Origin of the sequence: Nocardia bovistercoris (assembly GCF_015674855.1) — a bacterium.
In the GTDB taxonomy this organism is placed as follows: Bacteria; Actinomycetota; Actinomycetes; order Mycobacteriales; family Mycobacteriaceae; genus Nocardia; species Nocardia bovistercoris.
Window position 1 is genome coordinate 57,672 of sequence record NZ_JADMLG010000020.1, and the last position, 57,671, is coordinate 115,342.

Consider the following 57,671-nt stretch of genomic DNA (forward strand, 5'->3'; position numbering starts at 1 on the left):
GTGCGCCAGCGCGACGGCGGCGTGAAAGCGCTGGTCAACCTCTGCCGCCATCGCGGCGCCCTGGTGGAGAAGCAGGAGAAGGGCCGCTGCCGACTGTTCTCCTGCCCGTATCACCGGTGGTCCTACGACACCGACGGCAGCCTGCGCACCATCACCAGGGACAACACCTTCGGTCCGGCCGAGCGCGAGAATCTGGGGCTGATCGAACTGCCGACCGAGGAACGCCACGGCTTCGTCTGGGTGGTCGACGACGCCGACGCCACCATCGACGTCGCGGCGTGGCTCGGCCCCGAGATGGACGCCATCCTCGAATCCTACGAGTTGGCGGCGAAGATCTGCGTCCAGGCCGAAGGCTTCGACGAGCCGGTCAACTGGAAGATCATGCAGGACGCCTTCCTCGACGGCTACCACATCCAATACGCGCACCCCAACACCGCCGCCAAACACATCCACACCAATGTCATGGCCTTCGACGACTTCGGACGTCACTGCCGGTTCATCGCCCCCCGCAAATCCATCGACCGCTGGATCGAAGAAGACCCGGGCGACCGCAGCCTCGCCTGCGACGTCACCGAAACCCACTTCCTGCTGCCCAACAGCACCTTGCTGCGCCAGCCCGACCACTTCCAGCTGCTCACCTTCCGCCCGCACCCCACCGATCCGCAGCGGTGCCGCATGGAGATGCGACTGATCGTTCCACCGGTCGAACAGACCGACATGACCGAAGAGCGATGGACCCGACTGTGGGACAAGAACTGGCAGATCCTGCTGGACGTCCTGCACGCGGAGGACTTCCCGCTGCTGCGCGACTCGCAGCGCGCGATGACCAGCGCCAGCGCGGGCCGCATGGTGCTCGGCCGCAACGAAATGGCCAACCAGGTGTTCCGGCGTGAAACCCGGAAACTGTTGGCCCCGCACTGACCGACGTGCGGGGCACATCGCCCCGACACGGGAAGGATCACTTTGAAGACAGACCTTTTCGACGGCGACCACCTGCTCTTCGCCGAAACCGTCCGCGGGTTCGTCGAACGCCATGTCGTGCCGAAGATGGAGAAATGGGACTCCGAGCGTCTCATCGATCGCGACACCTGGCTCGCCGCGGGCGAACAGGGACTGCTCGGCCTCTCGGTTCCCGAGGAGTACGGCGGCCCCGGCGAGACCGACTATCGCTTCCGGGTGATCGTCCAGTCCGAGATCGCCCGCGTCGGCGCCGCCGCGCTCCAGTCGGGATTCTCGACCAATGACGACATCGTGCTGAACTACTTGCTGCGCCACGCGAACTCCGAGCAGCGTGCGCGCTGGCTGCCGGGCTTCGTCACCGGCGCGACCATCGGCGCGATCGCGATGACCGAGCCCGCGGCGGGCAGCGACCTGCGGGCCATCCGGACCACAGCCGTCGCCGACGGCGACACCTGGGTGCTCAACGGATCCAAGACCTTCATCACCAGTGGCATCCTTGCCGATCTCGTCATCGTGTTCGCGATCACCGATCGCGCGGCGGGCTCCCGCGGCTTCAGTCTGTTCGTCGTCGAGGACGGGACACCCGGATTCAGCCGGGGACGCAAACTCGACAAAGTCGGCCTGCACGCCCAGGACACCGCCGAGTTGTTCTTCGACAATGTCCGGATTCCCGGCGCGAACCTGCTCGGCGAACTCGGCCAGGGCTTCGCCTACCTGATGCGGAGCCTGCCGCTCGAGCGACTCGGCATCGGGATCGCCGCGCAGATGTCCGCCGAAGCCGTACTCGCCTGGACCCTCGACTACGTGCGCGAGCGGCAGGCCTTCGGCAAGTCCATCGGCGAATTCCAAGGGCTCGGATTCACCCTCGCGGAATTGCAGACCGCGGTCGAGGTCTCGCGCGCCTATATGGACCGGTGCGTTCGCGAATACAACGCGGGCGAGCTCACCGCCGTCGATGCCGCGAAAGCGAAACTGTGGGCAACCGAGTTGCAGGGCAAGGTGATCGACGCGGGCGTCCAGATGCACGGCGGGTACGGCTACATGATGGAGTACCCCGTCGCGAAAGCCTACGTGGACGCGCGGATCCAGCGGATATACGGCGGCACCAACGAGATCATGAAGCAGATCATCCATCGAGACCTGCTCGGTCGATGAGCCTCGCCCGTCGGCGGCGCGTCTCGGGTATCCCGATCACCACGGCAGATCCGGACTCGTCGTCGAACCGGCTGGCACCTGCCGACCGCGCGGCCGAACGGCCGGACGATCGAGCGACATCCTCGGCGCTCCAGGTGATCGGGAAGCTCCCATCGCGACATCGGGCGCCACGTCGGCGGTATCCCGCGTCACACATACCACTCTATACATAAGACAACTTTTGTCAAACGTCTAGCGATATTTGTAATACAGCTCCGGGCCTGCGTTGGCTGCGACCGTGTCATGAGCCACCAGCACCCGTCACCGCCCCTGCCAGCGCGGAGCCCGTTTCTCGGCGAACGCGCGCGCACCTTCCCGCGCGTCCTGTGATGCCAGCACCTTCGCGACCGCTTGTTCCTGCGCGGCGAACCCCTCGGCGTCGACCCAACGCGCCGCACCGGCGACGATCTGTTTGGTGGCCTCGACCGCCAGCGGCGCGTTGCACGCGATCCGCATCGCGAGTTCCCTGGCGTCCGCCACAGCGGCGCCCGGTTCGGACAAGACATTCACCAGCCCGTACCGATGTCCGTCCACGGCGGAGAGCGGCTCACCGGTCAGTGCGATCTGCATCGCCAACTGGTAGGGCAGCGTTTTCGGAAGCCGCAACAGACCGCCCGCCGCCGCGACGAGCCCGCGTTTGACCTCCGGAATCCCGAATCGCGCGGTGCGCGATGCCACGATCAGATCGGCGCTGAGGGCGAGTTCGAAACCACCCGCGAGCGCCCAACCTTCGACCGCGGCGATCAGGGGTTTGGTCGGCGGCCGTTCGACGAGGCCACCGAAACCACGGCCACGGACGAGCGGGGCCTCGCCGCGCAGGAACGCCTCGAGATCCATACCGGAGCAGAACGTGCCCCCGGCGCCGGTGAGGATGCCGACCACGAGATCGGAACGGCCCTCGAACTCGTCCACGGCGGCGGCGATTCCCCGCGCTGTCACGCGGTCTATGGCGTTGCGCACCTCGGGGCGGTTGATCGTGATCACCGCGATCCCGTCGCCGAATTCCGTCAGAACTGTGTCGGTCATACTTCCTCCTCGGAACGCGGTACGCGTGCGAAATGCGCCGCAGGTGGCTGACGCCGGACTATGCGAACATCGACCGGATACCGGCCGTCAACTCAGCATATATCTACAGTCATTAGATTAAACACCAGAGCGGGCGCCGCGGGCCGCCCCGGCGCGCGAACAGCGGATCACCTACGGCCAGAGCCGCGAACACGGCAACGGTGGCATATCGGGATGGACGTCACGGTCGATGCAGATCTCCGAATCCGCGCGCAGGCTCATGCTGCGCGCGAAACCCTCCGCCGCCGATCGGTGACACTGGAAATCGAGCAGCAAGCCGGTGGACTTGAACAGAACCCGCACATGGCATCGTCGCGAGTCCAGCACGTAGCGACCGAGCGCGACGAGAAGTTCCAGCGCGGCGGCGCGCTGGACGCACGCAGCGCCTTTCCAATGGGCGTGCCGCTGCATGATGCGATGCGCCGATTGCGCGGTCAACGACGTCGGCCGCTCGGAACACGCTGCTGCGTTCACGTGAATCGCCTCCATGGCGTGCTTCCCCGTCGATACGTGACAACGACGGATTCGGGCAACTCCGCTGGACCGAACCAGCATAGTGACATCATACAGATCACGTCATATGTTCCACAGAGCTTGGCTGACAAATTACGATTGACGTCATCCGTATCGTAAAGTAGTTTCTCATGTGAGGCACAGCACATTCGCTGCGCGGGCGCGTCGGAGCCGCGCCTCGGCCCGTGGCACGCCATCGGCCGCCGCCTCGCCTTCCACTCGGCGATCGCTCGGTCGGACCGGTCGTGCCGATCCATACAGCCCAATCCCCCACAGCGGAGGAACAATTCATGAAGCTCGAAGGCAAAGTCGCCGTCATCACCGGAGCCGGATCCGGCTTCGGCCGTCAGTGTTCCCAACTCTTCGCATCCGAGGGCGCCAAGATCGCGGTCGTCGACATCGATCCCGATCGCGCGGCTCAAACGGTGAAGCTGGTCGAGGAACAAGGCGGAACCGCTATCGCGCTGACCGCCGATGTCGCCGTCGAAAGCCAGGTCCAGACCGCCGTCGCCGCGACACTCGAGGAATTCGGCAAGCTCGACATCATGTTCGCCAACGCGGGGATCGTCTCCCGCGGCGGTGTCCCCTCCGTCGCGGGCGGCGAGCAGGTCGACTTCCAGGACCTCACCGACGCCGACTGGCAGCATGTGCTCGGCGTCAACCTCAGCGGCGTGTTCTATTCCGCCAAGGCCGCAGTGCCCGCGCTGCGCGCCAACGGCGGCGGCACGATCCTCGCGACCTCGTCCGCCGCGTCGTTCGTCGCCTACCACAACATCGCGCTGTACTCCGCCACCAAGGCGGGGGTCAACGGGCTCGTGCGCGGCCTCAGCCTCGACCTCGGCAAGTACGGCATCCGGGTCAACGCGATCGCCCCGACCCACGGCATGTCCCCCAACTTCCTGATGCCTGCGGGTTCACCGGTGGTCGGCCAGTCCTACGAGCAGGTCGCGGGCCCGTGGGACGCCTCGGTGTCCCCGATTCCGCTCAAGCTCGAACGGCCCCCGTCGCTGGTCGACAACGCCAAAGTCGCGCTGTTCCTCGCATCCGACGATTCCGCCTATATCTCGGGACTGGTCCTGCCCTCCACCGACGGCGGCACGCTGTCCCGCGTCGGCATGTGGTTCGCCGAGGACAAAGGCTCGCCCGGGGATCTCTGACATGGCCGACGCCCCTGCTCGTCTCGTCGTCGACCGCGACGCGTGTGCCGGTCACGGAATGTGTTATGGGATCGCCCCGTCGCTCGTCGAACCCGACGAGCAGGGTGACCCGGTCGTGCTCGTCGACCCGATTTCCCCGGCACAGTCGGCAGACGCCGAAACCGCGGTCTCCGTCTGCCCCGAGCGCGCACTGTCGCTCGTATCCGCCTCACCACCTTTCGACCCCGAGGGATCATCGCGATGACCACTGCCGCCGAAGTTCCGCCCGATCTCGTCGTCGACTTCGATGTCTACGACAGCTCGATGGCGTTCCCGATCGACAATGTCCAGCAGCACGTAGCCGAACTCGCCGCCAAAGGCCCGGTGGTCTACTCCACCGCATACGGCGGCCATTGGATCGTGACCGGATACCAGGAAGTCCACGAGGTCCTGCGCGACCACGAGACCTTCTCCAGCTATCCGAACAACCTGGTCACCACCACAGCGGGTTTCGGAAAATTCATTCCGATCGAACTCGACCCCCCGGAACACACCGGTTACCGGCTCGCACTGCAACCGCTGTTCAACCCGACCCGTATGAAGGCGCTCGAGACCGATATCCGAAAGGTCGTCACCGAACTCATCGACGGATTCTCGGGAAAGGGCGAGGCGGAGTTCATCGCCGAATTCGCGCACGAACTTCCCACCCGTGTATTCCTGGCCCTGATGGACTGGCCGATCGAGGACGCGCCGCTGTTCACCGACGCGACCGATATCGTGCTCACCGGTATTCCCGGAGCCAGTGCGGAGGAATCCGACCGGGCCCGTGGCGAGGCCGCGTTCCAGATGCTCGGCTACTTCCAGAAGATGATCAACGAGCGTCGGCAGAACCCCGGCACCGACATCACCTCGCAGCTCATCCACGCCGAGTACCAACTCGACGGCGGAGCGCGCCAATTGACCGACGAAGAGCTCAACCGGATGTTCTTCCTGTTGCTCATCGCGGGTCTGCACACGGTGCAGGGCTCACTGGCATGGAGTGTCGTCCATCTGGCGAACAACCCCGATCGGCGCCAGGAGATCATCGACGACGACAGCGTGATCCCCACCGCCGTCGAGGAGATCCTGCGCATCGAGGCCGCCGTCGTGCCCGGCCGAAGGGCAACGCGGGCAACGGAACTCGGTGGCGTGCGGATCGCGGAGGGCGATCAGCTGATCCTCATGCTGTGTTCGGCCAACCGTGACTCCGCGGAATTCGAGAACCCGAGCGAACTCGATCTCTACCGGATGCCGAACCGCCACCTCTCCTTCGGCGCGGGCGCACACCGCTGCATCGGGTCACACCTCGCGCGCATCGAACTCAAAATCGCGCTCGAGGAACTGCACCGACGCATACCGGACTACAGCTTGGTCGAATCCGACCCGCCGGTCATGCATTTCAGTCAGGTTCGAGGCTGCACCCGACTGCCGATCACGTTCACTCCGCAACACTGACCGAGCACGGCTGTACGGAGGCGCGACGAGGCATCGTCGCGCCTCCTCGACGAGATGCGCCCGACCCCAGGTCGGCCGCGCACCGAGGTGACAATGATCACCGCGCCCCGGCGCACTCGCATCGTCGGGGTACCTGCGAAATCGCCACGACCACAGGTATCGGCACCGCGACACGCGCCCGCGCGTCCATTCCGGCCTCGCGCTACAACAACCCGGCGCTGCGTCGGACACACAACGTCCGACATATGACAGGTATCGTCAGTTCTACGCCCGTTGGGCAAATCAATACCGCGGAGGACAGGACGAATGGCTCGACGTAACAGCAACGTGCTCAGTCAGGACGTCGAGGTGGCACGCGGGCAAATACTGGAGGCAGCGCAATCGACCTTCCTCCATTTCGGTGTCGCGAAGACGACGATGGACGATATCGCGAAAGCCGCCGGAGTATCGCGGCCGACGATCTACCGATACTTCCGCGACCGGGACACCCTCATCGCCGAGCTGATCCGACTACGCGCACGCAAGCTCTTCGTCCGCGGCCGAAAATATGTGCTCGACCGCGAACACTTCCGCGATCAACTCATCGACGGGCTCATCTACCTCGTCGATCACGGCCGGAAGGACCCGCTCATCCGTCTGATCGTGAGCCCGGAGCACATGGACCTCGCGGCCGCGGTCATCGGCACCTCGAAACTGGCCAGCGATCTGACCCTCGAGATGTGGGGACCGATACTCGACAAGGCGCGCGAACGTGGTGAAATGCGCTCCGATATCGACAATCGAAAAGCTTGTGAATGGCTCGGACTCGTGCAACTCATTCTCGTCGGTCGTTTCGACTACGACGATCCCGCCGATCCGGCGCACCGCCGGATGCTACAGACCTTCCTGCTACCGTCGTTCGTACACGGATAATCTAAATCCTGTAGATAAGATAGGCAATAGCGTTCGGGAAGGCCGTGCGGTGCGGCAGCGAACACCGCACGGCGCGGACTACGATCGAATACCGCACCGCGCCAGGTAAGCCGACCGAGCGCGCGACCACCGAGCGAAAGCGTGCCATGCCTCGTCCTTCGAAGCCTTTGATCAGCCGCGCCGCCACCGTGGCGGCGTCCATCGAGATCATCGACTCCGAAGGACTCGATGCCTTCAGCATGCCGAGGCTCGCCAAACACCTGGGCGTACAAGCACCTTCCCTCTACCACCATTTCGCCGACAAATCCGAGATACTCGCCGCGGTGGCGCGCTCCATCGCGGGCGCCGGTCCGATGCCGCGCAGGCGCCCGGGCCCCGACTGGCCCGAATTCTTCGTCACCTTGGGACTGAACCTGCGCAAGTCGATTCTGCGCCACCGCAACGCCGCACCGATTCTCATCCAATATCTGCCCCGTGACCTGCTGATCGGCACCTACGAGGAGACAGCGCAGTTCCTGCGGGCGTCCGGGGTGCCCTTACACCTGCATGTGCGGATCCTCGACGGTATGGAGCGGATCACGATCGGCGCCGCACTCACTGAGGCCATGCGCCCGACCGGCACCCGTGCGATCTTCCCCAACATCGATCGCGAAATGCAGCCGACGCTCGCCGAAGCGATCGATGCGAACGAACTGACCTCGAAACAACTATTCGAGGAAATGATCCGCTGTTTCCTCTATGGCGTGATGCGCGAGGCACGCGAAACAGCTTCTGTCGAAACGAGCGAAGTCAGCGCCTGACCGAACCCGCCATCGGAGGCAGCGAGGCGATGTCCCCCGGAGACGGGGAGAATTCCCGGGAACATCGCCGAACGCTCGACGCGACGACTACCGGACCGGTGCGGGCATGTGAACGGTCTTGACCTCGAAGAACTCCGCGAGACCCTCCGCGCCGCCCTCGCGGCCGAGCCCGGACTGCTTGTATCCACCGAACGGCAGCGTGAAGTCGATGACCGATCCGTTGACGCTGATGGTTCCGGTCCGGATGCGCTGGGCGAGCGCGTAACCGCGGTCCAGATCCTCGGTATACACCGCACCGGACAGGCCGTAGACGGAATCGTTCGCGATCGCGACGGCATCGTCTTCGTCCTCGTAGGTGATGACCGAGACGACCGGCCCGAAGACCTCCTCCTGTGCGACCCGCATGTCGTTGCGCACACCGTCGATCAAGGTCGGCGCGACGAAATAACCGTGGTCGAGCCCGTCCGGGCGACCGCCTCCGACCACGACGGTCGCGCCTTCCGCCTCGGCCGCGGCGATGTAGCCGAGCACGCGATCGAGATGGCGCTGCCCGGCGAGCGGGCCGAGGAAGTTCGTCGGTTCCCACGGATTCCCGATCGGCAGCGCCGAGTACGCCGCCGCCAGCGCCGCGACCACCTCGTCGTGGCGAGCACGCGAGACGAGAACGCGGGTCAAGGCGATACACGCCTGCCCCGACTGCAGACAACCGCCCATCGGCAGTGACTGCATGACATGCCCGAGGTCGGCGTCGTCGAGGATGATGGCGGCGGATTTGCCGCCCAGCTCCAGGGAGACTCGCGCGATCCGGTCGGCGGCCAAGGCGGCGATCCGACGTCCCGCCGATGTGGAGCCGGTGAAGGTGACGTGGTCGACATCCGGATCGGTCACCAGCGTCTCCGACACCTCGCGATCGGCGATCAGCACACTGACCACCCCTTCGGGGATGCGGCCCTCGGCCACGAGTTCGGCGATGACGTCGGCGAACACCGCGGGCGACAGCGGCGCGTCCGGGGCGCCTTTCAGCACCACCGAGCAGCCCGCCGCCAGCGCCGGAGCCACCTTGAAGGAGATGGTTCCGATCGGACCGTTCCACGGAATGATCGCGGCGACAACGCCATTGGGCTCTCGGAGAATCCGGGATACTCCGCCGTCGGCCCTCGGGCGGTCCTCGCGGACCTCGAACTCGCGGGCCTGCGCGGCGACCGCGCGGAACAAGCCGGCCGTCATCTGTTGGGTCGGGCCGCTGACCGCCACCGGAATGCCGACCTCGAGCACGCCGATCGCGGTCAGTTCCGCGACGCGCAGCTCGAGCCGGTCGGCGATCTCATCGAGCACATCGGCTCGCTCGGCCATCGTCTTGGCCGCCCACACGCCCGCGTCGAAGGACGCGCGGGCGGCCGCGACCGCCTTCGCCACGTCTTCGGCCGTGGCCGCGCGCACTCGCGCCGCTCGCTGTTCGGTCCACGGGTCGATGACATCGATCCAGTCCTCGCCGCTCGAATCGGCCCAACGGCCACCGATGAAGACCTGCTCGCGGTCGGCGACCAGTGATGTGGCGGACGTGATGTCGGTGGTGCTCATGTATTGATCCTTCTCAGCGGTTGTCGCGGCAGGCATCGGCGGTCGTGGTGATGCCGGTGACGTGGTGTGCCTCGCCGGAGGCGAGGAAGGCGCGGCGGTCGGTGACCTCGACTGCCGCGCGGGAGTCCGAGGGGCACGGCGTTCGGGTAGGCGCGGTCGGGGTTCGCGGCGACGAAGCGCCGCGTGCGGCGTGTCACTCACCGTTCGAGTAGTGACCTACATCTCACATCAAAATACAAACATCGTCAGATGTCAATTGTTTCGCTGTAATTGTCATCGGCCGACACCGGTCGCGTCGACAACGGTTCCGGTGCGAACTTCCGCGACCACCGCGAGCTGCGTCGATGCGTCGCTCGGCGGCGGTTGCAGCACGCCCGCGCGCACCAATTCATCGATCTCCTCGGCTCCCATGCCGAGCAGTTCGCCGCAGATCGACCGTGTCTGCTCGCCCGCGACCGGCGCTGGCCGCACCGGCGGGTCGGCGATCTCGGTGAACGCCGCGGCGCGCGCGACGCCGGGCAGCCCGGCGAGCAGCAGCGGGTGCTCGATCGTCGTGAACGAGATCCGCTCGCTCAACTGTGGGTCGTCGAGCAGTTGCGGCAACCGCGCCATCGCGCCCGCTGGCACGCCCGCCTCTTGCAGACTCGCCGCGGCGACGCCGGGCTCGCGCTCACGCAGCCAAGCGGCGAGCACGGACTCGATCTCGCCTCGATCGGCGACACGGCCTGCCGCCGTGGCGAATCGCGCGTCGGCCGCCAGGTCGGGACGGTCCAACGCCTCGCACAGCGCGAACCACTCGCGATCCTCGCGAACCGTGACCACACACCACTCGTCCTCGCCGCGACACGCGTACACCCCGCTCGGCGCGGCATCGGGGTCGGAGTTGCCGGTCGCGCGGACGGTCCCCGGCCGCAGCCCGTCGACGACGAGTTGGGTACCGAGTTGCACGAGCGCCGTATCAGCTTGCGCCACTTCCAGATGTGCGCCACGTGCGGTTCGGGTGCGCTCGATCAGCGACGCGAGCACCCCGACCGCCGTGACGTGTGCCGCGATGTGGTCGGGGTAGACGGTGGCGCCGTCGCACAGCAGTTCGTCGTTGTCGGGATAGCGCCACAGCGCCGAGACACCGCACGACGCGCGCACCAACGGGCCGTACCCGAGCCGCGTTCGCCAGGGACCCGCGTCACCGAACGCGCTGGATTCGGATACCACTATGCCGGGATTGATCTCGGCCAGCGCCGCGTAGGAAAACCCCATCGATGCCAGGGTTCCCGGTTTGAAGTTCGCGAGCACGACGTCGGCGTCCGCGACCAATCGACGGAATATCTCGGCTCCCCGTGGACTGCGCAGATCGAGGCCGAGGCTGCGCTTGTTGCGATGCCCCCACGCCACGGACGCGGCCAGAGCCGCGCCGCGTTTGGACTGGCGCAAGCCGTCCGGGAAGTTCGTGTTCTCGATCTTGACGACATCGGCGCCGTAGTCGGCGAACTGGCGGCTCAGTTCGGCGCCGAACACGATGACACCGAGGTCGAGGACACGCAACCCGTCCAGCGGCGCGGTATCCGGACTTCGGCGACCGGCGCCGCGGACCGCGCTCGCGGGCACGGAGCGCATCGACACGGAATCGTCGTGCTCCCCGAGTTCGGGCGCCCGACCACGGATCCCGGCGCGCTCGCCGCCGATTCGAAGGTATCCGGACGGCACCCGCGCCCGGCGTCCGGCGGCGATCTCCGCGTCGACGATCGCGCCGGACACCGCGAAATGCTCGGTCTCGAGCACCTCGGTCAGCGAGTGCACGCCACCGACGGGTACACCCCGCCGCGCCCCCTCGGCGACGAGTTCCCCCTGGGTGCGCTCCGCGAACAGCGCTTCGATCAGCGGACGCAGTCGGGCCGCGGCCGCGAACCTGGCGGGAATGGTGTCGTATCTCGGATCGGCGAATTCGGCGGGCGCTCCGAGCCATTCGAACATCGCGCGCCACTGGCGCCGCGCCAGCAGACAGATACGCACCTGACCGTCCTTGCACGGGAACACCGGATAGAATTCCGCCGCGTTCGGCCGGTCGCGAGGAAAATCCTCCGACCGACCCGCCGCCGCCGAACCCTGGGTGCCGAAGCCGGGGTCGAAACCGTGGACCATGGCCTCGTACGCGGACAGATCCACCGATTCCCCACTGCCGGTCTCGAGACGCCGGTAGTAGGCGAGCAGTGCCGCCCACGCGGCGTGCACACCGACGGTCCCCTCCACCAGGCCGGGCGGTGGCAGCAACGGCTCGGCGCCGGGAGCTCCCGATCGTGACAGGACTCCTGACATCGCGTACAACACCGGCTCACTCGCGACCCAGCGCCGGTACGGCCCGGTCCGTCCGAAACCGGTGATCGAGACCCAGACCAATTCGGGTGTGGCGCCGCGGATGTCGTTCGCCCCGACACCGCGGTCCTCGAGCACGCCGGGCCCGAGGGATTCGACGACGATGTCCGCGGTCGCGGCGAGCGCGCGGAACCGATCGCGGCCCCCCTCGTCGTCGAGGTCGACGGTGATTCCCAGCTTGTTCGCGTTGTGGAGCGCGAACGGGATGCTGATCCCGTCGACGACAGGTGTCGCATGCCGGGAGCGTGATCCGGTCGGGGGCTCCACCCGGATCACTTCCGCCCCGAGGTCGGCGAGGTATCGGCCGCAGGACTCACCGAGCCCGTCGGTGAGGTCGAGTACGCGAATCCCGTGCAAGGGAAGTGCCATCGTCTGCTCCGTGTGATCCGTGCGAGGTAGCGCTCCTGCTCAGAGCGCCCCGAAGTAAATGGATTTCGCGCTGTAGTAGGGCGTGAGCCCTTCCGGGCCGAGCTCACGCCCGAGACCCGATGCCTTGACACCGCCGAAAGGCGCCGCCAGGTCGAGCGCGTAGTGGTTGACGCCGACCGTTCCGCTGTGGATTCGATCGGCCAGGGCGAGGCCGCGCTCCTCGTCGGAGGTCCACACGGTGCCGCCGAGGCCGTAGTCGGAGTCGTTGGCGATCGCGACCGCCTCGTCTTCGTCTTCGTACTCGGTGATCGTCAGCACCGGACCGAAGATTTCCTCCCGCGCGATGCGTGCCGCGTTGTCGACGCCCTCGAACACCGTGGGTTCGACGAACCATCCCGCCCCCCGCTGCGCCACCGCGCCGCCGCCCGTGGTGACGCGGTATCCCGCGGCTCGTCCCATATCGATGTACCCGAGCACTCGATCGCGCTGCGCGGCGCTGACGAGCGGCCCGATCTGCGTCGAGCGGTCGAGCGGGTCACCGATCACCAGGCCGCGCACGGTTTCGGTCACCAGCTCGACCACCTGGGAGTACAGCGCTCGGGGCGCGAGGATCCTGGTGCCCGCGTGGCAGGTCTGGCCGTTGTTCACCAGCGATACTTCGAGCAGTTTCGCGGCGAAGAGTTCCAGATCGGCGTCGACGGTCACGATCGACGCCGACTTGCCGCCCAGTTCGAGGGTCACGGGGCGCAGGAGCCGCCCACACACTTCGCCGATGGCGCGGCCCGCGGGGGTCGAGCCGGTGAAAGCCACCTTGTCGACGCCGGGATGCCGGACCAGGTGCGCACCGACCTCTCGGCCGCCCGGTACCACATTCACGACACCCGCGGGCAGGCCCGCTTCGACTGCCGCGTCCGCGAAAACGAAAGCGTCCAGGGATGTTTCGGGTGCGGGTTTGAGAACGACCGTGCAGCCCGCGGCCAAGGCGGGCGCGATCTTCATCGCGGCGATGGATTGCGGATAGTTCCACGGCGTGATCGCCGCGACCACGCCGACCGGTTCGCGCCGCACCACGGTGCGGCCGCCGAGCGCGCTCGGGCGTACATCGTCGCGATCGACCGATCGAATCAGGTCGGCGTAGTACTTCATCATGAGGCCCGGCGCGTAGCCGTTGACGCCGACCGACAGTCTTATCGGCATTCCGTTCTCGCGGCTGGTCAGTGCCGCGGTCTGCTTGGCGCGTGCGTGCAACGCCGCGGCGAAACGATCCAGGTGCTCGGCGCGCCGCGCGGGCGCGAGGGCACGCCACCCGATCAGCGCACGTCCCGCCGACCCGACCGCTGCGTCGATATCGGTTTCGCTCGCCGTCGCCGACCAGCCGAGTGTCGTTCCGGTGGCGGCCTCGAGCACCTCCAAACCGTCGCCGTGTTCCGGCAGTGTCCACTCGCCATCGACGAACAAGGCGGGGCGGTCCAGAGTGTTGGTGTCCATGTCGATCCTTGGCTGTCAGAGGGTGTCTTCGTGGCCGAACAGCGTCGAGCTGACCAGCGGCGCCATCGGGCCGCCGATGAACAACGAGGTCCGCGCGCCGGGAACCGGGTTGGTGGAACTGCCGCGGATCTGGCGTACGGCTTCGACGGCGAGCCCCATGCCGTTGACGAACGAGTCGGCGATGTTCCCGCCGCTGGTATTGACCGGAAGTTTCCCGATACCGGCCGTCAGATTGTCGACGGTGAGCACGTCGCCCGCGGCCGGTCCCGGCGGGACGAGCCGATGATCGATCAACGCGGCGACCGCCGGACCGCTGAAGTTCTCGTACACCTGCACGACGTCCACGTCCTCGGGCCCGAGCGCCGCGCCCGCCCAGAGCCGATCGGCGACGCCCGCGCGACCGGGACGACCGGCGAAGCCCGCGCTGGTGTACATGTCGTCGTTGTCGACGATCGAGGAGTAGCCTCCCGGCGCGCCCTGCGCCCCTGCCAGCCAGTAGGCCGCGTCCGGACGGATCTGTCGCGCGCGCTCGGCGCCGACCAGTACCAGGGCGGCCGCGCCGTCGCTCTCGCGCGAGCAGTCGAAGAGGTGGAAGGGTTCGGTGATCAGCCGCGAACCCGCATAGGCGGCCTCGTCCAGCGGCTTGCCGTATCCGGCGGCGGTCGGGTTGTTCTGGGCGTGCCGGTAGGCGGCCAGTACCAGGGAACGCATCGCCTCCCGTGGCACGCCGTCGTGTTCGAGCAGGCGTTGGGTCCGCAACGCGCATACCTGGGCGGGCGAACCGACGCCGTGCGCGAGGTAGTGCGGCCCGTAGAAGTATTTGGCATAGCCGAGGCGACCGGTGTCCTGCTGCGCCATCGCGCGGTAGACGACGACCGCCTCGGCCTGTCCGGTGGCGATGGCCACCGCGGCGTTGTTGATCGCGGCGGCTACCGACCCGCCGCCACCGCCCCACATCATGGTCGACCACCGAACGTCCTCGACGCGGAGTGCGCCGCCGAGGGTCGCGCCGTCGTGGCCGCCGCCCGCGTAGGAGACGAAGCCGTCTAGTTCGCTCGGCGAGATTCCCGCGTCGGCGCACGCCGCCACGATCGCCTCCAACGTCATGCGCAGCTCGCCGTGCGGCGATTCACCACGCCGGTAATGCGATTCGGCGACGCCGACAACGGCGGCGACGCCACGCAGGCGAACGCCGCTCATGCCCGATCTCCCGACCGTGCCGAGCGGCGCCAGCGCAGCAGCGGCCATGTGGCGCCTTCCTCGAGTTCGAATTCCCCGATCACGTGGTCGCCGATGCGCACCTGATCCGTGCCGTCTCCGAGGAGGATGCCGAGTACTCTGCGGTCACCGGCGTCGGGCAATGCGACGAGGACGGTCGTGTATGGCACCCGATGGGCGAGTTCGGTGATGAACGGGTAGTGGCTGCGCGACCAGCTGTAGACGACGCCGCTCGGTTCGACCGGTTCCCAGCCGGGGTCGAAGGTGTAGCAGTTGCCGCAGATCCATTGCGGGCCCCAGATCCACTCGCGGCACCGCCCGCACCGTTGCAGTCGCAGTTCACCGGCGCGCAAGCCGTCCCAGTACGGCTGGTCGAGCCCGTCGGGCTCCGGGCCCCAGGGCAGATCGAGCGCGGGGGGCCGACGCTCGCTCACGAGAGCGTCCCGGCGACCGGGAAGTTCTCGAGTGCGACTGCCTTCCACCGGCCGTCGCGCGTTTCCCAGATGGAACGGAGCCCGATCGGACCGTCGGCGGTCTGGTACACCGTCTCGCCGATACCGGCGCCGCCCTCGACGCGGACATTCTTGATCTCGAACGCGTCCACCGCCGCGCGGGGGACGACGACACCGTCGAACGCGGTCGCGAGGTTCTCTTCGGCGATGTCGGCCAACGCGGCTCCGATGTCGCCGGATACGACCTTTCCGACGTGTCGTTCGTACAGTTCGGCGAAATCCTCCGTTGACATGTCGAAACTCCTTCTTCGGGATGCGTCGAGCCGGGGCGAATCGATCTCGATCGAATGAAATTAACCTTAAGCCATTAGATTAATGTAGGCAATGTCGCCCGGCGAGCGAGTCGGCGCGGGCCGTTCGGCTACTCGCGGGCGAATTCGAACTCGCCGTCCGCGCGAACCCCGATCGACGCACCGGCGACGTCGACCTCGATCAACCGGGCCAGCGTGTCGGGGTGGACGGCGCTCGCGAGCGTTCGACCACCGTCCGGTGTTCGCGCGGCGACGAACCCGCGTTCGGGTGCGCCCGCGCGGTCGTATGCCACCGTCCACGACTCCACCGAGGCGACGCCGACGAAGTCGGGATGCGCCGTTGTCGTCGGTTCTCGATCGACCAGCGCCTGCACGTTCTCGCGCCGGAAGCCCGCCTTCGGCGGCTCCGTTCGGTAGACCCCGAAGGCGTGCTTGGTCAGGTAGCCGCCGTTGGCGGTGATCAACCCGTAGTCCGCGGGCGATTCGCGCAGCCGGGTGGCCAATGTCGCGATGGCGTGCGTGCTGTAGTTGTTCCACGGCCCGCCCGCGAAGCTCAGCCCACCCGTCACGGTGAGCGGTCGTCGCGAATCACGCAGCGGCAGACCGAGTTCGGCGGCGGCCACCTGCACCGCGGACGGGAAGCACGAATACACGTCCACGTGCGCGAGGTCATCGACGCCGATACCGGACAGTTCGAGGACGCGGGCGCCCGCGACGCGGATGGCGGGCGAGCGGTCGAGCGCCGCGCGTTCCGCGATATCGAAGGTGTCGTGCGCCTCGACGCCCGCGTGGGGAAACACCCACTTGTCACGGGAGATGCCGAGTCGGGCGGCGGCCTCGACCGAACACAGCAACAACGCGGCGCCCTGGTCGACCATATTGTTGGAATTCAGCAACTTCGTATAGGGCAGGCTGATCCAGCGATTGTCCGCCGACGGCGTGATGATCTCGGCGGCGGTGTATCCGCGGCGCGTCCACGCGTGCGGATTGGACACCGCGACCTCGCTGAAGCCCGACCACAGCGCACCGATCAGCGCCCGATGCGCCTCGGTGGAGCGGCCCGCGCCGACCCGCAGCGCCTGTTCGAACAGCGGGTAGACGTAGGCGGGCCGGTCGAGCCGCGCACGCTGCTCGGTGACCGACCGCATTGGCACTTCGTCGACCAGCGACTCGGCCTTCGCGACCGACTCGTCCTGCACGGTCCAGTCCGGGCGAACTCCGCGTGCCCGCTCCCGCATACGGGTCCGCCACGACTCCGCCCCGCCGACGAGCACGACATCCGCGCGACCCGCCGCGATGTCCTCGCACGCACCGTTCACCAGGACCTGCGGGGTACTGCCGCCGCTACCGGTGTAGCCGGTGTGGCGCGGCGTCGCGCCGATCCGCGCACCGACCAGCGCACCGGGATCGCGGTATCGCCACGACAGCATGCCGACCAGCCGCACGGAATCGACGAGTTCGAGCGCCTTCTCGCTACCGGCCTCATCGGCGGCGGCACGGGCCGCCGCCACGATCAGGTCGACGGGTTCGCGCGCACCGGCACGACCGTCGACCTGGCCGCCACCGACGAGCACCGGGGTTCTCGGATCGAGGCTCATGGCCGCACCGCGCCCCGAAATCGCCGCCGACTCCGCGGTTTCGGACAGCCGCCGACGGTCGTGGTCGAACATCTCGGTTTCCAGCGTTTCACGACATCCTCGCAATTCTTTGTGTCCGATCGGCCGAGCTGGTCTCGCGCCCCGATACCCCCGCTGATCGTCTCCGTCATCGCACTTTCGGGTAGCGCAGGGGTAGATCCGCGTAGGTCTCGCGCAAGCTGCGTTTGGCGATCTTCCCGCTCGGCAGCCGCGGCAACGGAACTTCGGCGAACACCACGTAGCGCGGCACCTTGTAGTCGGCGAGGTTGCGGTCGCAGTGCTCGACGACATCCGCGACGGTGAGCCCGGTCTCGGCTCTCACGATCGCGGCGGGCGTCTCGCCGAACTTCGCGTCCGCGACGCTGATCACCGCCACCTCCTCGATGCCCTCCATCCGGTCGAGGACCTGTTCGATCTCGGCGGGCGAGATGTTGAGGCCGCCGGAGATGATCATGTCCTTGAGTCGGTCGACGAAGGTCAGACAGCCGTTCTCGTCCAGCGTCCCGAGATCGCCGGTGCGAAGCCAGCCGTCGACCAGGACGGCGCGACTCGCCTCCTCGTCGCGCCAGTAACCCGGCATCATGCCAGGGCCGCGCAGCAGGATTTCGCCGACTTCGTTCGGCTCGCAATCGGTTCCGTGCGCACCGACAACTCTGATCTTGGTGAAGATGCCGCCGTGTCCACACTTGTCGGGATGCTCGGCGGCCTCGGCGCGGGGCATGACCGTGGCCGAACCACCGATCTCGGTCTGCCCGTACAGTTGTCGCAGCCGAACGCCCCTGGCGGACCAGACTCCGGCGAGGTCGGGCGGCACCCGCGCGCCGCCGACATGGGCGGTACTCAGATGGCTCAGGTCCGCGTCGGCGAATCCGGGGACGCGTGCGAGTTGCTCCCACAGGATCGGTGGGCCGGTCAGTGTGCAGGGGCGGCTCTCGATCAGCACGCGGAGCGCGGCGGCGGGATCGAAGCCCGGTTGCAGCAGCAGGGTGCCGCCCTGTATCAGCGTCCGTGCGATTCCCCAGATGATTCCTGCCGCGCTGAACAGTGGCAGCACAAGCAGCGGCCGCAGACGGTTCGGCTCTCTCGGCTCGATCAGCGACCACTCGTGCGTCACTCCGGCGATCGTCGCGTGCGTGAACACCACGCCTTTGGGTCGTCCGGTGGTGCCGCTGGTGTAGACGATCGCGGTCGGCGTCGACTCCTCGACGATCGGCGGGCAGAACCGCGGGTTCGAGATGCCGCGCAGCGGATCGACATCGCGGTCGAATTCGGCGATCTCGAACTCCCCGCCGCTCGCCCGCACTTGTTCGAGCCGTGGGCGCAGCTCACGATCGCAGTAGACGACGGTGGGCTCGCAGTCCGCGACGAGCACGGCCAACTCGGCCGCGAGCAGCCGATGATTGAACGGCGCGCAGATCGCGCCGACCTTCAGCGCGCCGAGCGCCGCCGCGCACCATCCGAGCGAGTTGACGCCCACACAGGCGACCCGGTCGCCCGCGCGCACACCGCGCGCGGTGAGGTCCGCGGCGACACCGTCGGCCCAGTTGTCGAGGTCACGGTAGGTGACAACGTCTCCGGCGAAGTCGATGGCGGGCTGATCGGCGACCGCGCGCGCCCAATAGGTCAGCGCGTCGATGACAGATCTCATGAAACGCCTTTCCCGAGGTTCCGCCGACGGCCCGCCGCAGGCACCGATGGCACCCGCGCCCCGACGCGGCTCATGCCCGAGCCGCCCTGGCGATTTCCCGTGCCACCGCCGGGTCGACGACTTTCACGCGCGGCCTACCCGCCGCCCACCCCGCCGCTCGTTCGTACCGATCGATCGCACGCCAGTCGGACGCGTCGAGCATTTCCGGCCTACGAGACCGGAGCAGCCCTCGGAACAGATCGGGCGCTGGTTCCGGCTCGGCGAGCAGACCGTCGTGGAAATCATCGACCAAACGCGCGACAGATTCGGCGGCACAGTACCGATTGGTACCGATGACTCCGGTGGCGCCGCGTTTGATCCACCCCGCCACATACACACCCGGTATCGGCCCGTGACCGCCGACGACCCGGCCCGCGAGATTGGTGACCGTCCCGCTCGCCTCGTCGTAGGGCAGATCCGCGACCGGCTCACCTCGATACCCGATCGCCCGCAGGACCAAGCCGCAGTCGATGAGTTCTTCGGCGTCCGCCGTGGCATCGGTGACCCGTATTCCCTCGACCCGATCCGCCCCGACTATCTCGAGTGGTGTGCAACCGAATCGCAGGACGATCCTTTTGTTGCCCGGGGTGATCCGCCGCGCCGCGTATTCGGACAGAATCCGCAGTTTCGCGCTGTCACCGGCCGCTACAGCGCCGTCCACACAGACGTCGATCCCGGGCAGCGATCCCAGCGCCAGGAGTTCCGGAGTGGTCCAGGCCGCATGCTCGGCCCCGCGTCTGCCGAGGACGATCACTTCCTCGACCGCGCTGTCGGTCAGCGTCGTGAGCGCGTGGTCGGCGATATCGGTGCGGCTCAAGGTTTCCGGGCCCGACACGAGCATCCGGGCGACATCGAGCGCGACGTTGCCGTTGCCGACCACCACCGCGCGGGGTCCGGACAGGTCGAAGACGCGCGAGGCGTGGTCGGGGTGGCCGTTGTACCAGGCCACGAACTCCCGCGCGGCGTGGCTGCCGGGCAGTCGCTCGCCTTCGATGCCGAGGCGCCGGTCTCCGCTCGCGCCCGAGGCGTAGACGACCGCGTGGTGGTGGGCCAGCAATTCCGAGACGGTGATATCGACGCCGACGTCGACACCCAGGTAGAGGGCGAAACCATCGCGGCGGGCGGTCCGGTCGAACACCCGGCCCACATCCCTGGTACGCCAGTGATCCGGGGCGACCCCGAACCTGACCAACCCACCCGCGACAGGCAGCCGTTCGAGCATGGTGACCCGCGCGGCGATGTCACTTCGGGTCAGCAACTCTTCGGCGGCGTAGCACGCCGCCGGTCCCGAACCGACGATCGCCACCCGCAGCGTCCGCGCTTCGCGTGCGCCCCCGGACAGGATCGGGAGCGACGGCATCCGCGGGTCCTCGGCGGGAGGACGGGAACCGTGTGCGAAGTACTCGAGATTGATCTCGGGGTATCGCCGCTGTTCGGCGCTCAACATGTCGTCGGGGACGATCGCGTCGACCGGGCACACCTCGGCGCAGGCGCCACAGTCGATGCAGGCGCCGGGATCGATGTAGAGCATCTCGGCGCTCGCGTACTCCCGTTCCTCCGGTGTCGGGTGGATACAGTCGACGGGGCACACCGCGACGCAGGTCGCGTCGTTGCAACAGTTCTGGGTGACCACGTACGCCATCAGTCTCGCCCTTCGCTCGCGCGTGTCACGGTGACCGGCACGCCGTAGAAGATCGGGGACGCGGTGACCGCCTCGAGGTCTTGCTCGTCATCGATCAGCACGTTGTAGTTGGCGCCGGGAACCGCGGCCGACCGCCCGGTGCCGAGGCCCGGCCCGTCGTGCCCCCAGCCGTGCGGCATGCTCACCACGCCCGGCCGCAGTGTGCGGTCGATCCGCAGTTCCGTTCGGACAGCCGCGATTCGGGAGGTGATCGTCACGCGGTCACCGTCGACCAGGTTCGACTCGGCGGCGTCCGCCGGGCTCATCAGCAGCGCGCACTGACCTTCGTCGGGTTGCGGCAGCGCGTTGTGCAGCCAGGAGTTCATCCCGCGGCGCTGACGTCGATTGATCAGCAACAATCCGTCGTGGCCGCGCGACATGCTCGCGCGCAATCGTGGGAGGTCCGCCACGATCAACTCCGGCATCAGGTCGATCCGCCCGTTCGGAGTGCGCAGCACTTCGGGCAGCCGCGGCCGCATCGGGCCGTAGTCGATGCCGTTCGGATTCGCTTCGAGCAGCGCGAGCGTCAGCCCGCCCTCCACTTCGCCGAATCGGTCGCCGTACGGCCCACTGCGCAGTCGAAGATCGAGCAGCCGCGCGGGACCGCGACGATCGCGCGTCGCGCGTTCGACCCGCTCCGGTTCACAACCGGCCAATTTCGCGGCGCGGCGGACCGCGACGGCGGCCACCTCGTCGTCCAGTCGCTCCGTCGACAGATCGGGAACGCCGCGGGCGATGGCCGCCAGTCGCAGCAGGATCTCCCACTCGGCGAGTTCGCCCGCGCCGAGTTCGAGCAGCGGCGGGGTGTAGCGCGCCACGTTGCGCACCTGGAAGTGCGCCAGCGTCACGTCGTGGTGACCGCGGGTCGCCAGCGGTGGCGGCGGCAGGATGACATCGGCGTAGCGCGTGGTCTCGTTGAGATAGCAATCCACCGACACCATGAACTCGACTTCGCGCAGCGCCTGTTCGACCGCGGCGCTGTTGGGCAGCGAACGCGCCGGGTTGCCCGCCAGCGTGATCAGGGCACGGACGCGTCCGGGACCGGGGGTGAGAATCTCCTCCGCCAAGCACACCGCGGGCAGTTCCCCCAGTGCCTCCGGCAGTCCACGCACCCGCGACCGCCACCGATCGAAAGTGAGCCGTGGCGGCTTGCTGACCGGCCAGGTGTTCGGCCCGCCCGCGGGCGGCAACGTGAACATCGCGCCGCCGGGGCGGTCCACATTGCCCGTGACGATCGTCAACACCTCGACCAGCCAATTCGCGAGCGTGCCGAATTCCTGCATGCAGGTGCCCATGCGCGAATGCGCCACCGCCGAGGGCGCGGTCGCGAACCCGCGCGCCACCGCCCGAATCAGGTCAGGGTCGACACCGCACACCGGCGCGACGATCTCGGGGGAATACTCGGCCGCGAGCGCCAGCACCTCGTCGAATCCATCCACCACCCTCGGCACCCGCTCCGGGCGAGCCAAGTCCTCGGTCGCGACGACGGCGAGTAGCCCGAGCAGGAACAGCGCGTCGGTGCCGGGCCGGATCGCCACGTGCGTGTCGGCGACCTCCGCGGTCCGGGTCCGTACCGGGTCGACCACCACGAGCGTGCCGCCGCGCTCACGCAACGCACGCAGCCTACGGTCCATACCCGGCGCGGTGATCGTGCTGCCGTTGGAGACCAGCGGATTCGAACCGAGCACCAACAGGTAGTCGGTGCGGTCGATATCGGGCAGACTCATCCCCAGCCCGGAACCGTACAGCAGCAGGTGGGCCACGTTCTTCGGCCAGGTGTCGACACTGGCGGGCGAGAACACGTTCCTCGTGCCGAGCGCCCCGATCAGTTCACCCAGGTAGAATGTCGAATCCAAGTGGTGAGCGGCCGGATTGCCGTGGTAGAGCGCGCAACTGCCCGGATCGGCGACGAATTCCGGAAGCCGCTTCCCGATCTCCTCGAACGCCTCCGTCCACGTCGCCTCGCGAAAGCTTCCGTCCCCGGCGCGGAGCAGCGGAACCCGAATCCGGTCCGGGTCGCCCTCGAGACGGGCGAGTCCGAGTCCCTTCGCGCAACTGTGCCCGGCGCTCATCAGGTCCTCGGGGTTGGGCGCGACGCGGGTCACCGCACGACCCTCGAGTTCGAAAATCAACCCGCAGGTCGACTCGCACAGCGGGCAGATCCTGTGCCCGGTGCGCGCGACCGGTCCGGCGCCGCTCGGCACCGGACCGTGTAGGTCTCCGAGGTTCAATTCGCACTCCTCGTCATCGCAGGCCACCTGGCCAGAAATCTAATGCCTGTAGATTCATGACGCAACCCCCATTTCGAATTAGACCCACCATGAAGCCGAAAGATGGATCTCTCCAATACATTTGAGATGTCAGGACTATGCCGCTCCCAATTGGCCAGGCGAGAAACGGCGACGATCACCGCCGCGAAGCGCGGCGATCTCCGAATCGAGGTCTTCCGCGATTCCCCATCTTGTCGCGGCCCGCGATCCCCATGGCACGGCGGTCGCCGACGAGCTCGGCGACGAACAGCACAGCGGGACGAACAGGACAGCGGGAGCCATCCGCCCCTGATCCCCATCGCGGCGACGTCGACACGATCCGCCGATCCCATTCGAACGGGCGCCCGAACACGCATCGCCGCAGGCAAACGTTCTACGAGTAGTGTCGTGCTGTCCACTGCACGGCGCCCGGAAGGTAGGACTCCGAATGGCTCGACGCAACACCAACGCGCTCAGCGGGGATGCCGACGAAGCGCGCGCGCAGATCCTCGAAGCCGCGCAGTCGACCTTCCTGCATTTCGGTGTCGCCAAGACCACCATGGACGACATCGCCAAGGCATCCGGAGTTTCGCGCCCCACCATCTATCGCTACTTCCGCGACCGCGACACGTTGGTGGCGGAGTTGATCCGAATGCGCTCACGAAAACTCTTCGTCAAGGGCACCGAGTTCGTCCTCGAACAGGAGACCTTCCGCGACCAGCTCATCGAGGGGCTCATCTACCTCGTCGATCACGGTCGCAAGGATCCGCTGATTCGCCTCATCGTCACCCCCGAGCACATGGACCTCGCCACCGCCGTGGTCGGAACCTCACACCTGGCCAGCAGCCTGACACTGGAAATGTGGGGGCCGATATTCGACAAGGCACGCGCACGCGGAGAAATGCGTGACGACATCGACAACGAGCAAGCCTGCGAATGGCTCGGACTCGTCCAGCTGATTCTCGTCGGCCGCTTGGACTTCGAGAACCCCGATGATCCGTCCCACCGGCAGATGCTCGAAACCTTCGTCCTGCCCGCCTTCGTACCGCCCGCCAACTGAAGCATCGACCAGGCACCCTCGCTCACCTCTCCGCAATATACATGCGCGCCAAGTGATTTCGGCGTTCCGACCGCACGCCGAGTCCGCTGTCGCTCGAGTGTCCGCGCGAGCCGGTTGCCGCCCATCGTCTTCTCCGAGTCGAGTATTCGATGCGCGCGGGCCGCGGGTCGGGCAAGTCGAAGATGCTCCGCGCCGAGGCCGTCGCGACCCGTAGGAACCGAACGCGGCGACGCTGTTCAGCATTCCTGAACAGAGACATCACCAACGCACCTCGAACTCTGCGCAACATGGGCTTGACTCGCGACATGATCCGTGTGACCGTCGAGCCACTACCGAGCGATCGCTCGGTAAGGCTCTACATGGGACGAGGTCACGGTGGCTGTGCCGGGAATGGACATCCGCGCGCTCACGCGATTCATGGCAGACCGCAGCATCGCACTCGGCGGCGAACTGCACGCCGAGCCGATCAGCGGCGGCCGATCCAATCTGACCTGTGCGGTCACCGACGGACACACCACATGGATCGTCCGCAGGCCACCACTGGCAGGCCGCACTCCGTCCGCCCACGACATGGTCCGCGAGTACACGGTCACCAAAGCTCTGTACGACACCACGATCCCGGTCCCGAGAACAATCGCGATCGACAAGGAAGGAACAGTGCTCGGCGCACCGTGCACCGTTACCGAATTCGTCACCGGACAGGTGCTCCGCGACCAGAACGAGCTGGCCGCACTCGGCGACGACCAGGTTCAGCGCTGCGCGCGATCACTCGTCCAACTTCTCGCCCGGTTGCACGCCCTCGACTATCGCGCGCTCGGCCTGACCGACTTCGGCCGCCCGCAGGGCTACGTCTCCCGTCAGGTGCGCCGCTGGGCACGCCAGTGGGACGAGGTGCACACTCGCGAGCTCCCCGACGCGGCGAGACTCGCCGCGGCACTGTCGGATTTCGACCCGCCGCCGAGCGAGGCCATAGTCCACGGCGATTTCCGCATCGACAACACCATTCTCGACGACGACGACCCGGCGGTCGTGCGCGCCGTAGTCGACTGGGAACTCTCGACCATCGGCGACCCGCTCACCGATATCGCACTCATGTGCGCCTACCGCTCACCGACATTCGACCTCGTACTCGGCACGAGCGCGGCGTGGACGAGTCCACGACTGCCTTCGCCGGACGAGCTGGCGCAACAGTACTGCCTGGCCTCGGGGCGCGACCTCCCCCACTGGAACCGATACCTTGCCCTCGCCAACTTCAAACTCGGAGTCATCTCCGAGGGCATCGCCTACCGCGCTGGAAAAAGCGCGGATACCACGGAAAACCTCCAAGCCTCCCATGCCACACCGGAGTTCATGGCCGCAGGACTTCAGGCGCTGCACCTCAGGTAGATCCCCCGCCGGAACCGGGCCTGGCCGCGTGCCACCGCCCATTCCGCCATCCAAGGGTCGGGTGTGGAACGCCTCGACTGCGGCGTGGCGGGCTACAGCCGTCGACTTCCCCGAGGGGCGCCACCGGCCCGACACCAACACGCCCTGGTACTTTCAGAACTCTATAAGTACCATCAGTGCCGCACCGAAGGTGTCGAGGAGAACACGCGACACCGCATCCATCAGTGACGGGTGCCCGTGGTCGGTCCGCGACCCGGCACCATACGGAAGGGGGACTTTCTCGATGCAACCCGCCGATCGCCGATCCCATCTCCTGGTCGTCCTCGCGACCGTGGCGGCAGCGCTGCTCACATGCACCGCCACGTCCGCATCCGCCCGCCCCACACCCCCGGACCAACTCGCCCCGCTCGGCCCCGACTTTCTCTGGGGTATCGCGTCATCGGGCTACCAGTCCGAAGGGCATGCGCCCGACAGCAATTGGTCCCGATACATCGCGGCGGGCAAGACCCCCGATCCGCTGCTCGACTCGGTCGACTTCCTCAACCGCTTCCGCTCGGACATCGCGCTGGCCGCGCAGTTGGGAATCAAGGTATACGGCACCGGCATCGAATGGGCCCGGCTGCAGCCTGCCCCCGGAGTGTGGGACGAGAACGGATTCCGGTTCTACGACGAAGTGATCGGCGCGATCAGAGCCGCGGGCATGCGCCCGATGATCTCCCTCGATCACTGGGTCTATCCCGGCTGGGAGGCCGACAGGGGCGGATGGGCCTCCCCGACCTTCGTACCGGACTGGCTCGCGAACGCGCAGCGGGTAGTCGACCGGTACGCGGGCGCGGACCCGCTGTGGACCACCTTCAACGAACCCGCGCTCAACGCCTACCTCGAGGTGAGTCACGGTGGCCTCTCCCCCACCGACGTGCCGATGATGCTCGACGGAATCGTCCGGGCACACCGCAGCATCTACGACTACATCCATCGGGTCCATCCCACCGCGATGGTCACCAGCAATATCGCCTATCTCTCCGCTGTCGTCGACGTCGTCAACGATTGGCCGGTCGTCGACCGCATCGCCGACAAACTCGACTTCATCGGCATCGACTACTACTACGGCCTGGCTCCCGACACACTGACCACCTCCACCGATTTCGCCGAGCCCTGGAAGAACTCCCTCCAGCCCGAAGGCATCTACTATGCCCTCCAACACTATTCGCGCGCCTTCCCCGACAAGCCGCTCTACATCATGGAGAACGGCATGCCCACCGACAACGGCCTGCCGCGCTTCGACGGCTATACCCGCTCGGACAACCTGCGCGACAGCATCTACTGGATCCAGCGCGCGAAAGCCGACGGCATGAACGTCATGGGCTACGACTATTGGAGCATCACCGACAACTACGAATGGGGCACCTACTCGGCCCGATTCGGCCTGTACACCGTCGACATCTTGAACGACCCCAGCCTCACCCGCCGCCCCACCGACGCCGTCGCCACCTACACCGACATCGTGCACGCGGGCGGCGTCCCGTCGAACTACCGCCCCACTCGACCCCCCACCCCGTGCTCCCTCGTAGACATCCCGACGAGCTGCACCGACCCTCTCACCGTCCCGAACTGAGGCGCAGACCACGCTACGGACGGCACCGCCCCGCGAACACCCGAGGATTCCGCCGACCCGGTCCGATCATGGGACAGAAGTCCCTCGGCGTAGGCCGGTTCGGCACTATGTCCCGCCCTCCGGCGAACCTACTGTCGAGATCATCAATTCCGCTTGATTATCGCGCCGACCGGAGGTCGCCATGCGGGCACGTATCGTCTACGAATCGATGTTCGGCAATACCCGAGCCATCGCCGAGGCCATCGCGGACGGCTTGCGCGACCGCGGCGAAGTCGATGTCCTCGATGTGGTGACCGCCGCGGAAGTGCCCGACGCACCCGTGGATCTGCTCGTGGTCGGCGGTCCCACCCATGCTTTCGGCCTCAGTCGTCCGCGCACGCGCGGTGATGCCGCCACCAAGACCGACAGTCCGGTCAGCGTGGACTTCGGCATGCGCGAATGGTTGGACGGAGTATCGATGCCGCCGCGAGGCACGCGCGCCGCGGCATTCGGCACCAAGGCCGCGACCCCCCGTTGGTTACCGGGCTCGGCCGCGCGCGGCGTGGGACGGCGACTGCGCCGTTCCGGGTACGAGCTGGCCGACGCACCGGTCGACTTCTTCGTCGGCGGCCTCGAGGGTCCGCTCGTCGCGGGCGAAGTGGAACGAGCGCGCGCTTGGGGGCGACGCCTGGCCCAGCAGGAGTCCGCGCGCCTGTCCCCCCGACAATGACGCGGCGATTCGAACCATTCGAAGCGGCGCACGGCGTCGTCCATTCCGGCTGAACCCGACTCCGAAAGCGAAGTCTCATGTCATCGTCCAGTGTCAATCCCGCGGTGCTCGTCGGCACCGACGGCTCGGACTCCGCGAGCGACGCGGTGCGATGGGCCGCCGTCGCCGCCGCCCGTCACGGCGCGCCGCTGCGTATCGTGTGCGCGATCGACATCCCCGTCGAATACGGCCCCGGTGTCGCGCTCGGTCAGATCGACTACGAGAGTTACCGGCAGACCGCCGCGGCGAACGTGGCGGCCGCACGCGAATCGGCGGCTGCCGCCGCCGCGCCGATCCGTTCGATCGACATCGAGACCACCGTCGTGCAGGAGCACCCGATTCCCCTACTGCGTGACCTGTCCGAACACGCCCGTCTACTCGTGGTCGGCACGCACGGCCGCGGCGCCCTGCGTCGGTGGTTGCTCGGATCGGTGAGCACCTCCCTGACCCGGCAGGCGCACTGTCCGGTGGCGGTGATCCCGCCCGCGCGTGAGTTGGAACCGGATCGGAGCCACGGTCCGGTCGTAGTCGGCGTCGATGGCTCCCGCGGCAGCGAACTCGCGCTGGACGTCGCCTTCGACGAAGCCGCACGCCGGGATGCCGAACTCGTCGCGGTGCTCACCTGGTCGGAGTTCTATCGGTACATCCCCCGCGCGGAGATGCAGAACGAGGCCGAGGAGCTACTCGCCCGGACCACTGCGGGATACGCCGAGAAATACCCCGAGGTCGAGGTCCGCCGAGTGGTGGTCGAGGACAGTCCCGCCGAACGCATCCTCGCCGCCGCCGAACACGCGCAGCTGATCGTCGTGGGGAGCCACGGCCGCGGAGGATTCCCCGGAATGACGCTCGGATCGGTCGGCAACGCGGTGCTCCATGCCGCCGAATGTCCCGTTGTCATCGCCCGGGGCAGATGACCAGCGCTGTCCGAGCGCCGACGGCATCTTCGAGATAGACATCGCCGGGGACAGACACTGCCCGGTGTGGAGAACGCGACCACGCAGACGAAGTCCTGTCCCGCGCCAAGGGACAGGACTTCGCGGTTGGTTCCGGTCGGCGCCGCAACCGATACCTCAGGACTGGCACCGATACCTCAGGACTGGCGTGGACCACGGCGATGGCGATCGAATTCGTCCGAACGACCGCGCGGCTGATCGTCGGACAGGTCTCGCGCACACTTCAGCAGACGTGCGACGGCCCGTTCGATTTCCGTGGCGAACAGCTCGATGTCGGGTGTGGAGTCGTAGTCGCCGGTGATGCCGAAACGCAGCTGATCGTGATAGCTCAGGATTCCGATCCCGGTACGCAGCCGCAGGGCGATGGGGACATACGGCGAAATCTCGAGCACCTCCCGTCCGCCGAAGAACAAACGTTTGTCGGGACCGGGCACATTGGTCGCCAGGCACGCCACGCCGTGTTGCGGAAAGTGCGACGCGAGACGCAAGGCCCAGGCCACCGAGACGAACGGCAGCAGTCCGGCCGCGGTGATGATCAAATCGGCGGCGCCCGCTTCGCCGCTCTTCTTGTGCGATGCCGTCTCCGCGTGTACCGCGGCCAACTGCTCGACGGGATCGGCCGTAGCGACCGGCAGCACCGGGAGCATGATCGAAACCTTGTTGCCCAGACGGGAATCGGCGCCGGGCGAACGAGTCGACACGGGTGCGAGAACGCGCACCTCCTCGGCGGTCGGATCCTCGCCCCGGTGTACCAGCAGCGCGCGGAAAGCCGCCGCGAGGGCGGCGAGGGCCACATCGTTGACCGTGGCGCCGAAGGCCGCGCCTATCTCCTTGACCTCGGTCAACGAGGCGCGCGCCGGCGCGTATCGACGTCGTCGTCCTATCGACCCGTTCAACGAGGTCGTCGGCGCGGGCCGGACGACATCGACCACCAGAGGCGCCGCCGCACGGACAGTGCCCAACAGCAAGCGCGGCACATCGACAGGCAGGCGCATCCCCTTGACGACCACATCCCGCACGTTCCACCCCGGGCGCGTCGAATGCCGCGACCTGCGGACGGCAGTTCCGTCCGGGTCGTCGCACAAGCGCTGGAACAGCGCGATGCCCGAGATTCCGTCGACCATGCTGTGATGGGCTTTGACGAGTATCGCCCAGCGGTCCGCGTCCAGCCGCTCCACGACCACGCACTGCCACAGCGGGTGATCTCGATCCAGTCGTTCCTCCATCGCGGTCGCGACCAGCTCGAACAGCGCCCGGTCGTCACAGGGCCGCGGCACCGCGGTCCATCGCAGGTGACGGGCCACGTCGAAGTCGGGATCGTCCTCCCACCGTGGGGCGGCCAGATCCCACGGCGTCCTGCGCACTCGCCTGCGCAACCGGGCGTCCGCCGCCACCCGCCGCGACAGTTCGACGGTGAACTCCGCCCGAGTCGGCGGCGCGCCCGCGATGATCGCGACGACTCCGATACCCGCGCTGACGTGCTGGTCGGCGTCCTCCAATTCGATGAATCCCGAATCGAGCAGCCGCAGTTCAGTCATCGCCGACCACCGGCTCCTTCGGGCCTTGGTCGAGCCGCAACGGCGGGTACTCGTCACGCATCAGTGCGGCGTAGGCGAGCACGCGATAGAACCAGCGATTGATCCCGAGCAGGAAATCGAACACCCCGCGCGGATAGGAAGCGGTGAACAGCACCACAACGGCGGCGATGAGGACGAGTATGCCGAGCAACGGGATGATGTCGTCGCCTTCGCCGCTGGAGGCGACACTCACGCCGCCGCCGAGCATGGCCATCACCACCAGGTAGTGCGGAATCGCCAGCAACCACCACTTGACCAGCACGAGCCCGCGCGACAGACGTTGCGGGTAGTCGACGTCGAAATCGGCGGGATAGTCGGTTCGGCGCAGCGTGAACGGCGGGTAGCGATCGGTGCCGAGTGCGGCGTAGGAATAGAATTGGACGCGCCAATTCCAGCGGATGACCCCCACGGTGAAGTCGAACAGGGCCCGCGGATACCTGCCGGTGAACAGGATCGCGAAGCCCGCGACCACCGTCGACACGGCGAAGCCGATCCAGAGGAACACCAAAACGACGATGTGCGGAATGATCAGCACCCATTTCACCAGCCACAGCCAGCGCGACAGCGGTTCGTCCAGTTCACCCGTCAAGCGGACCGGATAGGGCGCATCGGATCTCGTGTTCACGGGGCACTGCTCCTCTTCTCTGCGGTATCACGACGGTCGCACTCCAGCGGCAGGGACAGCAGGGGGCGTAAGTCACCGGATCGAAGGACCGCTGTCCCGAGTGTCGACACCGTCGGGTGCGCGGGGTGACGTGCCGTGGCGACCTGGGGTCGATCGGCCCCCGGTTCGAGGACCAAAGCCGGCCGCGGGCATACGCTCGGAGTCCTTAACGTGAGGCGAAGACCCGGCAGAACCTCATCTGCGGGCGAGTGAGGCGCGCCGGTAGGAGTGAAGTGCCGTGTTCCCGAATCGCCGCGGCGATACCATCCCGGATCCGCGAGGCCGTATCGCCCCACGGTCGACCATCACCCCGGCACTGCTCGTCGCGGGGGCGGTGGCCACCGTCACCACCACTTGGGCCGCCGCGACCGGCGCGATCGACGCTGCCGACCGCATCGGCTTCCGGGCGATGAACACGTTGCCCGACAGTCTTTTCGGACCGATGTGGCTGCTCCAGACAACCGGCGTGCTCGCGGCGCCCGCCGTCGTGGCCGTGGTGGCGCTGCTGTTTCGCCGATATCGCCTCACGGCGGCCTCGATGCTGCTGATTCCGGCGAAGCTGATCCTCGAACGCGAGGTGCTCAAGGAGTTGGTGCACCGTCCGCGCCCCGCTGTCTCCATGCCGGACCCTGTGCTGCGCGATGTCGCGACGACCGGGGATGCCTTTCCCTCCGGACACGCCGTGATCCTGTTCGGTATCGCTACCGTGCTGGCCGCCTATCTACCCACCCGAGGATGTGTCGTCGCCTTCGTCGTCGCGACCCTGGCGGCCTCGGCGCGGATCTACCTCGGTGCGCACACGCCGCTGGACGTACTCGGGGGCGCCGCGGCCGGTGTCCTGCTCGGCGCGGGGATCACCCTCGTCCTCGACCGCATTCCCGCGTTCGGATCACGAGGCGCGGGCTCATGAGCGTCGATGTCGAGCCGAACGCGGCCGTAGCCGAGACACCGTCATCGAAGTCGGGCGGAGTCATCATGCAGCGCCATCCCGGTGACATCGTGCGCGTGGGGCTCGGCCTCGGGGCGTTGGCGGTGTCGACCGCGATCGCGCGCCATACGAGAGTGCCGCGATTGGAGGTGGACCTGTTCCACCTCATCAACGACCTGCCCGCGTGGGTCATGCCCGTGCTGTTCGTGATCATGCAGCTGGGTTCGTTCGGCGCGATCGTCGCCCTCTCGCTGGCGGCCGTGGCCGCGCGCAGGTTCCGAATGGCGCGCGATCTCGTCGCGGCGGGCACGCTCGCCTATCTGTCGGCCTTGGCGGTGAAGTCGTTCGTCGGCAGGGCCCGTCCCGACATGCTGTTGACCGACCTCAACCTGCGGACCCACCAGGGCGGCCTCGGATTCGTCTCCGGTCACGCCGCCGTGGCGGCGGCGCTGGCCGCGGCCGCCGCGCCGTGGCTGCCGCGGCCGTGGCGGCGAGTCGCCTGGGCGGCAGCGGCGGCGGTCGGCCTCGCCCGCGTCTTCGTCGGCGCCCACCTTGTCCTCGACATCTTCGGCGGCGCCGCGCTCGGTTGGACCATCGCGGCCGCGCTGCACCTGCTCTGGGGAGCCCCGGTGCGGCGGTGTGAAGCGCCTGCTCTGGCCGCGGCGCTACGTGCCGCAGGACTGCACCCGGTCGAGGTCACTCCGGTCCGCTTGGACGCGCGCGGTTCGCGCCCGTTCACCGTGACTACCGAAAATGGTTCGCATGCCTCGCTTTTCGTCAAGGTGATCGGGTACCACGAGCGCAATGCGGATCTGCTGTTCAAACTGTTCCGGCACCTGGTGTTCCGCGAGGTGGAGGACGAGTCACCGTTCGCGACGCCCAAGCAACAAGCCGAACACGAAGCTTTCATCGCCCTGCTGGCCCATCGGGTCGGGGTGCGCACACCACCGATCATCTCGGTGGGCATCGCCGAGAACGGCGACGCGTGGCTGGCCGAGGCCCGAGTACCCGGCCACGACTTGGCCCGATCGGTCGCCGAACCGATTTCCGACGACACGCTCGATGCCGTGTGGTGTCAGGTCGCGCTGCTGCGCGCGGCCCGGATAGCGCACCGTGATCTGCGCTTGGCCAATGTCCTGCTCGATGATCGAGGTGACCCCTGGATCATCGACTTCGGGTTCGCCGAGACCGGCGCCTCCCAACACCGTCTCGACGCCGATGTCGCCGAACTCCTGGTATCGACGAGCCTGCGGGTCGGAGCCCGGCGCAGCGTGGACTCGGCGCTGCGAGTACTCGGCCGTGACGCGTTGCTCGGCGCGGGACCGCAGCTACAGCCCGCGGCGCTCGCCTCGGCCACCCGCAGCGCCGCTCGGCACCGCCACGGCCTGATCGACGAGGTGCGCCGGGCGGTGGCCGAGGCGACCGACACCCGGCTGTCACCACCTGAGGAGATGATGCGATTCCGGTGGCGCACGCTCGCCTGGATCGTGGCGACCGTTTTCGCGACCTATGTCCTGCTGCCCCAGGTGGGTCAGCTGGGACGCACGATCGCCGCCTTGGACGACGCGCGATGGCAGTGGCTGCTCGGCGCGGCCGCGATGTCGGCGCTGACCTATATCGCGGCGGGCGTGGCGGTGCTCGGGGTCAGCCCGCGCCCGCTCGCCCTCGGCCGCACGGTCGCGGTGCAGTTGGCGACGTCGTTCGCCAATCGGCTGGCGCCTTACGGGCTGGGCGGCACCGCCGTGAACGAACGCTACTTGGAACGTTCGGGCGTTCCCCGCGCCACTTCGGTCGCGGCGGTGGCGGTCATCGCGGCGTCCGGCGTGACGCTACATCTGCTCCAGTTGCTCGGAGCCGGTATCTGGCTCGGGCGATCGCGCGAATTCCTGGACTCCGCGCTGCCCTCGGGCTGGGTGCTGCTCATCGGATTCGTGGTGGCGATGACGGTGATCGGCATCGCGGTCGCCCTGCTCGTCCACCGCCCCGACTGGTTGGCCGAGGTCCGCAGCGCCGCGGGGTCCATGACGCGGGTGCTGCGCTCCCCGCGGTCCGCGGCACTGCTGATCACCGGTCAAGTCGGGGCGAACGTCGCCTACATCGCGGCGCTGGGATTCTCGATCCACGCCTTCGGCGGTGCGCCGTCCGCGGCCCTGCTGGCCGTGGTGTACCTGGGTGGTTCCGCCCTGGGCGCGGCGAGTCCGACACCGGCGGGGCTCGGCGTCGTCGAGGCGTCCCTCGTCGCGGGCCTGCTGGTCGGCGGCGTGCCGGACGGTCCCGCGGTGGCAGGCGTCCTGGCGTATCGACTGGTCACCTTCTGGTTGCCCGCCGCGATCGGATACTTCGCCTTCAGGTCGCTCGAACGTCGACACCTGTTGTGAGCGCTCGCCGGGCCCGGTCACTGGTCGACGCGCACTGTGACCTTCTGCCCTGCCGATCGCGTCGAAGCGGGCCGATGATGAGCCCAGTGACTTCTCCATCGGAAAGGACTCTCGAGATGACCACTGTGCGGACCATCATGCGATCCGACGTCCAATGCATCAATGTCAGGGACACCATGAAGGTGGCGGCCGAGCAGATGCGCCGATTCGATGTCGGCGCCTTGCCGATCTGCGACGGCGAAGGCCGCCCCGTCGGGATCGTCACCGATCGCGACATCGTCGTCCGGGTGGTCGGACGCGGCGCCGACCCGAGCACGACGACGGCGGGTGAGCTGGCCCAGGGGGGCGAGGACCTGCATACCGTCGACGCGGCCACAGACATCGACGACGCGCTTGTTCTCATGGAACAGCGCCGGATCAGGCGGCTACCGGTGACCGAGGACGGCGTGCTGGTCGGGATCATCACCGAAGCCGACATCGCCCGGAATCTGTCGGAGAACACGGTCGGTGAATTCGTCGGGGCGGTGTGCGCCGCCGACCTGCCCGCCCGCAGCGGGTAGGACGCCTCGGCCGAGGTTCCGATGTCGGGACCATCGCCCCGGCGCGACGCAACTTTCGTCCCTTGGGCAGCACGTACCCGACGGCGGAGGCTGATGGATACCGACGTCGCAGGCACCCGGTGGACACAGAGGAGGACACCATGTCGCATTCCACTGAACCGTACGCACCCGCCGTACAGGTCGCGCACCGATGGTTGAAAGCCGTCGCCGACGGGCTCGACACCGACGACCTCGCCTTCGCCAACCGCGCGTTACGGGCATGGTTGCACACCGTCCGCGACCGGATCGGCGTGGCGGCCTCAGCGCATCTGAGCGCGCAGCTCCCCGAAATCCTGCGCGGGGTCTACTACGAGGGGTGGGTACCGGCCCACGTACCGGTTCGGCACGGCCTGGCAGGCTTCGTCGATCAGTTCGCCCGGACCGCGGGCATCGACCCCGAGGAAGTCGGTCTCGTCGCGGGCTCGATCACCGCTGTCCTGTCCGACCTGTTCTCGCCGGGACAGATGAACCGCGTCTTCGCCGTCCTGCCGATGCGCGTGTACGGAGTTCTGTGCGGCGCGCGACTCGACGCGGACGAGATGTCGACCGCAGGCGTCGACGGCTCGGACCCGGGTGGCGACACACTGTCCGCGCTACACGAACGTGTGCGCGCATTGGGCGACGCGATCGCGATACTCGCCCAAGGTCTCGAGCAACTGCCGACCGAAGGGGTCGACAACGCTCGTGCCGCCGCGGCGGCGCAACAAGCTCACCGCATCCTGCTGGGCGAAGGGCTGGTTCCCGATATCGGTGTCGCCGCGCGGGCGTGAGGCCCGCACCATCCGACCGGATCCCGGAGGTTCCGATGACCGAGCTGAAAGGCGATGCGCCGCATCGCGTTTTCCGAGACCGGCACGAGGCGGGTCGCGTGCTCGCCGAACTGCTCGAACACTACCGAGGCGCACCGAATCTGCTGATCCTCGGATTGCCGCGTGGCGGAATTCCGGTGGCGTGGGAGGTCGCCGCCGCGCTCGACGCCCCGATGGACGCCCTCGTCGTGCGCAAGCTCGGCGCACCAGGCAATCCGGAGTTCGCCATCGGCGCGCTGTCGTCCGGGGGACGAATCGTGCTCAACGACGACCTGGTGCGCGCGCTGCGTCTGACCGCCGAGCAGGTACGCGCCGTCGCGACCGCGGAGGCCGAGGAATTGCGGCGGCGCGAGGGCGCCTACCGCGCGGGCCGCGGACCGGTCGAGGTGGCAGGGCGCACGGTGATTCTCGTCGACGACGGATCGGCCACGGGCGCGAGTATGCGCGCCGCCGTCGATGCCGTCCGGGCCGGAGAACCGGAACGTATCGTGGTCGCCGTTCCCGCCGCACCGGAATCGACCTGCCGTGAGTTGGGCGCGGCGGTGGATGAGGTGGTGTGCGCGACCGTACCGTCCCCCTTCCGCGCGGTCGGCGAGTCGTTCTGGGATTTCGCCCAGGTCACCGACGCCGCGGTACGCACGCTGATGACGACAACGACGACCGGCATCGCGGTGCCGCCGACCGACGCCGCGGCGATCGTCCGCGCCGCGGCCATCCCCGCACCGGCCGGTGTGCCCGCCGACGACGTCCTGTCCGACATCGTCGGCGCGGCCGACGTCGTGCTGATCGGGGAGAGTTCGCACGGCACAGCGGATTTCTACGCCGCCCGCGCGAAGATCACCCGGTTCCTGATCGAGCAGAAGGGATTCACCGCCGTCGCGGCCGAGGCCGACTGGCCCGACGCGCACCGGGTGAACCTGTACCTGCACGGACAGGGTCGCGACGCCACCGCCGAGCAGGCGCTGCGCGGCTTCGAGCGGTTTCCCGCGTGGATGTGGCGCAATACCGAGGTCCGCGATTTCCTGACCTGGTTGCACGAGCACAATGTCCGACAGCACGAGCACGGATCGCGACGAACCGGCTTCTACGGACTAGACCTCTACAGCCTGCACCGCTCGATGGCCGAGGTGATCGGCTATCTCGACACCGTCGACACCGTCGCGGCGCAGCGGGCCAGAATCCGCTACGGCTGCTTCGACCACACCTCCGGCGACGACGGCCAGGCATACGGGTTCGCCGCCGCCTTCGGCGCGGGCAGATCCTGTGAGGCGCAAGCGATCCGACAGCTGGTCGAACTGCAGCGCACCACCGTCGACGGCACCGAGCTCGACCCCGCGGTCGATCGACACTTCGACGCCGTGCGCAACGCGTGCTCGGTTCGTGACGCCGAGGCGTACTACCGGACGATGTTCGGCGACCGGGTCGACTCCTGGAACCTCCGAGATCGTCACATGGCCGATACCCTCGACGCACTGCGCGAGCACCTGGACGCGGGCAGGCAGCGCGACGGCGAGCAGCGCGCTCGAATCGTGGTGTGGGCGCACAATTCTCACGTCGGTGACGCGCGGGCGACCGAAATGCGCGCGCAAGGCCAACTCACCCTCGGGCAACTCGTTCGTGAACGATACGGCGAACGGTGCGTGTCGATCGGTTTCAGCACCTGCGCGGGCACCGTCACCGCGGCCGACGAGTGGGGCGGCCCCGCGCTGCGGCGCTCGGTGCGCGAGGCGTTGCCATCGAGCGTGGAGGAACTGCTGCACGACACCGGGATCGGTGAATTCGCGCTGCGTATGGACCGTCCCGGCGACGCGGTGGAGCGGCTGCGCCACCCGCGGTTGCAACGCGCCATCGGAGTGATCTACCGGCCGGGTACCGAACGACAGAGTCATTACTTCCATACGCGGGTGGCCGAGCAGTTCGACGCGCTCATCCACATCGATCGCACCACCGCGCTGGAACCGTTGGAGCCGAGCGGCGAATGGGTGGCGGGCACGATACCCGAGACCTATCCCTCCGGACTGTGAGGCTTTCGGGGATCGGCGCCGATCGGTCGGCGGACGATCACATTCGCTCACCGCGCTTCACCGCGCATCGGCGCTTCCGCACGCCGTGAAGTCGGGCGGTCCCTGATAGGGCCGGGTCAGTGCGGCGAATCCGGGTGTTGTCGCCGCGGTGACCAGGGCAGTGAGTAGATCGTCGGCCCGGTCGTGAGGCGGCGGTGCGGTGAGCACCGGACCGAAGAAGCCGTGGCCGTCGACGACGATCACGGGACTGCCCGCGCGCCCGCCGACCGCGTCTTGACTCGCCCGGTGCGCCGCGCTGACGGCGGGGTCGAGCGCATGGTCATCGAACGCGGCCACAAGACCGGGTTCGAGCCCCGCGGCGGCGAGCGCGGCCTCGACCACCGCGTTGTCGTCGGTGTGTGGGCCGCGCGGATGCAGGCGCGTCCCGAGTGCGAGATACAACGGCATGAATGCCGCGCCGCCGTGGCGTCCCACGGCGGCGGCGAACACACGTCCGACCCGGCGTGAGCGTTCGAGCATCGACGCGTGACCGGCATCGACGGACTGTCCGTCGTTGAGAACCGCCAGGCTCATCTGCTTCAGCGTGACATCGTGGTCGGTTGCGGCGGTGTCGAGCAGCCACCGCGCGGTCACCCAGGCGAACGGGCACACGGGATCCACGTATAGATCGATCTCGGTCATCGGAACCTCCTCTGTAGCGGGGCGGAGAACCTCGCCTGTTGGACAGATACCCCTGGGGGTATTCTGATAACGATGATATACCCCCCTGGGTATAAGAGGAGCTACGAGATGATCTCGACGACGACCGCAGCACGGGGCGGGCCGCAGGCCAGGCTCGGCGGGTGGTCGTGCATTCGGAGTCGTCCGCCGCGCATATACCCCGGCGGGTATCCTGATCGACGGGAACGCGAATGCGAGGAGAGACACCATGGTCGGCGACGACACCGCGATCACCGAAGTGCTCAATCGGCTGCGCCGCGCGCACGGCCAGCTGGCGGGGGTCATCTCGATGATCGAGCAGCAGCGCGACTGCAAGGACGTGGTCACCCAACTGGCCGCGGTGTCGCGTGCGCTGGACCGCGCCGGATTCAAGATCGTGGCCACCGGCTTGCGCGAATGCCTGACCGGCGACAGCGCCGAAGGGGCCGACCGGATGACCGTGGACGAGCTGGAGAAACTGTTCCTCGCCCTGGCATGAACCGCCCTCGGGACCATCGGCTCCCGGGGCGGGTCCTTCGGCCGTAGTGCCATCGCCGCGTCGGCGAGACCCTGACAGGGACGAACAGCACACGCTGCGCCGACGATGGGAGTCGAGATGGGCGACTACGTGGCCGACTTCGAACACTTGCGGCTCACCGACGCGGATCGCGCGGGCGGCAAAGGCGCGAACCTGGGTGAGCTGGTGGCCGCGGCGCTGCCGGTGCCGCCGGGGTTCGTGATCCTGCGCGCCTGCTACGAGCAGGTGATGTCGCGGGGTCCGAACGGAGCGGAACTGGACCGGCTGCACGCCGAGGCGCTCGAGGTCGTCGCCGACACCGCGCGGGTGGCCGAATTGTGTACGCGAATGCGCGAACTCGTGCACGCCACCGCGCTCGACGACACGGTGCGCGCGGCCGTGCGCACCGCTTACCACGCGCTGGGCGACCAGGTGGCGGTGGCGGTGCGCTCCTCGGCCATCGGTGAGGACAGCACGACCTCCTCCTTCGCGGGCATGAACGTCTCGCGCACCAACGTGCGCGGTGACGAGCCGCTGCTCGCCGCTGTCGCCGAGTGCTGGGCGTCGTTGTTCAGTCCCCGAGTGGTGACCTATCGCGCGCGCCGGGGCCTGCGCGGACGTCCTGTGATGGCGGTGGTGGTCCAGCGCATGGTCGCCCCGCGCGCCGCGGGTGTCGCGTTCACCGCCGATCCCGCGACGGGCCGCCGCGACCGCGTGGTGATCGATGCCGCGCGCGGACAGGGCGAAGTGGTGGTGTCCGGCGCGGCCGAGCCCGACACCTACCTGCTCGACGCGACCGGACCGACGCTGCTGGACACCCGACTCGGGCGTCAGCGTTTCGCGATCACCGACGGACCGGAGGGCGATCGCACGGTCGAGTTGAGCGCCGAACAGACCGCGACGGCGGTGCTCGACGAGAAGGAGGCCACCGCGGTGGCCCGCCTGGCCCTCGACGTCCAGCGCCACCACGGCGGCATCCCGCAGGATGTCGAGTGGGCCATCGACGCGCAGGGCGGCGTGTGGCTGGTCCAGGCGCGGCCGATCACCACTTTGCACGAGCCGTCGCCCACACCCGCCGCCGCGGGCCAGGTGCTGGCGCGCGGACTGGCCGCCGCACCGGGTCGCGCGACGGGGCCGGTGCGCGTGCTCGCCTCCCCCACCGAAGGCTTGTCGCTGCGCGACGGTGAGATCCTCGTCGCGCCGATGACCAACCCGGACTGGTTGCCCACCCTCAATCGCGCCGCGGCGGTGGTGACCGACAGCGGAGGCATGACCTGTCACGCGGCCATCGTGGCCCGTGAACTCGGCGTGCCGTGCGTGGTAGGCGCGCGCACCGCGACCACCGCGCTCACCGACGGCGCCGTGGTCACCGTCGACGGCGGCAAGGGTGAGATCCGCGCGGGCGCGACACCCGCCGCGCGCACCGAGGTCACGACCATCGCCGCGCCCGTGGCCGTGGCCGAATCGACCGCGACCCGCGTCTATGTCAACCTCGCCGTGCCCGAAGCGGCCGAGCGGGTGGCAGGCGGCGATGTCGACGGTGTCGGCCTGCTCCGCGCGGAGACGCTGCTGGTCCAGGCGCTCGGGGGACGCCATCCCCGCGACCTGATCGCACGCGGTGAACAGGAGCAATTCATCGACAGGATGGCCGAGGGCCTGTCGCGGATCACCTCCGCGTTCGCTCCGCGCCCGGTGATCTACCGAGCCACCGATCTGCGCGGCAACGAGTTCCGCGCGCTCACCGGCGGCGCCGAATACGAACCGGTGGAACAAAATCCGATGATCGGCTTCCGTGGCTGCTATCGCTACGTGCGCGAACCGGAGGTCTTCGCCCTCGAATTGGCTGCGCTGGCGCGGGTTCGGGAACGAACCCCGAACGCGCACTTGATGATTCCGTTCGTGCGGACCCGCTGGGAGTTGGAGGCGTGCCTGGAACTCGTGGACGCGAGTCCGCTGGGGCGCCAACGCGGTATGCACCGGTGGGTGATGGCCGAGGTGCCGTCGGTGGTGCATTGGCTGCCCGAATACGTCGGTCTCGGCATCGACGGCGTGTCCATCGGGAGCAACGATCTCACCCAGCTCGTCCTTGGTGTCGATCGCGACTCCGAAGTATGCGCCGAGTTGTTCGACGAGTCCGATCCGGCCGTGCTCGAGGCCATCTCGCGCATCATCGGAACCGCCCGCAGGCTGGGCATCACGTCCTCACTGTGCGGCCAGGCGCCCTCCAATCGCCCGGACTTCGCCGAACTCCTGGTTCGGCTCGGCATCACCTCGATCTCGGTCACTCCCGACGCTGTGCCGTCCGCGCGCAGGGCCGTCGCCGCGGCCGAACGCCGCATCCTGCTCGACCGCGCCCTCGATCACCGGCCGGAACGTCGCTGACCGCCGCGGTCGACACCGGCGAAGTGGCCGACTCAGTGGTCGGAGTCGGCCAGCGCGCGTATCGCCGCGTTCAACCGGACGGTGGCGTCCTCGGCCACCGGAACCAGCGCGGGTTCGTCGGTGACCTGCACCATGATGCGCGGGTTCATCGCCTCGACCACCACCGTGTCGGGTGCGGTGATGTCACGCCGGACGACGACATTGCAGGGCAGCAGCAGCCCGATGCGGCGATCGACATCGACGGCGCGATGGGCCAGCGGCGGATTGCAGGCGCCCAGGATGCGGTACTCCTCCATGTCCTCGCCGAGCTTCTCCTTCATCGTCGCGCGCATGTCGATATCGGTGAGGACGCCGAAGCCCTGATCGGCCAGTGCCGCTCTGGTGCGCTCGACGGCCTCGTCGAAGCCGGTGCGCAAGGTGGTCGACAGTGCCAAGTCCATGATTGCTCTCCCTTCCGGATCTCTCGTACCATGATACCCCTAGGGGTATTCTGCGCGTCAGTGCGCTGAGCTCGCTCGACTGCCCGTCCGGTCGCGCGCGAGCGTGAACAACGCCTCGTCCTCCTGGGCGAAATGCAAGGTGAGGATCGCGTCCAGGCCGTAGAGCGTCGCTCGCAGATCCTCGATCTGATCGGCGCGAACACCGGTGGGCGCGCTGTCGAGGTGGCGGCGGATCCGATCGACGAGGCGCTGGATCTCGGTGTGCTCACGACTCATCGTGACCATCGCCTCCGGATCGCGCAGATAGTCGGTCAGCGCCGGGTACAACTCGGTCTCCTCGGCGTGTTCGTGCGGCAGGACGTCCGCGGTCAGCAGTTCGAGCGCGCGACGCACCGCCGTGTCGACCTCGGGTCCCGGTCCGTGGGCCAGCGACTCCGCCGCCGTCTTGACCGACGCACGAGCGGCGTGCAGCCGTTCGTGTTCCCGCGCGAAACGCGCGATCAGCGGATCGATCGAGGCGCCGCGCCGACTCGCCCCGATTCTCATGGCGCGCAGCGCGTTCAGGATCACGACGACATCGATCCCCTCCTGGACCAGCGCACCCGGCGCAGGTGGCAGCAATCCGAAGGCGGCGGCGATCATCGCGAGCAGTGACAGGGCCATACCCGCCACCGCGCTCTGCACGGCGATCGCGCGAGCGCGCTGCGCGATCTCCACGGCGTCGGCGAGCCGATCGATGCGATCGTCCACGATCACCGCGTCCGCGGCCTGGACCGCCGCGGTCGAACCGCGCGAACCCAGTGCGACGCCCACGTCGGCGGCGGCCAGAGCGGGTGCGTCGTTCACCCCGTCACCGACCATCACGGTCACCCCGTCGCGGCGCTCGGCGCGGATGGCGGCGATCTTGTCACTCGGATCCGCGTCGGCGATCACCTCGGTGAGACCGAGCATGTTCGCGACCGCGACGGCATTGTCGATGCGGTCACCGGTCAGCAGGATCAACCGGCGCAGCCCCGCGGCCCGCAGGCGCCGCATGGTGCGGGCCGCGTCCGCGCGCAGCGGATCACGCACCAGCAGAGCGGCTTGCGGGACATCGTCGATCGAGACCCAGATGACGCCCGCCAGATCCAAGCGGGCCCGGCGCATCACCCAGTCCACCCACTCCCGTGCGGCCACATCCTCGGGCAGCCGCCCCACCCGGACGCGACGGCCGTCGACGTCTCCCGTCGCACCCTGTCCCGGCTCCTCCGACACCGCGTCCGCGACCGGGCGGTCGAGCCCGCGGCGGTCGGCGGCGACGGTGACGGCGCGCGCCAGGACGTGCGGGGAATACTGTTCGATCGCCGCCGCCTGCCGCAATACCCGATCGGCATCGACGCCGGGAGCGGTGATCACCTCGACCACCTCGGGCCTGCCGAGGGTGACGGTGCCGGTCTTGTCCATCGCCAGACACCGTGCGCGCCCGAGGGTCTCCAGCGCGGCGCCGCCCTTGACGACCACGCCGCAGCGGGCGCTGCGCGACATTCCGGCGGTGATCGCCACCGGAACGGCCAGCAGCAGCGGGCACGGTGTCGCGGTGACGATCACGGCGACCGCCCGCACCGGATCGCCGGAGGCGATCCAGGCGAGCACCGCCACCACGACGGCGAGGGGCAGGAACCAGGCCGCGACCCGGTCGGCCAGCCGAGCCACCGGGGCGCTGACCGCGGCGGCTTGGCGTGCCAGGGTCACGATGCCCGCGTAGGTACTGTCGGCCACCGTGGCACGGGCGCGGATATCGGCGGCCGCACCGACGTTCACGACGCCGCTGCGCACCTCGCCACCCACTCGGCGGGTGACCGGCACCGACTCGCCCGTCAACGCGGACTCGTCGAAGACTCCCGCAGTCTCGAGCACACCGTCCACCGGGACGGTCTCCCCGGACATCACCACCACGACCTCGCCCGGCGCGATCGAGTCCACGGCCACGGTCTCCAGCCCGGCGGCGCCGCGCCGATGCGCGCTGGCGGGGGCGCGACGCAGCAGTCCGGTCAGGTCGCGTCCGGCGCGCCTGTCCGCGTACGCTTCCAGCGTCCGTCCGGTCGCCACCATCAGGGCGACCAGCGCGCCCGCGAGGAATTCGCCGACCGCCAGCGCGCCGACCATGGCGATCACCGCCAGCAGGTCAGCCCCGTAGCGGCCCGCGCGCAGATCGCGCAGCACCCACCACACCGCCGGAACGATCATCACCACCGTCGCCGTCGCCCACAGCGCGCCGCAAGCCTGCGCGGCGACCGGACGGACCGCCGCACCGGTCAGCACGAGAACAGCGAGTGCCGCTGTCAGGGCGATCATCGGCCTCAGACCGCGATCCGGGGTACTGGATCGTTGTTCGCTCACCATCTCGTTCCTTCCTTCACGACACGCGACCCGCTCACGGCTCGATGTCACGGCGGCGAAACGCCGCGAGACCCGCCACGGCCAGGGCTGCGGCGAGGGCCGAGAGCCACAGCAACGGCGCGAGCGCGGCGGGCTCGAGCGGCACCCGCGGTGTGTGCTCGAACGGCGAGGCGTCGGGGAACCAGCCCGGCAGGTCGAAGGACTCGGCGAAGAGCAACGCGACGGCGCAGTAGGCGAATCCGAGCCAAGCCGCCACCGCCGACCACCGCGGGCGCGAGCCGAAGGCGAGCAGCGCGATCGCGACCACCACCCAGATCGCGGGCCAGTAGGCGACGGCGGCGAACGTCACGCGGACGGCCTCGCTCGCCGTCCGCACGGTCAGCGCGTAAGCCAGTCCGATGCCGAAACCGCCCGCGACGGCGACCGCCGCCGCACCGGCCGCCGCCACGCTCGCGTGCGCGAGCAACCACCGGGTGCGGCTCAATCGGGAGGCCAGGACGAACTCGGCGTGCCCGGCCGACTCTTCGGCGCGCGCACGCAGGACCGCGATGATCCCGAACGCCGTCGCGAGCAGGCTGGTCATCGACACCGTCAGCGCCAGGTAGGAATCGACCGCGTCGGCCGCGCCGCCCGGCAGGAACGCGGCGACGTCGGGATTGTCCGCCAGATAGTCGGCGATACTGTCGGCGAAGGAGCCATAGGCCGCGCCGAGGCCGAAGACCCCGACACACCAGGCGAGCCAGGACCCGCGCTGCAGTCGCCACGCCAGCCCCGTCGGCCCGGAGAAAGTCCACGACGCCGTGGCGGGTCCGGCGCGGTAGGGCAGCAGTCCCGCGCCGAAGTCCCGTCGCTCGAGCAGGACGAAGGCCACCGCCGTGAGCGCGACACTCGCGGCGACGAACAGCAGCACCGGCCACCATCGGTCCGCGACGTAAGGATAGGTGCGCTGGCCCCATCCGAACGGCGACAGCCACGACGCCGTACCGTCGCCGACGTCACCGATCGCGCGCAGTACATACGCGGCCACCAGCGCCGAACTCACCGCCGCGTAGACGCCGCGCGGATTCTCGAACACCTGCGCGGCCACCGTGGTCAGCGCGGCGAAACTGGATCCGATGCCCGCGACCGCGACACCGGTGAGTATCGAACCCGCGATCGGAAGGCCGGTCGCGATCCCGACGCAGGCCACCACCGCGGCGACGCAGGCGTCGGCGATCAGCGCGACCCCGAGTGCCGCGACCGCGGGTGCGCGGCGCCCGACCCGCGCCGAGCGGATCAGCTCGTCGCGTCCGGCTTCCTCGTCGGAGCGGGTGTGGCGGCCGATCAGAAACATGTTCATCAGCGCGACCACGATCCCCATGTAGGCGAAGACCTCGAACAGCACCTCGCCGCCGATCGTGTCCAGCGATCGGATCGGCCCGCCCAGCGCGACCGCGGCGGCGCTGGCGCCCATCATCTCGCGCAACCCGGCCAGCGCGGCCGGACTGTCGTAGAGACGTTGGCTGCTCACCGATTGCATCGCGAACAACGCGCCCGCGCCCACCAGCCAACACGGCAACGCGAACCGTTCTCGGCGCAGCGCGAACACCACCAACGCGCCCGCACCGCTCGCACTGCCCACCGCGCGCGCCGACGTGGTCATCGCGACGCCTCCACCGGCTCGGCTCCGTAGTGGCGCAGGAAGATGTCCTCCAGCGTCGGAGGTGTGCTGGTCAGGCCACGCACACCGGAGTCGAGCAGCACCCGCAGCACCGCGTCCAGACGGTCGTTGTCGACGGCGAACCTGGCCCGATTGCCCTCGAATATCGGATCATGCACTCCGGCAAGGCTTTCCAGTCCGACCGGTGGACGTTCGGTCTCGACGGTCACCACGGTGCGGGTGAGGTGCCGCAATTGCGTCAATGTCCCGCTCTCCACGGTGCGGCCGTGCCGAATGATGCTGACCCGATCGCACAGCGCCTCGACCTCGGCCAGGATATGGCTCGACAACAGCACCGTCGCGCCGCGCGCGGTCGCCTCCCGGACGCACTTCTGGAATTCGGCCTCCATCAATGGATCGAGCCCCACCGTCGGTTCGTCGAGCAGCAACAGTTCGGCATCGGAGGCCAACGCGGCCACCAGCGCCACCTTCTGGCGGTTTCCCTTCGAATACGCGCGCGCTCGCTTGTGCGGGTCCAGATCGAAACGCTCGAGAAGTTCGGCGCGCCTACGCCGATCGACACCGCCGTGCAGTCTGCCCATCAGATCGATGACCTCGCCGCCGGTGACACCCGGCCAGAGGGTGACCTCGCCGGGCACGTAGGCGAGGCGGCCGTGCATGGCCACGGCATCGCGCCACGGGTCGCCGCCCAGCAACCGCACGGTTCCGGAGTCCGCACGCAACAAGCCGAGCAGCACACGGATCGTGGTGGTCTTCCCGGAGCCGTTCGGCCCGAGAAACCCGTGGACTTCCCCGGTGCGCACCGACAGATCCATCCCGTCCAGGGCTCGCACACGGCCGAAGGACTTCGTCAATCCCACGATCGAGATGGCGCAGGTCTCATCGATGGCGGATGCGGCATCCATATCGGATTCCCTTCGTCACTCGGCCGAGTGAGAACCCGGCCGAGTCCAGTGTCGATTCACGACGGCGAGTCGGTCAGGGCCGATCGTCCTACGATGACGGGTCCGGAGACCTCGTCCGCGAGCACCTCCGTGCCCGCGGACGTACGGACCCGACGTCGCCGTCGCCTCGCACGCGACCACTCGTCGACGCCCCACACGATCACCGGAAACGGGAGCACCGACGCCACCATCCACGCGGGCAGCGCGGCGGTGCCGAATACGGTCTGCAACGGGGGCGCGTAGACCAGCGCCGACGCGAAGACGATCTCGAAGAGGCAGCCGCCGAGCAGCAGGCGGTTGGACCAGAATCCGATCGAGCGCAGCGACGCGTATTCGGTGCGGGCGGCGAAGGCCGTACCGAGCTGGCAGGACACGATGCCAAGAAAGGTGACCGTGGTGGCCTGGAGGTAGGTGTGATGCAGAGCGGAACCGGCGTCGACGTCGGCGCCGGGACGCCAGCCCGCCGACAACAGGACGACGAAGTACGCGCCCGTGACCAGGACGGCCGACACGACGCCCAGAATCCCCCACGCTCGCAACAGCATCCGGCGCGTGATGACGCCCTCGGAGCGTGGCCGAGGCGGTTTGTCCATCACTCCCGGTTCGGCGGTCTCGCGCCCGAGAGCGAGCGCGGGCAGGGTCTCCGTGCCCAGGTCGATGGCGAGGATCTGCAAAACCGTCAGCGGCAGCGGAATCGCGCCGCCGGACAGCGCGAACAGCAGGAACGGCACGACTTCGGGCACCGCGTGGGCGAAGATGTAGAGCACGAACTTGCGGACGTTGTCGAATACCCGGCGGCCTTCCTCGATGCCGGCGGCGATGGTGGCGAAGTTGTCGTCGGTCAGCACGAGCGTCGCGGCTTCGCGCGCCACATCGGTGCCGCCGCGTCCCATCGCGACGCCGATATCGGCGCGCCGCAGCGCCGGGGCGTCGTTCACGCCGTCACCGGTCATCGCGACGACCTCGCCGTTGACGCGCAACGCGTCGGCGATCCGCAGCTTGACCTCCGGTGTCGCGCGGGCGAACACGATCTCGCCCGGCTGGGCGAGCAATTCGTCGAGCCCCTCGTCGGAGAGCGCCTCGATCGCCGCGCCGTCGAGCACGCGATCCGCGCCGATTCCGACCTGCCGGGCGATTTCGGCGGTGGTCCGGCCGTTGTCTCCGCTGATGACGTGAACCCGGATCCCCGCGCGGTGCACAGCCGCCACCGCATCGGCGACCTCGGCGCGGGGCGGATCGAGCAACGCGACCAGACCGAGGAAGGTGAGGTCGGTCTCGACCGCGCGCCGATCGTCGGGCGCGGCTCCCACCCAGTCGCGGCGCGCGACGGCCAGTACCCGCAACCCCCTGTCGGCCAACGCTTCGACCTGACCGCGGGCCCGCTCCAGCGCCGCGGTATCGGCCGGTGCCGTGACGCACAGCGGCAGCACCGCCTCCGGCGCCCCTTTGACGTGCACGGCCAGGCCGTGGTCGCCGTCGTCCATCGTCGACATCATCCGCACCTGCGGATCGAACGGGTACAGCGCGCGGCGGCCCTCGTCGCGCTGCGCGGTGGTGACCGTGACACCGAGCGAGTCCGCGTATCGAAGCAGAGCGATCTCCATCGGATCGCCGGACGCCTGCTCCCCGAGGTCCGCGCTCGAACACAGGGCCAAGGCGCGCGCCACCGCCGGATCGGTCGAGGTCGCCGTGACCACCCGCATGTCGTCGGCTGTCAGCGTGCCGGTCTTGTCGGTGCAGATCACGGTGGTCGAACCGAGGGTCTCGACCGCCGACAATCGCCGAACGACCGCGCCGCGTCGCGCCATCGACCGCACCCCGGCGGCCAGCGCGAGGGTGATCGTCGGCAGCAGTCCCTCGGGCACATTGGCCACCAAAAGGCCGATGGCGAAGAGGAACGCCGCCGACAACGACAAGCCCGCGACGAGTCCCAGCGGCAGGAAGGCGGCGCCGACCGCGACCGCCACCGCCGCGATCAACCACGCCACTCGCCGGATCTGGCGTTCCAGCGGGCTCGGCTCCTGGCGGACCCGTTGCGACAGCGCCGCGATGCGGCCGAGTTCGGTGTGCACGCCGGTACCGTGCACGACGGCGCGGCCCGCCCCGGCGGTACACAGCGTGCCGCTGAACACCAACACCGGCGAGTCGACGGCACGGTCGGCGCTGTCGGTGGTCGCCGCACCGCGGGTCACCGGATTCGATTCCCCGGTCAGCGCGGACATGTCCACCTGCACCGTCCCGTCGAGCAAGCGCGCGTCCGCCGGTATCCGCTCCCCCTCCTCGATGACCAGCACATCCCCGCGGACGACCTCGGGCACGGCGATCGGCATCCGCCGACCGTCCCTGACCACCGTCACCCGCTGCGGCAGGAACCGGCCCAACGCCGCCACCGCGTGCTCGGCCTGGCTCTCCTGCCAGAAGGCCAGCACCGCGTTGAGGATCACGACCACGATCACCGCGACGCCCAACGGCGCGGCCCCGGAGACGAATGCCAGCCCGGCGGCCAACCACAGCAGCAAGGCGAGCGGGTGGACGAATTGCCTGCCCAACGCGATCCACCAGTGGTGTTCGGAGCGCTGCGGTAGCTCGTTGCGGCCGTACAGTTGCAGCCGCCGTGCCGCCTCACGCCCGGACAGTCCCTCCGGGGCGGTGCGCAGGTCTCGCATGAGCGCCGTGGCGGGTTCCCTCGGGTCGACCCGGCGCTGCTCGGATTCGACGGCGGCGTGTTCGCGACTCACCCTTCGAGAGTCGGCCACCCACCGGGGTGATCGCTGCCTACGGAAGTCCTCGAAACGGTGTGCGGACGTCCCGAAACGCCCACCGGCGCGTGCCGAAACGTCCACGAGGACCAAAGTCACCGGCGATCGGGAGTTGTTCCCGTGTCCGGATCGGCACTGCGCGCGAAGACTCGACCCATGACCGACAGCGACCTTTCCCTCGTGCCCGATCGACCCACGATGCTGGCGGCTATGCAAGCAGCGGGCCGCGCTCCGTCGGTGCACAACACCCAGCCCTGGCGCTGGGTCCTCGACGGCGCCGGATTACGGTTGTATCGCGACGACCGCCGATTGCTCGACGTGGCCGACCCGGCGGGCAGACAACTCGTCATCAGCTGTGGCGCGATGCTGCATCACGCGCGCACCGCCTTCGCCGCCGCGGGCTGGCACACCGATACCGTCCGCATCCCCGATCCCGGACGCCCGGAATGGCTGGCCACCATCGAGTTCCGCCGCTGGAGCACGCCGCCCGCGCAGATCGTCGCCCGCGCCGAAGCGATCATGCGCCGCCGCACCGAACGCCTGCCGATGCGCGAACCCGAGCGGTGGGAGGAACTGGAGCACCGGCTACGCGCGTTGGCGCGCTATCCCGACGTCGTCTTCGACGTCCTCGACGACTCCGCCCGCCCCCGGCTGGCCGTCGCCTCCGAGCAATCGGCCGCCGTGCAGCGCTACGATATGCAGTACCAGAGCGAATTACACTGGTGGACAGCACATTCCAAGCCTTCGGAGGGAATCCCGCGCGAAGCCCTCGCCGCCGGGCGCGACGCCGCCAACACCCCGATCCGACGCACCTTCCCCACGGTGCGACACCCACCCGAACGCGCGGACCACCCCGATCGAGCCGAACTGGTGGTGCTCAGCACCCACGGCGATTCGACCGCCCAGTGGCTCGCCGTCGGCGAGGCGCTCTCGGCCGTGCTGCTGGAATGCACGGTGTCGGGCGCGGCCAGTTGCGCGCTGACCCACCTGACCGAGTTGCCCGCCGCGCGCAGGCTCATCGCCGAACTGATCGACCATCAGATCATTCCGCAAGTGGTCATTCGCATCGGAGCCGACGACAGCGCCTCGAGCCCGCGCACGCCGCGACGCGCCGTCGAGGAATTCCTCACCCTCGACGAAACGCCCGATCGGATCCGGTGACCACCGAGGACGGGCCGTTCGTCCCGGCTGTCCGGGCACGAAGGCTCTGACCTGCCACAGCGTCAGGCGCGAGGCTGGATCGCATGGAATCGAACAACACTCGCATCGCAGTCCTGTACGCCACCGCCCAGGGTTCGTGTCGGGACATCGCCGAATTCATCGCCGCCCACCTGATCGCCCGTGGCGCGAGGGTCGAGTTGGCCGAGGTCGAACACGCGCCCGAACTCGAGCTCTTCGACGCCGTGGTCTTCGGCAGCGCCGTTCACGACCGGGCGCTGCTCCCCGAAGCCGACGCCTACCTGCGCACCCACCGCGACGCGCTGACGTCTCGACCGGTATGGCTGTTCAGCGTCGGTATCGGCCCCTCGCTGCGCGGACCGATCGGGCGCAGGCTGGCTCGGATCGTGCCGCCCGACGTCGCCGAGATCCGCGAGATGATCTCCCCACGCGCCTACCGGGCGTTCGCGGGCTACTGCTCGCGTGCCGACCTACCGGTGCCCTCGCGCGTGGTGTACCGGTTGATCGGCGGCGCGCGCTACGGCGATCTTCGCGACTGGGACCAGATCCGCGACTGGACCGACAACCTCGCCGACGAACTCGGTCTGCCGAGCACCGACTCGGAGAAGGCTCCGCAATCCTGACCGATCTATCACCGGACCACTACACCTGCACCGGGAACGGAAAACGGATCGTGTCCTGGAAGCTCAGCCTCCGAGGACACGATCCGAACCGCCGCGGCCTGTCGCACGGCATTCACTCCAGCGGGCGCACCACATCCGCCAGCGCGCGACGCGGGGTGGCCACAATCTCGTCGGCGGTCGTGGACGCCCACCCCACTCGAACGATCAGTTGCGGAAACCCACTGTCGGACAGCACATCCGAGCGCACCAGCTCCCGAGTACCCGGCAATTCCAGCGGCTCGGTCAACGGACACGTGGCCAGTCCGAACACCGTCGCCGACAGCAGCACCGCGCTGGTCGCCTCGCCCGCCCGCAACCGGGACAGCTCGTCGTCGGAACCGGTGTGCACCAAGAGCAGCGTGCCGTCGTCGTCGAGGTCGCGCAGCACCGCCTCGGTCAGCGTGTGCGCATGGAATTCCCTGGTCAGCGGATCGGCGGCGAGGACAGCGTTGCGCGCGGGAACGCCCTCGGCGTCGGCGTGACGGCCGGTCCATCGCGCGAGTTCGTCCTGGTAGCCAGGGTCGGCCCGATGCACCGCGGCCGCCGTGCGGAACGCTTCGACGAGCCGGATCCTGGTGGCGCCGCCCGGTATCTCGGTCACCATCGCGCCTTCCTCGACACCAGCGGCGCACATGGCGGCGACGAAGCCATCGGGCACTTCCCAAGAAGTGGGCCTGCGCCTGTCCGTACGCCGGTTCTCGATCGCGCGCGCCGACGCGACCACGTCCGCGGTCGGAGTCGTCGGAAGGAATTCCACCGCCGCGAGATGCCGGTGGTCCTCCCGATTGGGAAACCGATGGACCACCGTGTTCCAGCCGAAGGACCGCGCGGCCACCCGGAAGTGGTGCAGCGCGGCGCCGCAGCTGATGAGCAGGTCCCGCCGGTCCGGATCGGCGTGGTTGAGCCCGCGTTCGTCGTCGGCGTACAGGTGGACGGTCGTGTCGCCGACGCGCCAGCGCCACGGTTGGGTGTTGTGCACCGAAGGCGCGCGCACGGCCAAGGCCAACGCTGCCTTGACGGTCTCGGCATCGGGATGTCTGGTCACGGGGCCACCTCGCTTCGGACGACGATCATGGGGCACTTCACCGAGTGCAGAAGTGAGTTACTGGTCGACCCGAGGGTCATGGTCGCGAATCCACCGCGACCGCGACTGCCGACCACGAGCAATTGCGCGTCCGCCGACTCCTCGAGCAGCGCACGGGCAGGCCGGTCGCAGACCACGATCCGCCGCACCGTCACATCGGGGTAGCGCTCCCGGTAACCCGCCAATTGTTCGGCCAGCAGCACGTGCTCGGACTCGCGCACGGCATCCCAGCCGGGGAGCGGGACGGCGAGCCCCGTCGAATCGCTCCAGGTGTGCAGCGCGATCAGACCGACCTTGCGCAGCGACGCTTCCGCGAAGGCCAGCTCGATCGCGGGCCTGCTGTTCTCGCTGCCGTCGACACCGACCAGCACCGGCCGCGTCTTCCAGTCCTCGGTCAGGCCCGCGATGTCGTGGACGACCGCGACCGGACAGTGCGCATGCCGGGTGACCGCCGTACTGACCGATCCGAGCAGACCGCGGCGGAACGCGCCGATGCCGCGCCTGCCGACGACCATCATGGCCGCGGATCTCGATCGCTCGACAAGCATCGGCCGAACCTCCTCGAAGGCGACCTCGGTGCTGATCCGCAGCTCCTCGCCGGGCACCGCGACTCGGGCGATCCGCGCGGCTTCGGTCACGATGCGTGCACCGTCACGGTTCATGTACTCGATGTCGTTCTCCGACAACGTGAGTCCGGGGCCGTAGCCCTCGGGCAACCCCATCGAAACAAGGATGTGCAGCGGCCATCGATGCGCGACCGCCGTGGCGGCGGCCCACGCCGCCGCCTGATAAGCACTCGCCGATCCGTCGACAGCCACCACCACCGGCGAACCGGGAGCTTGGGCAGAGTAGTCGGCCATCGTCCCGCCTTTCGTTCTCTTCTCCGTCCACCCGAGCATCCCTCCGCGAAGCGACTCGGGGGCAGGGACGAAAGTCCCGGCTCCGACGGGCATCCGACATCAGCTCGCCGCCTCGTGCGTAGGGCCGCTACCCGAAAAGTCGGTTCGACGCTGTCGCCGCCGATCCCGTGCGACGACTCGGTGATGGTGTGCGCGCGATGGGGCGCGGTCAGCGCGACGTCGTCCCGCACATCGGCGGGGTCGGCGCGTCGAGTACCTCCGAGATCGCGCGGCGCGGCACAACGGGCACGGTACCGATGTCGTCGGGCCATCCGATGCGGATCACCGCTTGCGGGTCGAAGGCGTCACCGAGCACCGCGGTCCTGATGCGCCTGCGCAGGTCGGGAAGTCCGAGCGGTTCGGTGAGCAGGCAGGTCGACAATCCGATATTGGTGGCGGTCAGCAGGACCGCGCTCACGGCCTCACCCGCCCGCAGGCGGGTCTCGCGGTCGTCACCCGCGGTGCCGATCACCAACAATTCGGCGTAGTCGGGCTCACGCGAGGTGTCCACCATGCGGGGAGCGGCGAAGGCACGGCTCGGGATTCCCTGCCCGGGGCGCGGTCGCGGGGTGTTCGCGGCGGGAACTCCGTCGGTGCCGTCGTGGCGACCGCTCCATTCGGCGAGTTCGAGTTGATAGCCGGGATCACCGGTGCGGCGGCGCGCGGCTTCGTAGAGGGTCTCGACCAATGCCCGGCGCGGCTCGTACGTGGCTTGGCGCACCACCGCGCCGTTGGCCGCCGCCCGTTCGGTGACCAGACTCAGGTAGCCGGGCGGGATCGGTTGCGAGGTGTAGTGGCGGCGATCGGTGCGGCGGCGCGCGATCGCCGCACACAGCGCGAGATCGGTCATGGTCGGTCGGTGACGGACCAGTTCGAGGGTGGCCAGGTGATCAGGATCGCTCGGGTCCGGTAGTCGGTCCACGATCGCCGACCAACCCTGCGCAGCCAGCGCGACGCGCAAATGGTGCAGCACGGCGCCGCAACTGAGGAGCAGATCGCGCTGGTCGGGGTCGGTGGCGGGCAGTGCGCGCGTCGGGTCGAGATACAGATGCAGGCCGCGGTCGGTGATGCGGAACCGCCACGGCTGGGTGTTGTGCACCGACGGCGCCCGTACCGCGAGGGTGAGCGCGGCTTCGACGAGATCGTCATCGAGCGTTCCGTAACGCATCCGGCCTTCCTTCCGTCTCGAATAGCCCGACATCCCACGCTGTCATCGATCGTCCTACCCGGTAAGAGCAGGATGACACTTGGTAGTGGGACCTCCACGGTGTCATTCGCGGCCCCCCGAACGGACGCGACCGCTGCAAGTTTCGTCGTAGCGCGCAGGCAACGGGAGGGAAGAAAGTCATCCGACATCCGGCCACATGGCACCACCACCGCGCCGAGTACCGCCGTGTGCCCGGCGGTACCACAAGACGAACCGGACGGCCCTCGAGATCGAGGACTTTCGACCGTGCCCGCCGCGACGGACTCTCGGCCATCGTTGGGGCATCCACTTCCGAAGAGAGGGGTTGGTCACGGTGTTCGATCTCCACGGCCGAAGCGCCGTCGTGACGGGCGGCGCGCGCGGCATCGGCGCGGCCGTCGCCCGCACACTCGTCGAGGCCGGACTCGGTGTCGTAGTCGCCGACCTACTCGACCGCGAGGGCAAGGCAACGGCCGACGCGCTCGGTAGCAGGGCCGTGTTCTGCCACCTCGATGTGTCGGACGAAGATCAATGGCGGCAGGTTCTCGACGAGGCCGAGGCGAACTACGGACCGCTGGCGGTCCTGGTCAACAACGCGGGCATCGTCGATTTCGGCGGTATCGAATCGGAAGCTCCGGCGATGTTCCGCCACGTACTGGACATCGACCTCGTCGGGCCGTGGCTCGGAATGCATCACGCGGCACCTCGGCTACGCGCCGCGGGCGACGGTGTCATCGTCAACATCTCCTCGACCGCGGGCCTGACCGGATACTCCGGTCTCGCGGGCTACGTGGCGAGCAAATGGGGTCTGCGCGGGTTGACGAAGGCCGCCGCGCTCGAACTGGGCGACGCCGGGGTCCGTGTCTGTTCGGTTCACCCCGGTCCGATCCGCACGCCGATGACGGCGGGCCTGGACCCACACATGGCGGTCACACAGCCGCTGGCCCGATTCGGCGAACCCGATGAGGTCGCCGCCATGGTGCGTTTCATCGTCGAGGGGGCGACGTATTCGACCGGGTCGGAATTCGTGCTCGACGGCGGCTCCACCGCGGGCCTGGTCCTGGCCGAACCCGCCGGGGAAGGTGCGTGACGGTGTCGGCCCCGACGTGCCTGTACGAGACGCACAGTGGAGTGGTCACCCTGTACGGGGATCGAGCATTCAAGGTGAAGAAGCCGATCGCCACCGACTTCCTCGACTTCAGCACGCCGGAGTCGCGCGAACAAGCCTGCGCACGGGAACTGGAACTCAATCGCCGCATGGCGCCGGACGTCTATCTCGGCATCGCCCACTTCGTCGACCCGACCGCACGATCCGCCGAGCCGGTCCTCGTCATGCGCCGCATGCCGCGGCAGCGGCGACTTTCCACCCTCGTCGCCGACCCGACGTGGGACAGCACCCGACTGTCCGCGCTCGCGACCATGATCGCCGATTTCCACGACGAGGCGCGCCGCGGACCCGAGATCGACGCCGAAGGTAGCCCCGACCGGCTGGAGAGTCGGTGGCTGTCGTTGATTCGCCCGCTGCGAGCGCGGCCTTCGGTCGACACCGACCGGCTGGCGCGCGTCGAACACCTGGCGTTGCGCTTCATCCGGGGGCGAGGACACCTGTTCGCCCAGCGCGTCGCCGAAGGCATGATCGTCGACGGTCACGGCGATCTGCTCGCCCAGGACATCTTCGACCTGCCCGACGGATTCCGGGTGCTGGACTGTCTCGACTTCGACGACCGGCTGCGCTACCTCGACCGCCTCGACGACATCGCCTTCCTCGCCATGGATCTGGAATTCCTCGGCCGCGGCGACCTCGGCACGGCGCTGCTCGCGGCGTACCGGCGGCGGACCGGCGACTCGGCTCCCGACGCCTTGGTCCACCACTACATCGCCTACCGCGCGCTGGTGCGAGCCAAGGTCGATCTCATCCGCGCCGACCAAGGTGCGGAAAGCGCCGCGGAGCGCGCCGAGCGTCATCTCGTGATCACCGAACGCCATCTCGCCGAGGCGGCGGTTCGTCTCGTGCTCGTCGGCGGGCTGCCCGGTACCGGCAAATCCACCGTCGCCGCCGAACTCGCCGCGGCCACCGGCGCAACGGCATTGTCCAGTGACCACGTCCGGCGCGAACTACTCGCCACCGGTGAGCTCGACGGCACGCCGGGATCTTTCGGGGCGGGTCTGTACTCGCCGGACAACAAGGCCCGCGTGTACCGGGAACTGCTGATCCGAGCCGAGCAGCGACTCGAGTCCGGTGTATCGGTCGTGCTCGACGCCAGCTGGATCGAAGCCGACGAGCGGACGCACGCACGGGATCTCGCCGTCCGAGTCGGCGCGGATCTGATCGAGTTGCAATGCGTCTGTCCGCCCGGAGTCGCCGCCGAGCGGATCGCGGCTCGTCACCGCACGGATTCCGACGCGACGGCTGCCATCGCGGCCGACATGGGTCGAGCGGAGAAGACGTGGCGCGACGCCGTTCGGCTCGATACCGATCGCGCCCTCCCACACACGGTCGGCGATGCTGTCCGAATCTGGCGGAACGGTGGACAATACAAGACGACCGTACCGTCGGTCGCCGCACCACTTCCGGTGCGGTCATGCCTCGTCCCCTGAGCGGAATCCGGAAGGAAGTAGCGCGATGATCAAGGTCTTCCTGGTCGATGACCACGAAATTGTGCGGCGCGGCGTCGGTGACCTGATCGCCGCCGAGCCCGACCTCGAAGTCGTCGGCGAAGCGGATGGCTACTCCCACGCCTTGGCCCGGATTCCCGCGTTGCGGCCCGATGTGGTGGTGCTCGACGTGCGACTGCCCGATGGCAACGGGATCGAACTGTGTCGAGAACTGATGTCGGCGAATCCGGACCTGCGCTGTCTGATGCTCACCTCGTTCACCGACGAGCAGGCCATGCTCAACGCGATCCTCGCGGGCGCCTGCGGATACGTGGTCAAGGACATCACCAGCCTCGACCTGATCGGCGCCATCCGCGAGGTCGGCGCGGGCAGATCCCTGCTCGACAGCCGCGCCGCGGCCGCGCTCA

At 68.4% G+C, this 57,671-nt stretch carries 47 protein-coding genes and 1 pseudogene (2 of these 48 cut by a window edge); 24 read left to right on the forward strand and 24 right to left on the reverse strand.

What is annotated here, in order from left to right; translation table 11 throughout:
• Both IT779_RS32635 and IT779_RS32640 read left to right on the forward strand, forming a co-directional pair.
• Positions 1–921, forward strand: the 3' portion of a protein-coding gene (locus IT779_RS32635; RefSeq protein ID WP_196153336.1) for an aromatic ring-hydroxylating oxygenase subunit alpha. 249 nt of this gene lie to the left of the window's left edge; only the last 921 of its 1,170 coding nucleotides appear in the window; its start codon lies off the left edge, out of view; the stop codon is at positions 919–921.
• Positions 922–963: 42 nt separating this feature from the next.
• Positions 964–2,115 carry an acyl-CoA dehydrogenase family protein gene (locus IT779_RS32640; protein ID WP_196153337.1) on the forward strand — a complete coding sequence of 384 codons (1,152 nt, stop codon included), beginning with the start codon at positions 964–966 and terminating at the stop codon, positions 2,113–2,115.
• 300 nt (positions 2,116–2,415) lie between these two features.
• Here the strand turns inward: IT779_RS32640 and IT779_RS32645 are convergent, their stop codons facing one another.
• Positions 2,416–3,180 carry a crotonase/enoyl-CoA hydratase family protein gene (locus tag IT779_RS32645; RefSeq protein ID WP_196153338.1) on the reverse strand — a complete coding sequence of 255 codons (765 nt, stop codon included), beginning with the start codon at positions 3,178–3,180 and terminating at the stop codon, positions 2,416–2,418.
• 171 nt (positions 3,181–3,351) lie between these two features.
• Positions 3,352–3,693, reverse strand: coding sequence for a hypothetical protein (locus IT779_RS32650; protein WP_196153339.1), 342 nt, complete (start codon positions 3,691–3,693; stop codon positions 3,352–3,354).
• 329 nt (positions 3,694–4,022) lie between these two features.
• On the opposite strand from IT779_RS32650, the gene IT779_RS32655 reads away from it, so the two are divergent.
• The 4 genes from IT779_RS32655 (at position 4,023) to IT779_RS32670 (ending at position 7,274) form a co-directional block, all read left to right on the forward strand.
• Positions 4,023–4,889: an SDR family NAD(P)-dependent oxidoreductase gene (locus IT779_RS32655; RefSeq protein ID WP_196153340.1), complete on the forward strand. Its 867-nt coding sequence runs from the start codon at positions 4,023–4,025 to the stop codon at positions 4,887–4,889.
• A gap of 1 nt (position 4,890) precedes the next feature.
• Entirely contained in the window at positions 4,891–5,133 is a 243-nt protein-coding gene (locus IT779_RS32660; protein ID WP_196153341.1) for a ferredoxin, read from the forward strand.
• The gene (locus IT779_RS32665; RefSeq protein WP_196153342.1) at positions 5,130–6,362 is read left to right on the forward strand and encodes a cytochrome P450; all 1,233 of its coding nucleotides are present in this window, start codon (positions 5,130–5,132) and stop codon (positions 6,360–6,362) included. Before IT779_RS32660 ends, IT779_RS32665 begins: the two co-directional genes overlap by 4 nt.
• A gap of 306 nt (positions 6,363–6,668) precedes the next feature.
• Positions 6,669–7,274: a TetR/AcrR family transcriptional regulator gene (locus IT779_RS32670; RefSeq protein WP_196153343.1), complete on the forward strand. Its 606-nt coding sequence runs from the start codon at positions 6,669–6,671 to the stop codon at positions 7,272–7,274.
• 1 nt (position 7,275) lies between these two features.
• Here the strand turns inward: IT779_RS32670 and IT779_RS32675 are convergent, their stop codons facing one another.
• On the reverse strand, positions 7,276–7,515 hold the full coding sequence (locus IT779_RS32675) for a hypothetical protein (RefSeq protein WP_196153393.1): 240 nt from the start codon (positions 7,513–7,515) through the stop codon (positions 7,276–7,278).
• On the opposite strand from IT779_RS32675, the gene IT779_RS32680 reads away from it, so the two are divergent.
• The gene (locus IT779_RS32680; protein WP_196153344.1) at positions 7,421–8,074 is read left to right on the forward strand and encodes a TetR family transcriptional regulator; all 654 of its coding nucleotides are present in this window, start codon (positions 7,421–7,423) and stop codon (positions 8,072–8,074) included. The two genes, IT779_RS32675 and IT779_RS32680, sit on opposite strands and share 95 nt — an antisense overlap.
• An 87-nt stretch (positions 8,075–8,161) precedes the next feature.
• On the opposite strand, the gene IT779_RS32685 is transcribed toward IT779_RS32680, so the two are convergent.
• From IT779_RS32685 to IT779_RS32730, 10 genes are all read right to left on the reverse strand, one after another.
• Entirely contained in the window at positions 8,162–9,655 is a 1,494-nt protein-coding gene (locus IT779_RS32685) for an aldehyde dehydrogenase (protein ID WP_196153345.1), read from the reverse strand.
• A 273-nt stretch (positions 9,656–9,928) separates the two neighbouring features.
• Positions 9,929–12,394, reverse strand: coding sequence for a CaiB/BaiF CoA transferase family protein (locus IT779_RS32690; RefSeq protein ID WP_196153346.1), 2,466 nt, complete (start codon positions 12,392–12,394; stop codon positions 9,929–9,931).
• Positions 12,395–12,433: 39 nt separating this feature from the next.
• Positions 12,434–13,882 (reverse strand): aldehyde dehydrogenase, encoded by a 1,449-nt coding sequence (locus IT779_RS32695; protein WP_196153347.1) that lies wholly within the window; start codon positions 13,880–13,882, stop codon positions 12,434–12,436.
• Between the two features lie 15 nt (positions 13,883–13,897).
• Entirely contained in the window at positions 13,898–15,082 is a 1,185-nt protein-coding gene (locus tag IT779_RS32700; RefSeq protein ID WP_196153348.1) for a thiolase C-terminal domain-containing protein, read from the reverse strand.
• Positions 15,079–15,534: a Zn-ribbon domain-containing OB-fold protein gene (locus IT779_RS32705; RefSeq protein ID WP_196153349.1), complete on the reverse strand. Its 456-nt coding sequence runs from the start codon at positions 15,532–15,534 to the stop codon at positions 15,079–15,081. Before IT779_RS32705 ends, IT779_RS32700 begins: the two co-directional genes overlap by 4 nt.
• Positions 15,531–15,845: a hypothetical protein gene (locus IT779_RS32710; RefSeq protein WP_196153350.1), complete on the reverse strand. Its 315-nt coding sequence runs from the start codon at positions 15,843–15,845 to the stop codon at positions 15,531–15,533. Before IT779_RS32710 ends, IT779_RS32705 begins: the two co-directional genes overlap by 4 nt.
• A gap of 128 nt (positions 15,846–15,973) precedes the next feature.
• Positions 15,974–17,461, reverse strand: a complete 1,488-nt coding sequence (locus IT779_RS32715) for an acetyl-CoA acetyltransferase (RefSeq protein WP_196153389.1) — start codon at positions 17,459–17,461, stop codon at positions 15,974–15,976.
• Positions 17,462–17,627: 166 nt separating this feature from the next.
• Positions 17,628–19,148 (reverse strand): class I adenylate-forming enzyme family protein, encoded by a 1,521-nt coding sequence (locus tag IT779_RS32720; RefSeq protein WP_196153351.1) that lies wholly within the window; start codon positions 19,146–19,148, stop codon positions 17,628–17,630.
• Positions 19,149–19,218: 70 nt separating this feature from the next.
• Complete coding sequence (locus IT779_RS32725) at positions 19,219–20,829, reverse strand: FAD-dependent oxidoreductase (protein ID WP_196153352.1); 1,611 nt, start codon at positions 20,827–20,829, stop codon at positions 19,219–19,221.
• Positions 20,829–23,099: a molybdopterin-dependent oxidoreductase gene (locus tag IT779_RS32730; protein WP_198429197.1), complete on the reverse strand. Its 2,271-nt coding sequence runs from the start codon at positions 23,097–23,099 to the stop codon at positions 20,829–20,831. The genes IT779_RS32725 and IT779_RS32730 overlap by 1 nt, the downstream gene beginning before the upstream one ends.
• A gap of 466 nt (positions 23,100–23,565) precedes the next feature.
• Here IT779_RS32730 and IT779_RS32735 point away from each other — a divergent pair, with 466 nt between their 5' ends.
• From IT779_RS32735 to IT779_RS32755, 5 genes are all read left to right on the forward strand, one after another.
• Positions 23,566–24,177 carry a TetR/AcrR family transcriptional regulator gene (locus IT779_RS32735; protein ID WP_196153353.1) on the forward strand — a complete coding sequence of 204 codons (612 nt, stop codon included), beginning with the start codon at positions 23,566–23,568 and terminating at the stop codon, positions 24,175–24,177.
• 390 nt (positions 24,178–24,567) lie between these two features.
• On the forward strand, positions 24,568–25,563 hold the full coding sequence (locus IT779_RS32740; RefSeq protein WP_196153391.1) for a phosphotransferase family protein: 996 nt from the start codon (positions 24,568–24,570) through the stop codon (positions 25,561–25,563).
• 283 nt (positions 25,564–25,846) lie between these two features.
• A complete protein-coding gene (locus IT779_RS32745) occupies positions 25,847–27,178 on the forward strand; it encodes a family 1 glycosylhydrolase (RefSeq protein ID WP_196153354.1) in 1,332 nt (443 codons plus the stop codon).
• A 181-nt stretch (positions 27,179–27,359) separates the two neighbouring features.
• Positions 27,360–27,887 (forward strand): flavodoxin family protein, encoded by a 528-nt coding sequence (locus IT779_RS32750; RefSeq protein ID WP_196153355.1) that lies wholly within the window; start codon positions 27,360–27,362, stop codon positions 27,885–27,887.
• 77 nt (positions 27,888–27,964) lie between these two features.
• Positions 27,965–28,840, forward strand: a complete 876-nt coding sequence (locus IT779_RS32755; protein ID WP_196153356.1) for a universal stress protein — start codon at positions 27,965–27,967, stop codon at positions 28,838–28,840.
• 176 nt (positions 28,841–29,016) lie between these two features.
• Here the strand turns inward: IT779_RS32755 and IT779_RS32760 are convergent, their stop codons facing one another.
• Entirely contained in the window at positions 29,017–30,417 is a 1,401-nt protein-coding gene (locus IT779_RS32760) for a wax ester/triacylglycerol synthase family O-acyltransferase (protein WP_196153357.1), read from the reverse strand.
• Positions 30,410–31,057, reverse strand: a pseudogene (locus IT779_RS32765) (DUF4389 domain-containing protein); the annotation flags it as partial. The pseudogene IT779_RS32765 and the gene IT779_RS32760, both read right to left, overlap by 8 nt.
• Before the next feature lie 301 nt (positions 31,058–31,358).
• Here IT779_RS32765 and IT779_RS38960 point away from each other — a divergent pair.
• The 5 genes from IT779_RS38960 to IT779_RS32790 all read left to right on the forward strand — a co-directional run bounded on the left by IT779_RS38960 (position 31,359) and on the right by IT779_RS32790 (position 37,858).
• Positions 31,359–32,030 (forward strand): phosphatase PAP2 family protein, encoded by a 672-nt coding sequence (locus IT779_RS38960; RefSeq protein WP_196153359.1) that lies wholly within the window; start codon positions 31,359–31,361, stop codon positions 32,028–32,030.
• On the forward strand, positions 32,027–34,426 hold the full coding sequence (locus IT779_RS32775) for a lysylphosphatidylglycerol synthase domain-containing protein (protein WP_196153360.1): 2,400 nt from the start codon (positions 32,027–32,029) through the stop codon (positions 34,424–34,426). Before IT779_RS38960 ends, IT779_RS32775 begins: the two co-directional genes overlap by 4 nt.
• Before the next feature lie 116 nt (positions 34,427–34,542).
• Positions 34,543–34,986 (forward strand): CBS domain-containing protein, encoded by a 444-nt coding sequence (locus IT779_RS32780; RefSeq protein ID WP_196153361.1) that lies wholly within the window; start codon positions 34,543–34,545, stop codon positions 34,984–34,986.
• Between the two features lie 140 nt (positions 34,987–35,126).
• Entirely contained in the window at positions 35,127–35,795 is a 669-nt protein-coding gene (locus IT779_RS32785) for a DUF2267 domain-containing protein (RefSeq protein ID WP_196153362.1), read from the forward strand.
• 35 nt (positions 35,796–35,830) lie between these two features.
• Complete coding sequence (locus IT779_RS32790) at positions 35,831–37,858, forward strand: erythromycin esterase family protein (protein WP_196153363.1); 2,028 nt, start codon at positions 35,831–35,833, stop codon at positions 37,856–37,858.
• Positions 37,859–37,915: 57 nt separating this feature from the next.
• On the opposite strand, the gene IT779_RS32795 is transcribed toward IT779_RS32790, so the two are convergent.
• A complete protein-coding gene (locus tag IT779_RS32795; RefSeq protein ID WP_196153364.1) occupies positions 37,916–38,539 on the reverse strand; it encodes a mycothiol-dependent nitroreductase Rv2466c family protein in 624 nt (207 codons plus the stop codon).
• Positions 38,540–38,786: 247 nt separating this feature from the next.
• Here IT779_RS32795 and IT779_RS32800 point away from each other — a divergent pair, with 247 nt between their 5' ends.
• Together IT779_RS32800 and ppsA are read left to right on the forward strand one after the other, a co-directional pair.
• A complete protein-coding gene (locus IT779_RS32800) occupies positions 38,787–39,056 on the forward strand; it encodes a metal-sensitive transcriptional regulator (protein ID WP_196153365.1) in 270 nt (89 codons plus the stop codon).
• Between the two features lie 117 nt (positions 39,057–39,173).
• Positions 39,174–41,456, forward strand: a complete 2,283-nt coding sequence (gene ppsA / locus IT779_RS32805; protein WP_196153366.1) for a phosphoenolpyruvate synthase — start codon at positions 39,174–39,176, stop codon at positions 41,454–41,456.
• 32 nt (positions 41,457–41,488) lie between these two features.
• Here the strand turns inward: ppsA and IT779_RS32810 are convergent, their stop codons facing one another.
• The 5 genes from IT779_RS32810 to IT779_RS32830 are packed head-to-tail and all read right to left on the reverse strand — an operon-like array spanning position 41,489 to position 49,617.
• Complete coding sequence (locus IT779_RS32810) at positions 41,489–41,896, reverse strand: DUF302 domain-containing protein (RefSeq protein ID WP_196153367.1); 408 nt, start codon at positions 41,894–41,896, stop codon at positions 41,489–41,491.
• Between the two features lie 57 nt (positions 41,897–41,953).
• Positions 41,954–44,275 carry a heavy metal translocating P-type ATPase gene (locus tag IT779_RS32815; protein WP_332839065.1) on the reverse strand — a complete coding sequence of 774 codons (2,322 nt, stop codon included), beginning with the start codon at positions 44,273–44,275 and terminating at the stop codon, positions 41,954–41,956.
• 34 nt (positions 44,276–44,309) lie between these two features.
• On the reverse strand, positions 44,310–45,917 hold the full coding sequence (locus tag IT779_RS32820; protein ID WP_196153369.1) for an ABC transporter permease: 1,608 nt from the start codon (positions 45,915–45,917) through the stop codon (positions 44,310–44,312).
• Positions 45,914–46,840 carry an ABC transporter ATP-binding protein gene (locus tag IT779_RS32825; RefSeq protein WP_196153370.1) on the reverse strand — a complete coding sequence of 309 codons (927 nt, stop codon included), beginning with the start codon at positions 46,838–46,840 and terminating at the stop codon, positions 45,914–45,916. Before IT779_RS32825 ends, IT779_RS32820 begins: the two co-directional genes overlap by 4 nt.
• Before the next feature lie 56 nt (positions 46,841–46,896).
• On the reverse strand, positions 46,897–49,617 hold the full coding sequence (locus tag IT779_RS32830) for a cation-translocating P-type ATPase (RefSeq protein WP_332839066.1): 2,721 nt from the start codon (positions 49,615–49,617) through the stop codon (positions 46,897–46,899).
• Between the two features lie 177 nt (positions 49,618–49,794).
• On the opposite strand from IT779_RS32830, the gene IT779_RS32835 reads away from it, so the two are divergent.
• Complete coding sequence (locus tag IT779_RS32835; protein ID WP_196153371.1) at positions 49,795–50,799, forward strand: Acg family FMN-binding oxidoreductase; 1,005 nt, start codon at positions 49,795–49,797, stop codon at positions 50,797–50,799.
• An 83-nt stretch (positions 50,800–50,882) separates the two neighbouring features.
• On the forward strand, positions 50,883–51,440 hold the full coding sequence (locus IT779_RS32840; RefSeq protein ID WP_196153372.1) for a flavodoxin domain-containing protein: 558 nt from the start codon (positions 50,883–50,885) through the stop codon (positions 51,438–51,440).
• 112 nt (positions 51,441–51,552) lie between these two features.
• Here the strand turns inward: IT779_RS32840 and IT779_RS32845 are convergent, their stop codons facing one another.
• The 3 genes from IT779_RS32845 to IT779_RS32855 all read right to left on the reverse strand — a co-directional run bounded on the left by IT779_RS32845 (position 51,553) and on the right by IT779_RS32855 (position 54,630).
• The gene (locus tag IT779_RS32845) at positions 51,553–52,524 is read right to left on the reverse strand and encodes an Acg family FMN-binding oxidoreductase (RefSeq protein ID WP_196153373.1); all 972 of its coding nucleotides are present in this window, start codon (positions 52,522–52,524) and stop codon (positions 51,553–51,555) included.
• Positions 52,521–53,423: a universal stress protein gene (locus tag IT779_RS32850; protein ID WP_196153374.1), complete on the reverse strand. Its 903-nt coding sequence runs from the start codon at positions 53,421–53,423 to the stop codon at positions 52,521–52,523. The genes IT779_RS32845 and IT779_RS32850 overlap by 4 nt, the downstream gene beginning before the upstream one ends.
• 208 nt (positions 53,424–53,631) lie before the next feature.
• Positions 53,632–54,630 (reverse strand): Acg family FMN-binding oxidoreductase, encoded by a 999-nt coding sequence (locus IT779_RS32855; RefSeq protein WP_196153375.1) that lies wholly within the window; start codon positions 54,628–54,630, stop codon positions 53,632–53,634.
• Positions 54,631–54,982: 352 nt separating this feature from the next.
• Between IT779_RS32855 and IT779_RS32860 the strand changes: the two genes are divergently transcribed.
• The 3 genes in view from IT779_RS32860 to IT779_RS32870 are tightly spaced (at most 25 nt apart) and all read left to right on the forward strand, a layout consistent with a single transcriptional unit that may run on beyond the window.
• Positions 54,983–55,738: an SDR family oxidoreductase gene (locus tag IT779_RS32860; protein ID WP_196153376.1), complete on the forward strand. Its 756-nt coding sequence runs from the start codon at positions 54,983–54,985 to the stop codon at positions 55,736–55,738.
• A 2-nt stretch (positions 55,739–55,740) separates the two neighbouring features.
• Entirely contained in the window at positions 55,741–57,246 is a 1,506-nt protein-coding gene (locus IT779_RS32865; protein WP_332839067.1) for a bifunctional aminoglycoside phosphotransferase/ATP-binding protein, read from the forward strand.
• A 25-nt stretch (positions 57,247–57,271) separates the two neighbouring features.
• Positions 57,272–57,671: the 5' portion of a response regulator gene (locus IT779_RS32870; RefSeq protein WP_196153378.1), read on the forward strand. Its footprint extends 248 nt past the window's final position; 400 of the gene's 648 nt are visible here — the first part of the coding sequence; the start codon lies at positions 57,272–57,274; its stop codon lies beyond the right edge, outside the window.

Bases quoted from the DNA above. Each gene is read 5' to 3' on its own strand.
- IT779_RS32645 (WP_196153338.1), bottom strand. From the start codon at position 3,180: ATGACCGACACAGTTCTGACGGAATTCGGCGACGGGATCGCGGTGATC.
- IT779_RS32655 (WP_196153340.1), top strand. From the start codon at position 4,023: ATGAAGCTCGAAGGCAAAGTCGCCGTCATCACCGGAGCCGGATCCGGC.
- IT779_RS32660 (WP_196153341.1), top strand. From the start codon at position 4,891: ATGGCCGACGCCCCTGCTCGTCTCGTCGTCGACCGCGACGCGTGTGCC.
- IT779_RS32665 (WP_196153342.1), top strand. From the start codon at position 5,130: ATGACCACTGCCGCCGAAGTTCCGCCCGATCTCGTCGTCGACTTCGAT.
- IT779_RS32670 (WP_196153343.1), top strand. From the start codon at position 6,669: ATGGCTCGACGTAACAGCAACGTGCTCAGTCAGGACGTCGAGGTGGCA.
- IT779_RS32680 (WP_196153344.1), top strand. From the start codon at position 7,421: ATGCCTCGTCCTTCGAAGCCTTTGATCAGCCGCGCCGCCACCGTGGCG.
- IT779_RS32675 (WP_196153393.1), bottom strand. From the start codon at position 7,515: ATGCTGAAGGCATCGAGTCCTTCGGAGTCGATGATCTCGATGGACGCC.
- IT779_RS32685 (WP_196153345.1), bottom strand. From the start codon at position 9,655: ATGAGCACCACCGACATCACGTCCGCCACATCACTGGTCGCCGACCGC.
- IT779_RS32690 (WP_196153346.1), bottom strand. From the start codon at position 12,394: ATGGCACTTCCCTTGCACGGGATTCGCGTACTCGACCTCACCGACGGG.
- IT779_RS32695 (WP_196153347.1), bottom strand. From the start codon at position 13,882: ATGGACACCAACACTCTGGACCGCCCCGCCTTGTTCGTCGATGGCGAG.
- IT779_RS32700 (WP_196153348.1), bottom strand. From the start codon at position 15,082: ATGAGCGGCGTTCGCCTGCGTGGCGTCGCCGCCGTTGTCGGCGTCGCC.
- IT779_RS32710 (WP_196153350.1), bottom strand. From the start codon at position 15,845: ATGTCAACGGAGGATTTCGCCGAACTGTACGAACGACACGTCGGAAAG.
- IT779_RS32715 (WP_196153389.1), bottom strand. From the start codon at position 17,461: ATGAGCCTCGATCCGAGAACCCCGGTGCTCGTCGGTGGCGGCCAGGTC.
- IT779_RS32720 (WP_196153351.1), bottom strand. From the start codon at position 19,148: ATGAGATCTGTCATCGACGCGCTGACCTATTGGGCGCGCGCGGTCGCC.
- IT779_RS32725 (WP_196153352.1), bottom strand. From the start codon at position 20,829: ATGGCGTACGTGGTCACCCAGAACTGTTGCAACGACGCGACCTGCGTC.
- IT779_RS32735 (WP_196153353.1), top strand. From the start codon at position 23,566: ATGGCTCGACGCAACACCAACGCGCTCAGCGGGGATGCCGACGAAGCG.
- IT779_RS32740 (WP_196153391.1), top strand. From the start codon at position 24,568: ATGGACATCCGCGCGCTCACGCGATTCATGGCAGACCGCAGCATCGCA.
- IT779_RS32745 (WP_196153354.1), top strand. From the start codon at position 25,847: ATGCAACCCGCCGATCGCCGATCCCATCTCCTGGTCGTCCTCGCGACC.
- IT779_RS32750 (WP_196153355.1), top strand. From the start codon at position 27,360: ATGCGGGCACGTATCGTCTACGAATCGATGTTCGGCAATACCCGAGCC.
- IT779_RS32755 (WP_196153356.1), top strand. From the start codon at position 27,965: ATGTCATCGTCCAGTGTCAATCCCGCGGTGCTCGTCGGCACCGACGGC.
- IT779_RS32760 (WP_196153357.1), bottom strand. From the start codon at position 30,417: ATGACTGAACTGCGGCTGCTCGATTCGGGATTCATCGAATTGGAGGAC.
- IT779_RS32775 (WP_196153360.1), top strand. From the start codon at position 32,027: ATGAGCGTCGATGTCGAGCCGAACGCGGCCGTAGCCGAGACACCGTCA.
- IT779_RS32780 (WP_196153361.1), top strand. From the start codon at position 34,543: ATGACCACTGTGCGGACCATCATGCGATCCGACGTCCAATGCATCAAT.
- IT779_RS32785 (WP_196153362.1), top strand. From the start codon at position 35,127: ATGTCGCATTCCACTGAACCGTACGCACCCGCCGTACAGGTCGCGCAC.
- IT779_RS32790 (WP_196153363.1), top strand. From the start codon at position 35,831: ATGACCGAGCTGAAAGGCGATGCGCCGCATCGCGTTTTCCGAGACCGG.
- IT779_RS32795 (WP_196153364.1), bottom strand. From the start codon at position 38,539: ATGACCGAGATCGATCTATACGTGGATCCCGTGTGCCCGTTCGCCTGG.
- IT779_RS32800 (WP_196153365.1), top strand. From the start codon at position 38,787: ATGGTCGGCGACGACACCGCGATCACCGAAGTGCTCAATCGGCTGCGC.
- ppsA (WP_196153366.1), top strand. From the start codon at position 39,174: ATGGGCGACTACGTGGCCGACTTCGAACACTTGCGGCTCACCGACGCG.
- IT779_RS32810 (WP_196153367.1), bottom strand. From the start codon at position 41,896: ATGGACTTGGCACTGTCGACCACCTTGCGCACCGGCTTCGACGAGGCC.
- IT779_RS32820 (WP_196153369.1), bottom strand. From the start codon at position 45,917: ATGACCACGTCGGCGCGCGCGGTGGGCAGTGCGAGCGGTGCGGGCGCG.
- IT779_RS32825 (WP_196153370.1), bottom strand. From the start codon at position 46,840: ATGGATGCCGCATCCGCCATCGATGAGACCTGCGCCATCTCGATCGTG.
- IT779_RS32835 (WP_196153371.1), top strand. From the start codon at position 49,795: ATGACCGACAGCGACCTTTCCCTCGTGCCCGATCGACCCACGATGCTG.
- IT779_RS32840 (WP_196153372.1), top strand. From the start codon at position 50,883: ATGGAATCGAACAACACTCGCATCGCAGTCCTGTACGCCACCGCCCAG.
- IT779_RS32850 (WP_196153374.1), bottom strand. From the start codon at position 53,423: ATGGCCGACTACTCTGCCCAAGCTCCCGGTTCGCCGGTGGTGGTGGCT.
- IT779_RS32855 (WP_196153375.1), bottom strand. From the start codon at position 54,630: ATGCGTTACGGAACGCTCGATGACGATCTCGTCGAAGCCGCGCTCACC.